We start from the raw sequence: 56,562 nt of genomic DNA, 5'->3' as shown, positions 1-56,562 counted from the left end.
AGGAACTTCGCTGATACCTACTGACACTTAACCCAACCATACGCGCAACGGGGCCGCCGCTCACGCCGTGGACTTTCGCTCGGTCGGTACCGGCCCGGCCTCACCCGGAGCGCCCTGGCCACGCGGATAGGTCCGCACCCCGCTCCGACCCTGCTCCACCGGCCCGCCGCCCGCTCGTCAGGGGTGCGTCAATTGCGGCGTGGACCCCTTGAAGGCGGGCGCCGGTACGGAATTGGATGGGCGAGGTGAACAGCGCATGGCTCCTCCTCGGCCGTCCCCCTCACCCGAAGGCCCTGCGACGCGCACCGCGCCGTACCGCATGAAGACGTCCGCCTCCCGCTGAGACGTCTCGCCCCTTCGACGGGCCCGCCCTCCTCAGGCACCTCACTGCCGCGCGCCCGTCGACCCATGACCCCAGACAAACGACCCGCCCCACCACCTGACGCACCATCAGGCAACTGGCCGGAAACCAAGGTGCACCACTCCGCGAGCGCCACAAGGAGCACCGTGATCAAGCTCTCTCCCCGACAAGCCGCCGCAGTCTCCCACTGGTTCGCGGCCGGACCCCCCGGGACGATGGCACTGGCCGAACACACACTGGCCTCGGGAGCCGGTCACTGGTGGGCCGACCGCCCCATCGACCCCCGCACCATTGCGGTGACCTGCGCCGATCACCTGCTGCTCCGTGGTGAGCCAACCGCCCTGGCCCCGCTCGCGCTCGCCCCGTTCGTCGCGCACCACGTCCAGGCACCGGCCCGCTTCCTCCCCCTGCTGGGCTGTGCGTTCGACCAGCTGGTGCCGTGGGAACGCATGGGGTACGTCCATCGCGTCCCGGTGGCACGCCCGCACCCGCCCCGTGGTGTGACGGTGCGTCGGCTGACGCCCGAGGACACTCCTGCCGTTGCCGCACTGGGCGCCGAATCGGCCTGGATTCATGCCAGTTGGGGCGGAACGGCCGGGCTCGCCGCCTCCGGTCACGGCTGGGCAGCCTTCGACCGGCACCGGGTGCTCGCCCTGGCCTGTACCTACTTCCGCGGCAGCACGTACGAAGACATCGCCTGCCTCACCGTCCCCGAACACCGCCGCCAGCGCCTCGCCCTGGCCTGTGTGACCGCCCTGTGCCAGGACATCGCGGCGCGCGGCCACACCCCCAGCTGGACCTGCTCACGTGACAACCGCCCGAGCCGACTCCTTGCCTGGACCGCCGGTTTCCGCCTGGAACACGAGTACGTTCACCATCTCACCGGGCAGCCGGCCCGCCGCGTCCCGGGGCTCGCAGCCTGAACGCCGCCCCTGCCCCTCGAAACCGAGCCCACGACGAGACCGACCGCCTGGCCCGCGGGCCGGGCGATCAGGCCGGCGAGACCACCGTTCCGCCGACGATGGTCTGGACGGGGTTGAGGTCGCGCAGGGCGTCGGAGGGGCAGTGCGCGGGGTCCTGGTCCCAGAGGGTGAGGTCGGCGAAGCGGCCGGGGTGAGAGTGCCGCGCAGGTGCTCCTCGCCGAGCAGCCGGGCGGCGTTGCGGGTGTGCAGGGCGAGGGCTTCGTCATAGGTGATGGCGTGTTCGGGGCCCTTGACGCCGATGACGGTCTGCCGGGTGATCATGCCCCAGACGGAGCGCATGGCGCCGAACTGGCCGACGGGGAAGTCGGATCCGGCGCTGACCTGGGCGCCCAGGTCGAGCCAGCCACGGGCGGGGAAGAGCCGGGCGACGCGTTCCGGGCCCCAGAAGCCCTCTTCCACCTCGGCGGTGTCATGCAGCAGCGACTGCTGGATGGTGACGGGAATGCCCAACGCCACGGCGCGGGCGCGCTGTTCGGGGCCGGCCAGTCCGCCGTGCTCCATCACCAACGTGCCGGCGGGCAGACCGGGGTTGCGTTCGAGGACGCGTTCGTAGACGTCCAGGAGGATGCGGCACCCCCGACGGCCCCTCCCGCACCCCTCGGCATCGACACGGCCCTGATCGGGGCGCTCGGTGAAGACGGCCGGGCCACCTACGCGGACCTCGCCCGGCACGCCGGCACCACCGCGCTCACCGCCCGCCGACGGCTCGACGCACTGCTACGCGGTCACGTGCTGCGCCTGGCGACCGAGCTCGACCTCGCCCTGCTCGGCGCACACGCCGAGGCCGTCCTGTGGATCGCCGTCCAACCCGGCGCCCTGCACCGGACCGCACAGGCCCTCAGCGTCCATCCGCACGTCCGGTTCTGTGCCGCCACCACCGGCCCGGCCAACCTCGTCGTCGCCCTCGCGGCAGCCGATCTCGACGCCCTCTACGCCTTCCTCACCGACTCCATCGGCCCCCTCGACGGCATCACCGCCATCGAGACCACTCCTCTCCTGACGACCATCAAGCGCACCGGCCTGATCCGCCGCTCCCTTCGGGATCGGTAGCGGCCGTGGCCGCGTCGCCGGTCCGGGGCCGCCCGTCGGCCACAAGGCGTGGACCAGGACGCCTGGCGGCCCCACTCCACGCCGGTATGATTACCGTACGTATCAGAGTGACTGCGGGAGGTGGTCAGGCGTATGGGTGGCGGATGCGGTTCGGCAGTGGTGACCGGTGTGGCGGTGGGCCTGCCGGCGATCTCCTACAGTCAGGAGGAGTACGCGCTCCTGGAAGGCGATGACGCCAAGCAGCGGCTCGTCGACCGGATCGCCGGGTGTTCGGGCATCTCGCGCCGTCATGTGGCGGTGAGCCCGCTGCTCGACGACGTCAAGCACTGGTCCACGGCCGCACGCATGTGCCGCTATCAGGAAGAGGCGCTTCCGCTGTGCAAGGACGCCGTGGCATCGGCCCTCAGCGAGACCTGCACCGAACCGGCCGAGGTCGGCCTGATATGCGTGACGTCCTCCACCGGCTACGCCGCACCGGGCCTGGACACCCGCCTGGCACGGGACGTGGGAATGCCGTCGACGGTACAGCGCCTCCTGGTGGGGCACATGGGCTGTCTGGCGGCGCTGCCGGCCCTGGCCGCGTGCGCCAACTTCGTCCGCACGCAGCAGCGGTCGGCCGTGCTCGTCAACGCCGAACTGTCGTCGTTGCACCTGCAGCCGCCGCCCTGGAACACCACCCAGCAGGTGGTGAACGCGCTCTTCGGCGATGCCGTCACGGCCATCGTCATCCAGCCCGAGCGACCCGCCGGAGTCGACCACGGACTGAAGATCATCGATGTCGTGGCGCAAACAGACACCGAGCACGAGGACTACATGTCGCTCACGGTCGGGGACCACGGCTTCCGGATGGGACTGTCTCCCCGCGTGCCCGAGGTACTCGAACGCCATCTGCCGACCATGGTCAGCGATCTGCTGTCACGCCACTCGATCAGCCTCACCGATGTGCGCTGGTGGGCGGTCCACCCAGGCGGGCCGCGCATCCTCGACGCCACCGAGAGCAGCCTCGGCCTGCCGCCCGAGGCCCTCACCGCCTCCCGGCACGTGCTGCAGGAACACGGCAACTGCGCCTCCGCGGGCCTGCCCCTCGTGATGGCGGAGCTGCAGCACCGGTCCCCACTGGCGCCCGAGGAGTACGGCCTGGCATTGGCCTTCGGCCCCGGGCTGACCCTGTACGCGGTGCTGCTCCTCGGCGTCTGACCGCGCGCGGGGAAGGGGGCTCCGCGCCGATCCACAGGAGTCACCGTGTCCAGACCCACCCACACCGCCACCGCCGCCGAGGACCGACCCGCCGGATTCCGGCCCGGGACACCGGCCGACCGCTCCCGGCTCGCCGCTCTCGGACGCCTGGTGGTCCGCCTGCGCCTACCGGTGCTGCTGGTCGCGCTGCTGGCCATGCTCGTGGCGGTCCCGATCGGCGGGGGTGTCACCGACCGGCTGTCCAGCGGCGGCTTCACCGACCGGGCGGCGGAGTCGACGAAGGCCGAGACGTTCCTCACCGACCATTTCGGCTCGGGTGTCCCCAACCTGGCGCTGCTGGCGCGCGCTCCTGGACCGGTCGACGAGCCACGGACCGCGGCCGCCGGACGGGGCCTCACCCGGCGGCTCGGCCAGCAGCCGGGCGTGCTGTCGGTCACCTCGTACTGGACCGTCCCGCACGACTCGGCGGCGCCGTTGAAGGCCCGCAACGGGCGTGCGGCGCTGGTGCTCGTGCGTCTGGGCGGCGACGAGGACCAGGTGCGAAAGGCCGCGAAGCGGCTCGGCCCCCACTTCACCGGCCGTCAGGGGCTGCTGCAGGTCTCCGCGACCGGGTTCGCGCAGGTCGCGGTGGAGGTGCAAAAGCGCAGCCAGCAGGACCTGTTCAAGGCCGAGGCATATGCGGCCCCGGTCATCCTGCTCATTCTGCTCTTCGTGTTCGGGAGTGCGGCGGCAGCCGTACTGCCCCTGCTCATCGGGGTGTTCTCCATCCTGGGCACGTTCGTCGTCCTACGGGTGCTCTCCGAGCTGACCTCGGTGTCCGTCTTCGCGACCAACATCACCACCGCACTGGGGCTGGGACTGGCCATCGACTACAGCCTGTTCATCGTCACCCGATACCGGGAGGAGCTGGCCCGCGGCCTGGGCACCACCGAGGCGGTCGCGCAGAGCGTCCGCACGGCCGGCCGCACCGTGCTGTTCTCCGCGCTGACGGTGGCCCTCTCGCTCCTCGCCCTGCTGGTCTTCCCGCTGTACTTCCTGCGCTCCTTCGCCTACGCGGGCGTGGCAGTGGTGACGCTCGCGGCCTTCGCCGCGCTGGTGGTCCTGCCCGCGGCACTGGGGCTGCTCGGCCCACGCATCGACGCACTGGACGTACGCCGGCTGTTCCGGCGCAGAAGGCGGCCAGGCACCGGCCAGGACGTGGGGTCCGCATCGGGCGCCGCGAAGGGCGCATTCTGGCGGCGGCTCGCCTCCGCCGTCATGCGGCGGCCGGTGCTGTGCGCGGTCGCCGTGGTCGCCGTCCTGGTGGTGCTGGGGCTGCCGTTCACCCGGGTCTCCTTCGGCATGGTCGACGACCGGGTCCTGCCCGCCGACGCACCCGCGCACCGTACGGCACAGTTCGTGCGGGAGGAGTTCGCCAGTCGCGAGTCCTCCGCCCTGTCCGTGGTACTGCCCACCGTCAGCGGCTCCGCGCACCGCGCGAAGCTCGCCGCCTACGCCACCCGACTCTCGGCCCTGCCTGGCGTGGCGCGGGTGGACACCCTCACCGGCTCCTACGCCGCGGGACGGCAGGTGGCACCCTCCTCCGCCGCCACGGCCTCCTTCGCCGCGGGCGGCGCCAGTTGGCTGTCGGTGGTGCCGTCGGTCGAGCCGTACTCCGCCGCCGGGACGAAACTGGTGGAGCGGCTGCGGGCGGACGGCGCACCGGGCCCGGTGCTCGTGGGCGGTGACGCCGCGATGCTGGAGGACACCCGTGGCACGCTCGTCGACCGACTCGCCGTGGCCATCCTGATCATCGGCGGCACGACCATGGTGCTGCTGTTCCTGTTCACCGGCAGCGTGCTGATCCCGGTCAAGGCCGTACTGCTCAATGTGCTCAGTCTGTCCGCGACGTTCGGCGCCATGGTGTACGTCTTCCAGGAAGGCCATCTGCGGGCCCTGCTGGGCGACTTCACGGTGACCGGCTCGGTGGAGATCACCATGCCGGTACTGATGTTCTGCGTCGCCTTCGGCCTGTCCATGGACTACGAGGTGTTCCTGCTGTCGCGGATCAAGGAGGTGTACGACGAGACCGGAGACAACACCCTGGCCGTCGCCGTCGGGCTGGAACGCACCGGACGCCTGGTCAGCGCCGCGGCTGCGCTGGTCGCCGTCGTCATGATCGCGCTGGCCACGTCCGGCATCACCTTCCTGAAGCTGCTGGGCGTGGGCCTGGCGCTGGCCGTACTGCTGGACGCCACGCTGGTGCGCGGCGTCCTCGTGCCGGCCGTGATGCGGCTCGCGGGACGGGCCAACTGGTGGGCGCCGCCTCCCCTGCGCCGCCTGCACGCCAGGCTGGGCCTCTCCGACGAGTGAACGTTCGCCGGTGGGCTGTTCCCTGCCCGCGAGGGGAGTTCAGCGCCCGCTCGTCGTGAAGCCGTCCGTGACCTTGTCGAAGAGGGGGCGGTAGGTGTCCCACTGCGATTCCGGCGCCGAGAGGTAGATGTCGTACTCCCGGCCGCCCTCGCGGCCGAAGCCGAGCTTGATGCCGCGGTACGAACGTGCCCGCCCCTTGAAGGTGAACTCCCACACGACGGCCGGCTGGTCCCGGAACGCGGTCTGCTGCATCCGCAGTCTCCGGTACACGGAGTAGTTGAGCTTGGTGTTCGCCTCCATGTCCGCGAAGTGCGGCATGGGGTTCGAACCGGCGGGCTGCACCATTCCGACCGTGAGGCCGACCCGACCGGACTCGTCTCCATAGATGACGGTCTCACCCGTGCGCTTGATGACCTTCCAGCCGTCCGGCACGCGGAAGTCCGCGCCGATCTCGCTGACCTGGTGAAAGCCCTGGGGCATGGGCGGCGGGGTGTAGGCGTACGAGGGGGTTGCCGCCCCGGGGCGCTGCCGGGCGTCGGTCCCTGGTGTCTGCGATGTGCTGCTGCCGTCGCGTCCCGAGGTCGCGTACATCGCGCCTGCAACGGACGCCGCCACCACCGTGAGGGCGACGACGGTCGTCACGAGACCACGGCGCCTGCCGCGTCGACGCCGGTCACCGGAGCCTTCGGCCTGGGCGGGGTCGGCCCGGACGGGTTCGGTCGGGGCCGTCGCTTCGCCGGTGGGCGGCTGGGACAGGGACCGGCTGGTGGCGGTTGCGGCGGAACCCGGGGACGCGGAGTCCGGGGAGAGGGCCATCGTCGGTCCGCTCGTTCCCGTCGGCGCGGTCGATCCCATCGGTGCGGCTGACGCGATGGGTGCCGTTGGCGCGAGGGGTGCGGTCGGGCCGCCGGGCGCAGTCGCTCCGCTGGACCGCACGGCCCGCAGCGCCCGCTCGGTCTCCTCCGCGGACGGCCGCTCGTCGGGCTCCTTGGACAGCAGGGCCGTGATGAGCGGTTCCAACGGCCCGGCCAGTTTCATCGGCTCCAGCGGGTCGACGGCGATGGCGTAGGCAGCCTCCATCGCGGTCGGCCGGTGGAACGGCGGCCGACCCTCCACCGCCTGGTACAGCGTGGCACCCAACGCCCACAGGTCCGAAGCCGGTCCGGGCTTGCGCCCGCGTATCCGTTCGGGCGCCATGTAGTGGATGGAACCCACCATTTCGCCGGTCTTGGTCAGCGTCGAGGCGTCGGCGGTCATGGCGATACCGAAGTCCGTGAGCACCACCCGGCCCTCGGCGCCGAGCATGACGTTGCCGGGCTTGACATCGCGATGCAGTACGCCTGCGCGGTGCGCGGCCCGCAGGGCGGCGACCATGCCCAGTCCGATTCGGGCGGCCTCCTCCGGGGCGATGGTCCCATGCTGCCTGATGCGCTCACCGAGGGTGACTGCCGGCACATATTCCATGACGATGCAGGGCTGCCCCGCGTCATCCACGACGTCGTGAACCACGACCACGTTGGGATGCACGATCCGGGCGGCGCTGCGCGCTTCCCGGCGCATGCGCTCATAGAGGGTGGCCAGCTGGTCGTCGGACAGCTGAGGCTGCACGTGCAGTCGCTTCAGCGCGACCTGGCGGCCCAGGACCTCGTCCTGCACCCGCCACACCGTGCCCATGCCGCCACGGCCGATCTGCTCCGTGAGCCGGTAGCGCCCGGCGACGAGCCTCCCCTCGTCCGACACTGCCTGCCCTCCACCAGCTTTCGGCCACGTTCCCGTCGACTTTTCACCATAGCCGTCGTCTCCGGCCGAAGAGCCAGGCAGGTTGCGCACGGCAACAGGTGGCTGAAGAGCGGCCGGCGCCGGGGGACGACGACTGACGCACGCGCGACGCCCCGCAGGGCGACGAGCCCCTGCTCAGCGCCCGGACCAGGCATTGCGCGCGCCCATCCACACGGGACGGGACAATGGGCGTCAAGAGGGGCGGGGGGCAGCCGCCCCTCAGGACCCATGTCAGCTGCCCCATGCCCGCGGACCCGTGCCAGCACAGCCGCACCGCCGCTGTCCGCGGCTGCATACTCACGGCCGCAGTCCGGCCTGGCCTCACAGGGCCGGCGAGACAGGAAACCCCAGGCAGCAGGCAGCAGGCAGCAGGCAGCACGCAATCCAGGCAGAAAGTCCCCCACCATGACGTCTCCCACCCCTCCGGCCCACCGCTCCCGCCGCGGCGGCATCCTCCTCGCATGTGTCGGACTGACGGTAGCCGCCCTCCTCATCGGTGGCGCGCTCTGGGCCCGGAGCAACATCGGCGTGCTGAAGGAGGCGCGCGGCGGCAATGCGTGGGACCTGGTCTACGAGGGCACTGCCCTCAGCGGCGACGCCCGCGCCGTCACGGTGCGTTACCGACACAACCCCGACCGCTTCAAGCCGGAGTACAAGGATGAGCAGGTCGGGGCCACTCCCCTGCCATGGCGCAAGGAGGCCCTGGTCAACACCGGCCAGACGGCCCGGGTGGTGATCGAACCGGAGCCGGGGACGGTCGCCTCGTGCCGGATCCTGCTCGATGGTGTCCGGGTCGTCGCCCAAGGCACGTCACCTGCGCCTGGCCGTCCGGCGGTGTGCCAGGTGACCACCAGCAGCACGCCAGAGAAGTGGCCCCGCTGACGAGCCACCTTCCTTGGCATCGCATCGCACCAACACCAGAACCTCCCCGCAGAAGGCCAAGGCAACGTCGATCGCTGCATCACGGGAGTAGGCGACCTGCGCCAGAGTCCCGAAGCGGTCCATCAAGAGGCCCAAGAGTGAGGCAAGTTAGACCAACAGGACACCGAGGCCGCGACGTCCGCGGCCCGGCCGGTGAAGGTTGTCATGGCATCCAGCGCACCGTGCCAAGCCCCGTCCCGGCAGTGGTGCGTACGGGAGTTCACAGGCAGTGCAGGCGCCACACCTGCCACAGCCCAGCCTCAGGTCCGCACACGTGGCCTGGCAACCGCCCGCTTCGTGCGGAACGCGATCCGGACCGCCGCGGCGCAGGCGAATCCAGCGACGCAGCCGAGGGTGTTGGCCAGCAGGTCGTTGATATCGGCCGTTCGCCCCGAGGCAGTGAGGTATTGCATCGTCTCGATGGCGAGGGAACCGAGGAACCCCCAGGTCGCCGCACCCAGAAGACGCATGCCTGCGCTCGCCAGGAGCAGGCCGCCGGGGACGAACATGAGCACGTTGAGGAAGAAGTCCCAGGCGTCGGCGGGGTTGGCGAGGTCGAGCAGCTTGAAGTTCAGCGCCTGGCCGCCACCGGAGCGCGTCCCGAACGTCAGCCCCACAACCCCGGCCACCCACAACCACCCCAAAGCAGCGCACACGCGATGGGACGCTCTCCGGGGACGCCCCGCCAGAAACGTCACCCCCACGATGGCAAAACAGCCGAAGACGCCGATGCTCAGGGCGATGGGAAAGGACACAGTTGCTCTCCTTCGGTTCCGAATCCCGTGGGTCGGGCGGCCGATGTCGAGTGGAGAGACGCGCGGCCGAAAAGTCCGGTTCTCATCTGATTGGTGACGTACTTCACGACGAACCCGGCGGCGAAGCCAGTCGGGAATGCAGTCGGGAGACAGTCGAAATGCAGTCAGGGAGCAGCCGGGATGGCGCTCCCGGCACCGTCACTCACTCGCGAGCCGGAACGAAGTAGGTTAGGTTAGGCAAACCTAAGTTTCCTTGTTCTTGGAGGAGCCGGATGCGTGCAACTCGTGCCCGTGCCATCACACCGACCCCAGCCGAGCGCATCCGCTCGATCCTGACCGTCGCCCACTCCATGACGGTGGTGAGCGACGGGCTCCGCAGCGAAATCCACCGTCTCAGCGGCGGAGCGACGGGCCTCTTCCACCTGCACGCCCCGTGCGAGGGCGAGGCCACCGACGCCCCCGCGACCAGGCGCGTCCCGGTCCGCTTGGAACTCACCGACATCGCCCCCACATCGGTACGCGACCGGCTACGTGCCCGGGTCACCGTCGCCGGGCTCCTGACCGCCCCGTACAACCCGCACTCCGACAAGAGCACTTGCCTGGAATTCGGCCAGGCAGTCCTGGAAGACGCCTCGGAACGCACCTACGTCACCCTCCAGGAGCTGGAGGAAGCCGAGCTCGACCCGCTGGCGCAGAGCGAGGCAGAGATGCTGACGCACCTCGTCGACGCGCACAGCGAGATCGTGCCGCTGCTGCTCCGCCTCGTCCGCCCCGTCCCCAGCGGCGTACTGCGCGCCCTTCCGGTGGCCATGGACCGCTACGGCATCACCCTGCGCCTTGAATACCCGCGCACCTGGCACGACGTCCGCCTGCCGTTCACCACTCCCCTGACGCAAATCGAGCAGGCCGCTCCCCAGATCCACGCCCTCCTGGCCACGGCCCGCCGCCTCTCCCACACCACCAACATCCTGGCGTGACCACAGGCATGGCCGGGACCGCCCCGCGCCGGCCTGTGGGCGAAGCCGAACACGCCGCTACATCGCGACGTTCAGGCGTACCCGGGTGATCTCCTACTGCGCCGGCTCTCCACCGCGCCACAACGCGGCCTGCCCCGCCGCCGTCACTCCGCGCGGACAGCCACCGCAGCTCCTGCCTCCGGCCCAATTCTCGTGGTCAACGGCCAGCCCGGCCTGCCGATCCAGGCGGCACCCTCAGCGGCCCGCCGAGAGCGCCTGGCGCCAGTGCTCGGCCGCCTGGGCCATGTCGTCGCCGAGGAGCCGGAAGAACCGGCTGGTGGTCTGCAGCCGGGTGCCGGACTGGGTGTCCGCGCCGAACAGCTCGGCTCCCCGCTGGGTGAAGTGCGCCCAGGCGGCCATGGATTGGACGCTGATCGACCATGCCTGGTACCAGACCTGGTCGTCGATAACATAGCGGTCACGGCGGCCCTCGCGCTCACGGACTATCAGCCCGCGCTGCTCCAGCCAGCCGACCGCTTTGGAGACCGACGCGGGGCTGACGCGCAGTCTGGAGACGAGTTCGGCCGCGGTGAGTCCGCCCGCCTCGCTGGTGAACAGCGGGACGAGGGCCCGCGCAGCCATCGTCGGGACGCCCGTCCTGACCATCATGTCGGTGAACTCCTCCTCGAACACGCGCCGGTCCATGGGGGTGTCTTCTTGTGGGACGGGGACAGGTGTGGCCGACTGCCTGGCCGGCGGGCGGCGGCGGGCCCGCCACTTGGTGGCCTGTTGTGCGCGGCCGGCCTGATACGCACGGGCCCCGCCGTTGCGCGCGACCTCGCGGACGATCGTCGACTTGGAACGGCCGAGACGGCGGGCGATCTCGGCGTAGGGCAGCCGCGCCGCCATCCCCTCGGCGACGCGTTGCCGCTCCTCGTACGTCAGGCGCTTTCCCGGCATCGGTCCTCCTGCTCACTCACCAGCCAGCACCAGTCAGCCATCCAGCCAGCCAGTGCTTCGCATCCGTCACAGATGTGTTCCTCTCCGCTGCATCATCACCGATGCATTCAGCGACACTCTCATTGCACCGTATAGAGCGCGCTGACCTGCACATATTTCCGTTCGCGTTTGCCCGTTGGAGAACGCACTTCCTAGGGTCGTCGACGTCGGAGAAGGCATCGGAAGAGACATCGGAAAAGACCTGCGTGGAAGGACACGACATGGCCTCAGTGGCTTCAGTACTGCCTACCGAACGGCCCGCGGGCTCGCCCTTCGATCCGCCCGCCGAACTGGCCGAGTTGCGTGAGCAGCGCCCGCTCAGCCGGCTCGACTATCCGGACGGGCACGTGGGCTGGCTGGTGACGAGCCACGCCCTGGTGCGCGAGGTGCTGGCCGATCCCCGGCTGAGCATCCGGACCGAGCTGCGCCATCTGCCGGTACCCGGCACGCCGGGCAGCGACCGGCCGGCGCCTCCCGGGATGTTCACCGGCATGGACGCGCCCGAGCACACCCGCTACCGCCGGATGCTCACCGGTCAGTTCACGGTTCGCCGGATGCGGCAACTCACCGATCGGATCCAGGAGATCACCGACCAGCACCTCGACGCGCTGGTACAGCAAGCCCCGCCGGTGGACCTGGTGTCGGCCCTGGCACAGCCGGTACCCGCGCAGGTCATCTGTGAGCTCCTCGGCGTGCCGTACGCGGACCGGGCGCGATTCCAGGAGGACGCGCTCGCCCTGTTCCGGCTCGACTCCGCACCGGAACGGGTGACGGCGGCCTACCGGTCGGTGCACGAGTTCGTCAGCGAACTGGTGGCCGCCAAGCGTGCCGCGCCCACCGACGACCTGCTCAGCGGCCTGACCACGGGCGACCTCACCGACGAGGAACTCGTCAACATCGGCTTCGTACTGCTGGGAGCCGGTCTCGACACGACGGCCAACATGCTGGCGCTCGGCACCTTCGCCCTGCTGAGCCATCCTGACCAGCTCGCCGCGCTGCGCGCCGATCCGGGCGTCGCCGACCGGGCCGTCGAGGAACTGCTGCGCTATCTCAGCATCATCCCATTCACGGTGCGTACGGCGCTTGAGGATATCGAGCTGGGTGGTGAGCGGATTCGGGCCGGTGAGGCGATCACCGTCTCGCTTCCCGCGGCCAATCGGGACGCCACGCACTTCGCGGATCCCGACGTCCTCGACCTGCTCCGCCCGACCGGTGGGCATGTGGCCTTCGGCCACGGCGTGCACCAGTGTCTCGGCCAGCAACTCGCGCGTGTCGAACTGCGGGTGGTGTTCAGCGCGCTGCTGACGCGGTTCCCGACCCTCCAACTGGCGTGTCCCGTCGAGGACGTGGCCATACGCACCGACATGCTCATCTACGGCGTGCACGAGCTGCCCGTCACCTGGGAGGCGTGATCCATGAAGGTCTGTCTGGTGACCGGGGCCTCGTCCGGGATCGGGTTGGCGACCGCGCTGGAGCTGCGGCGCGCCGGCCACACCGTGTACGGCGCCGCACGGCGCACGCACCGGATGGCTCCCCTCAGCGCAGCCGGGGGCCATGCGCTGCACATGGATGCGAGGAACGACACGGACCTCGAGCGGGCGGTGGCCACCGTCATCGAGGAGCAGGGCCGGATCGACGTCCTGGTCAACAACGCCGGCACCGTACTGCACGGGGCCGCCGAGGACGTGCCGATGGCGTCGGCCCGCGAGCAGCTTGAAGTCAACGTCGTGGCGCCGGCCAGGCTGGTCCAGCTCGTCCTGCCCCATATGCGTGCGCGACGGACAGGCACGATCGTCAATGTCTCCTCGATCGGCGGCGAGATCGCGCTTCCGCTCGGCGCCTGGTACTACGCGTCCAAGCATGCCTTGGAGGCGTACTCCGACACGCTCCGTATGGAGGTCGCGCCGTTCGGCGTACGGGTGGTGATCATCCAGCCAGGCATCATCAAGACCGGCTTCGAGGACGGGACACCCGCACAGCTGCGGGAGATCTCCGGGGCCGGCGCCTATCAGGAGATGGCCGAGGCCATGGCGCGGCGCGGAGAGACCGAGCTGGCCGGAGCCTCCGAACCCGACGTCGTCGCCGAGACCATCCGGCAGGCCGTCGAGTCCGACCGCCCGGAAACCCGGTACGCCGTCGGCTGGCTCGCCGACAAGCTCCTGGAACTCAACAGGACGCTGCCCGACCGCGACTTCGACGCACTGGCCACCCGCTCGACCAGGTAGGCGGAAGAGGCGGTAGAGAAGGACACCATGCGCCGCACCGTCGACACCGACGTGTGTACCGGTACGGGGCAGTACAACACCCGGTTGTGCCTCCCACCACGTCGGTTGTTTGATCCGAGCATCCTCGCCCCGCTTTGATGCCGATGGATCGGCGGTACGTGGTTGTCCGGACGTCCGGATCGACGAGAGTGGCGTGGGAATGACAGGCAGGCGGGCACTGGGGCGGCAGTTCGGGTGGTTGTGGGCCGCGTATGCGGTCAGTGCGTACGGGACCGGGCTCGGGTTCGGTGCGTTCCCCCTGATCGCGGTCCTCGTGTTGCACTCCGGGCCGACCCAGGTGGCTGCGCTGGCCGCCGCGGGGCGTGCCGTGGGAGCCGTGGTGGCGGTCCCGCTCGGTCCGTGGATGGAGTTCCGCCGCAAGCGTCCGGTCATGGTGGCGATGGACCTGGTCCGATTCACCGCCTTGATCAGTGTCCCTGCCGCGTTCGCGCTCGGCTGGCTCGGCTTCGCCCAGCTCCTCGTCGTCTCCGTCGTCGTCGCCGCGGCCGATATCGCCTTCAAGACGGCCAGCGGCGCATATCTGAAGGCGCTCGTGCCGCCGGCGGATCTGCTGGTCGCCAACAGCCGGTTCGAGTCCACAACATGGAGCGCGACCGTGGTCGGGCCACCGCTCGGCGGGGCTGCGATCGGGCTGCTCGGCACGGTGACGACCGTGCTGGCCGATGCGCTCAGCTATCTGCTCTCGGCACTGGGCATCCGGGCCATCGGCGGCAGCGAACCGTGCCCCGCCCGTACCGGTGCAGCACGGCTGCGGGCAAGCGATCTCCTCGAAGGATGGCGCCACCTCCTCACCCACCCCACGCTGCGCCCGCTGTTCTTCAACTCCGTCGCGGTCAACGGCCTGATCATGGCCTCCCAACCACTGCTCGCCGTGCTCCTGCTGGACCATCTCGGCTTCGCACCTTGGCAGTACGGCCTCGTGTTCGCGGTCCCGTGCGTCGGTGGTCTCGTCGGCTCACGCCTCGCGCACCGGCTCGTGACGCGTTTCGGGCAGCGCAAGGTGCTGCTCACCGCCGGGGGGCTGCGTGCCTGTTGGCCTGTCGGGTTGGCGTTCGTCCGGCCCGGTCTCCCCGGGATCGTGCTCATCATCGTCGTCCAGCTCGGCCTGGTGACCTGCTGCGGCGTCTTCAACCCCGTGCTGGCCACCTACCGGCTCGACCACACCGCTCCCGACCGGGTCGCCCGCACCCTGTCCGCGTGGTCCGTCAGCAGCAGCATCAGCATCGCGGTCATCACCGCCGTGTGGGGTCTGCTGGCCGCCCTCACCAGTCCCCGCACCGCGATCGCCCTGGCCGGAGTCCTTCTCCTGGCCAGTCCGCTCCTGCTCCCGCTCCGCGCGAACGCTCCCCAGAACGCAGCGGAACAGGCCACCGGCCTCACCTGACACACGGACAGTTCGATGACGCCGGGCGCAGAAGCACCAGCGCCGCGGGTCCGCACACCCGACGAACATCAGCGTGGCCAGACAAAGAACACCAGACAAAGAACATGACCATCGAGCTCACGACCGGTCCTCGTCAGGGGGATCCGGGAGTGGGAGTGCCTGTCCGGCCGGGAAGAAGATCCGGCTGAGGAGGTACGGGGCGCGGCCCGGCTCCGGCTGGTTGGCGAGCAGGGGGAGCAGTACCGAGAGCAACTTGTGTTGCATATCGGCGAGTTCGTCGGGGCTGAGCCAGAGCGTGCCCTGACGATAGGAGACCGCGTCGGCCACCGGGTCGGCGCCGTCGCGGTCAAGATAGGCGTTGAACTCCGCGATCAGTACGGCCATGGCGGCGGCGAAGCCCCGGCGGTGATCGTCCAGCGACATCCCAGCGGCTGCGTCCACGTCGACCGCGGGGCGGTCCTGGCGTAGCCGGTAGTGCCGCTCGACGGCGCCGCGCACCCGCTGCTCCTCGGCGACTTCCAGGAAGCCGGCCTCGGTCAGCACGGCGACGTGCCGGTACACCGTCACCTTCCCCACCTCGGGCATGCGCGCGCAGAGCTGAGAGGTCGTCAGCACCTGTCCGCCGGAGAGCGCGTGCACCACGCGCAGCCGAACCGGGTGGAGAAGCACATCTGTGGTGTCCATGACGCCACTCTTTCATATGCGATACCTTTATCGAAGTTGATAACGTAAGCGGGAACGGGAACGTTGCGGGAGGGGACCATGCGCGAGGCAGTGGGGCGGGCGGTGCAGGTGAACGACCGGTCCGTCTATGTGGAGGAGAGCGGCTGCGGGCAGGACTGGGTGGTCTTCGAGGCCGGCCAGGGTCTGGGGCGTACCTCCTGGGATCCGGTACTGCCGCTGCTGGCGGATCGGGGGCGACTGGTGACCTACGACCGCGCCGGCTTCGGCCGCAGCGGCCGGACGACGGCGCAGCTGGGCATCGACGACATGGCCGCGGACCTGGTCGCCATGGTCGAGGCAGTCGTCCCCGGCCGCTGTGTGCTCGTCGCACACAGCATGGGCGGACTGGTCGCCCGTCGCGCGGTGGAGAGTCTGGGCCCACGGCTGCGCGGACTGTTGCTGCTCGATCCGACGCCGGAGAGTGCGCCCGTCTACGACACGTTCGGCCAGACCGCCAAGAAGGTCGACCGTGCCATGGGCGTGACACAGACACTGGTCCGGTCGCGCTCGCTGGCCCGCGCGATCAGCGGGAACTTGCGCCGCCTCTTCCCGGCGGACACCTACGCGACCATGCTCGCCGAGGACTTCGTCCCGGCCGGCATCGTGCAGGCGAGGAAGGAGTTCAAGGCCGTCGCCGCGGCCATCCCCCAACTCCGCGCCGAACCGCCGGCCCTCCCGACCTGCCCAACCATCCTGCTCTCAGCGTCCCGCCCCGAGAAGGGCCGGGAACGGAACCACGCCGTTCTCGCCGAACACCAGCGACGCTGGGCCCAGTCACTGCCGGACGGGCACTTCGAAGAGGTCGACTCTGGCCACTTCATCCAGGCCGAGCAACCGCAAACAGTCGCCGCCAGGATCGCGCGCCTCCTCAACTGACTGCCTCGGACGGACATTCCCCTCCGGCTTGAGAGCCGCGCCCCGCCAGACACCCGGGCATCCTGCGCGCCGTCCCCACGGGGTGCGGCGACGCCCTGGACGTCGGCTGCGGCGACGGACTGCTGGTGCGGAAGCTCGCCGAGCGGGCCAAGCACGTCACCGGCATTGACAAGTCGCCGGAGATGATCGCCCGCGCTCACGAACTCGCCGCGGACCACCAGGAACTCACCCTCATCGAGGGCGACTTCCTCGCCGCCGACCTCCCCTCCGCAGCCCGGAGCTTCGCCGCGCGTTCACTCGAGGCGTAGCCAGGCTCGACACCTTCGACGAACACGACGTCACCCTGGATGTGGTCGGTCCGCAGCCGAAGGATCGCCTGATATGCGGGGGACGCGTACCAGGCGCGAGCCTCGACCAGGCCGGGAAACTCAATCAGCACCATGCTGCCCGGCCAGCTCCCCTCCACCACCTCGGCCGGCGGGCCGTGGGCCAGGAACCGGCCGTGAAACGGGTCCAGGGTGGCCTGGATGCGCTCCAAGTACTCAAGTACGTCGGGGTGGTGACGACGGTCACGTAGATGCGCGAAACCATATGCAGGCACGCCCGGCTGCTCCTTCACTTGCTCCGTACGCCTCGAAACGCCTCGAACGTAGCCCTGCGCGACACCCACCACGATTACCTCTGAGGTAAGCATCGACGCGAGGAACCGGCCATGCGGACTCCCGCCAGCACATGTTCGCGTTCATCCGACGGCAGGGCCGCCCCGTCACCCGGGACGAGGCTGCCGCCGGCGTCGGCATCTCGCGCAAGCTCGCCGCCTTCCACCTCGACAAGCTCGTTGATGCGCGACCTTCTCGCGTGCTACCCGTAGGAGAGGTTGGAACAGGGGTTGTCGTCGGCGGAACGGATCTTGTCGGCCATGCCGGGGGGCATGTCGCCGGAGGAGGCGGTGGTGGGCGCGGTGGTGTCGGCGTAGGACCGGCCGAGGGTGACGCGGATGCCTGGGGTCGCTGCCTGCTGAAGGTCCGCGCCGGGGAAGAGGCGGGCCAGGGTGTGCGCCTGGTCGTCCTGGCCCGGCCCGTAGGCGATCAGCGTGGCGGCGCGGTCCTGGGTCGGGGCGGTGGCGGTGCCGGTGACGGTGAAACCCACGGCCCTCAGCTCGCCGGCCGCGCGGGAGGCCAGTCCCCTCACCCGCGTGCCGTTGTAGACAACGACGCTGATGCCGGCCCCCGAGACCGAAGAGCCGGGGCCGGGAGAACCGGCAGGTCCGCCCTTGGCGTCCGCGCTCTTCTTGCCGTGCCGGGCACTGGCGTCCTGGCCGTCGACGGTCCGGTCCGCCCTGAGCGCCGCCCACAAGGCATCGGCCGCGGGATGCACGATGGCGACCCGTGCACCCTGGTAGTGCCAGGGCACGGTGACGAACTTGGTGTTGTGCAGATCGATGTCCTTCATCGACATCACGAACGCGATCAGCTTGTTCGCCGACCCCAATCCCGGGTCGACGGTCATCGACTGGGTTGCGGCGTTCGCCAGAGGGAGCAGCGTCGACGGATTGATCCCCTCGGACTTGATCTTCTTGATGAGGCTGGAGACGAACGCCTGCTGGCGCTTGATCCGCCCCATATCGGACCCGTCCCCGAGGCCGTGCCGGATACGGACGTACTCCAGCGCCTTCCGACCCGACACCCTCTGCGGCCCCTTGGCGAAGAGGATCTTGCCTTTCGAGCCCCGGTTGGGGTTGAGGTCGCCCTGGTAGACGTCCTTGGGGAGGCATACGGGTACCCCGCCGACCGCCGCGGTCATCTTCGAGAAACCCTCGAAGTCGACGACCACGGTGTGGTCGACGCGTAAGCCGGTCAGCTTCTCGACGGTGTTCTGGGTGCAGGCCGGGTTGCCCTTGGCCGTCAGCCCCACGGTGAAGGCGGAGTTGAACATCACGTTGTGCTGGGGCCGGGCCCAGTCGCCGTTGGGCAGCCTGCACGGTGGGATGTCGACCAGGCTGTCCCGGGGAACGGACACCGCGACCGCGTGCCTGGCATCCCCGTAGACATGCAGCAGGAACGCGGTGTCCGAGCGCCCCACTTCCCCTTCCCCACCGCCCAGTCCCCGGTTTCCCCCCGAGCGTAAATCGGAGCCGATGACCAGCACATTGCTGCCGCCGGCCCCTTCGGGCGGCCGGTCCTCGCTCACGCCGTCCGCGCCGAACGTGGCGATGTTGCCGTTGAGCCGGAGGTAGACCCAGCCTGCTCCCCCGACAAGCAGCACGAGAAGGGAAGCCGTTGTCGCGGCAGCCATGCCCACCTTGCTGCCGCGCTTGCGCCGCCTCCGCGAGGCGGGCCGACTGCCGTGGCGTCCGGCCCGTGCCTCGTGGCTGCCTGTCAACTGTGCACCCATGTCCGTCCGGTTCCTGCAGAGGGGCGGTTCCCTTTGGAGAAGGTTATACAGTTGCGCAAGGTAGCAAATGAAGGACACCAGGCGACGCTACGCCGACCCGTCCGAGGGGGTCCGTTACTTGCCGCTGCGGCGACAACCCGGCCTTCCCCCAACCCGTCGAAACCGGAACCGAAGCCGACGCGGCGTCAAGCCGGCGACCACACGAAACACCTGCGGGGCTGACGACCGCAACGGGGCCCGATTTCTTCTCGGTGTGGCCGAGGCCGGCTTCTTTCCCGGCGTCGTCGCCTATCTGACCACGTGGTTGCCCACCCGGCAACGCACCCGGGCGTTGGCGGCGTTCCTGCTGGCCGTCCCCGTCGCGACCGCCGTCGGCCTCCCACCTCCGGCGTACTGGTCGAGCATGCCGGCGTCCTCGGCCTCAGCGGCCGGCGATCGATGTTCCTGATCGAGGCCGCTCCCGTCGTCGCCCTCGGCATCGCGGCACTCCGCCGCCTGCCCGGCTCACCGCGCCAGACTGTCTGACTGATGGGGGCTCAACGCAGGCAACCAGCAGACGAGTTGACCAAGGACGCACCGCCCGCTCTCCCTGACCGGACCGTGTTCGGCCGCATCGCGCACTTCGCACTCGTGCAGGCGGGCGTGTCCTTCGCCGCCTACTCGTTGCAGTGCTTCTTTCCGCAGGTCGTCACCGCCCTCTCCCCCCGGCACCCCCGCCTCCGGCGTCACCGCGCTCGCCGCCCTCCCGTATGGGGCCGCGGCTCCGGTCATGCTCGTCTGGAGCCGTCACGGGGATGCCACGGGCGGCTACCAGGCGGTCTATGCGGTCATCGCCTGCGTCCCGGCGGCCTCATGGGCGGTGGCCCTCCGGCTCCCGGCCCCCGCGGCGAAGCCGAACGTGCAGACGTCGGCCGCGGTGTCGGGCAGCATGGCCGGTTAGCAGGTCACCGTGCGCTGGCCAGGCATCCTGCCGAAGTGGCGGCGCCATGCCTGGCATAGGGTTCCGGTGACCAGCAATTCGCGTCCGCGCTATGGACAGATACGCCCCAAGGAGCCAGCGTGCCCATCGTCGTCGCCACCCTCCGGACGAAGCCCGGCCGCCGGGAGGAGGTGCTCGCGGCGTTCCGTCGGCACGCTTCCGCCGTGCACGCCGAACCCGGCTGCCTGCTCTACGCCGCCCATGCCGGCGACGACCGGGTCACCGTCGTCGAGAACTGGGCCGATCAGGCCGCCCTCGACGCCCACTCGGCCGGGCCGGTGCTGGCCGCGCTGGGCGGGGAGATTGCCGACGCGCTGGCCGGCCCGATGGATGTCGCGGTGCTGGAGCCGGTGCCCGCCGGTGAGCCGGACAAGGGCCAGCTGCCGAACACCTGAGCCGGTCGTCCACGGCCATTGCAACGGTCGAAGGCCCGTACGCGTCGCGTACGGGCCTTCGGCCGTCCTCAGCCGCCCGACCTCCCTGCCTATTGCACATTGATTGCAACTACACTACTAACGCAACATGTCGGCAGTCGTGAAGGAGTGGCCATGCCGCAGGGCCGGATCGTGCTCGGTATCGAGTCGTCTTGTGACGAGACCGGGGCCGGGATCGTGTCCGACGGGCGGCTGCTCGCGCATGTGGTGGCGTCGAGCATGGACGAGCACGCCCGGTTCGGCGGCGTGGTGCCGGAGATCGCCGCGCGTGCACATCTGCATGCCTTCGCCCCGGTCGTGCGGGAAGCTCTGGACCAGGCAGGGCTGCGGGTGGGCGACCTCGACGCCGTCGCCGTGACCACCGGCCCCGGTCTGTCGGGAGCCCTGCAGGTGGGGCTGGCCGGAGCGAAGAGCCTCGCCTACGCGGCCGGGGTGCCCTTGTACGGGGTCCACCACCTGGCGGGCCATGTCGCGGCCGACACCCTGGAGCACGGCCCGCTGCCCGACCCGTGCATGGTGCTGATCGTTTCCGGTGGCCATACGTCGCTGCTGCTGGTGCGGGACCTCGTGCGCGACCCCATCGTGCACCTCGGTGACACCGTCGACGATGCCGCCGGTGAGTGCTTCGACAAGGTGGCCCGGGTCTTCGGCCTGCCCTATCCCGGCGGCCCGGCGATCGACCGCGCGGCCCGCGGCGGAAACCCCTGCGCGGTCGCCTTTCCCAGGCCGTTGACCAGCGGGAAGGGCGACCCGTACGCATTCTCGTTCTCCGGTTTGAAGACGGCCGCGGCGCGCTGGGCCGAAACCCACCGTCTTCGGGGTGAGGAGGTCCCGTTGGCCGACGGTGCCGCCTCGCTTCAGGAGGCGGTCGCGGACGTGCTGACCCGCAAGGCGCTGGCCGCCTGCCGGGAGTACGAGGTGGGGACGCTCGTCGTGGTGGGCGGGGTGGCTGCCAACTCCCGGGTCCGGGCGCTTGCGGAGGAGCGGTGCGCGGCGGCCGGGGTGGCACTGCGGGTGCCGCCGCTGACCCTGTGCACCGACAACGGCGCGATGATCGCCGCCGTCGGTGACCTGCTGGTACGGGCCGGTGCCGCCCCCGCCCAACTGAGCATGTCCGTCGACCCGTCCGCGCCGCTGGAGTACGCCGCGCTGCACCCCGTCGCCGGGCCTGCCCTCACCAGAGCCGCGTGACAGGTGTGCGTCCGTGCGTCCGTGTGTCCGTGCGTTGGTGCGTCCGTGGTGCGCGGATCTCCGTAGTCGGCGCATCCATGGTCGGCTCACCTGGGGTTGGCGCATCCGTGATGCGTGCGGCCGTGCGTTCCTGCGCCCTTGCCTGCCAGGACGTAACGGTCCACGTCCCAGTCATCCCGCCGGGGCCGCAGAGCCGGCCGCCGCCGGCGTGGACGCGAACGGCACCCTGGTCGTCACCACGGCTTACGGAGGGGCCGACCGGTGCGGCGCGCGGCCTGGCCCTGTCGTCCGCGACCGGCTCCCGGCCGAGCGGCCCGGCCTGGCGGCGGTGGCATGCCTGGCGGGCGCCTGCGCAACGTGCTGGCAGACCTGCCGCACATCATGGGACGCGGCTGATCCAGTGGCCCGCGTGCCGGGCCTGAGCCCCGTGCAGGACAACCGCATGCCGTCGTACGGCTGCCCTGCACGAACCAGGCGGACGCTTCCCCTACGCGTCATGGCCGGCGAGGGGCGCGTCCTCCGCGGCGCCGGCAGCCTCCCGGCCCAGGAAGGCCAAGGCCACCGCGCAGTGCACGGCGGCTCCGGCCGGTAGGGCGTTCTCGTCGTGCACCACGTGGTCGGAGTGGTTGTCCGGTGGCGTCCCCGGCAGTTGGGTCGGTGGACAGGCACCCAGGAACGCCATGGCACCGGGTACGCGTTGCACGACGTAGGAGAAGTCCTCACCACCCATGGTGGGCTGCGGGAGTTCGTGGACTGCGGCCGGGCCGAGGACGCCGGCCGCGGCGTGGCGCACGAGAGTGGTGAATCCCGCGTCGTTGCGTACGACCGGATAGCCCTCGGGGAGTTCGATGTCCGCGGACATGCCGTGGGCGGCCGCCACTCCCCTCGCCACGCGGCGGATGCCCTCGCGGACGGCGCGGCGACTGGTTTCGGAGAGGGTGCGGTAGGTGCCTGTCAGCTCTGCGGTCTCCGGGATGATGTTGTACGCGCGTCCGGCCGTGAGGGCGGTGACCGTGAGGACGGCGGGTTCGAAGACGCTGACGGTCCTGGTCACCATCGTCTGCAGGGCCTGCACGATCTCGCAGGCGACGGGGACGGGGTCGAGTGACTTGTGTGGGGCCGCGGCATGGCCGCTCGTTCCGCGAACGGTGATCCGTAGGGTGTCGGCCGCCGCGTACTGGGGCCCTTCCCGGAGGTGGAGGGTGCCGACCTCGTGGCGGGTGGTGACATGCAGAGCAAACGCACCGTCGACCGAGGTGCCGTCCGTGCTGGCCAGGACGCCTTCCTCGATCATCTGGCGGGCGCCGCCCCCGAGTTCTTCGGCGGGCTGGAACATGAACACGACTCGCCCGGCCCACTGCTCTCTCCGTTCAGCGAGCAGGCGCGCCGCTCCTACGAGCATGGCGGTGTGCATGTCGTGGCCGCACGCGTGCATGACGCCGGGCACCTCGGACGCGAAGGACAGGCCGGTGTTCTCCTGTTGGGGAAGTGCGTCCATGTCGGCGCGCAGCAGGAGGGTCGGTCCGGGGCGGTGTCCTTCCAGGACGGCCACCACGGAGCTCAGGTTCCTGCCGGTCCTCACCGTCAGGGGCAAGCCGTGGAGCGCCTCCAGGATCGCCTGTTGGGTGCGGGGCAGATGACTGCCGATCTCCGGGGCGCGGTGGATGCGCCGCCGCAACGCGACCAGGTCCGGGAGGATTTCCCGTGCCTGGCAAGCCAGTTCGGTCACGGGCGGCGTACTCGGGCTCATGAGTAGGCCGCCGTGTCGAGAAGGGCTTCGAGGACGGCGTCGAGCACGTGGGGGGTGCGGTCGGGCATGCCGAATGCGAGGCGTTCGTCCAGTCCGCCGGGGTTGACCATGTTGAATTCGAAGACGTGGGGATAGGCCAGGTCGATGCCGGCGAAGCGGATTCCGTGGCGCAGCAGGCGCTGTCCCACGTCGCGGCAGAGCTGTTCCTCGTCGGGAGTCAGTGTGGTGTCCTCGCATCGGGCACGGTGGGCCGTGTTGCCGCGATGCTCGTCCGGTGCCAGATAGTGGATCTGTTGGGCCAACGGCCGTCCGCCCGCGAGCAGTACACGTTTTTCCTCCGTGTGCGGAATGTGCTCCTGGAGTACGCAGTAGCGGTTGCCGAAGCCGTTGAGGCCGCCTTTGGTCAGCAGGCTGTCGATCGCCGTGTTCCCGGTCATGGACTGCAGCAGGACGCGATTGTTGCTCGACCCTGGGGAGAGCAGGTACACATCGGCGCCGGCGTCCCCGCCCGGGGGCTTGATCAGCCAGGTGCGATCGGGGTCGGTCTGGTACTCCTCCCACAGTTCGCTGAAGGAGTTGGAGATCAGGGTGCGCGGAAGATGCTCGGGTGGGACGACGGCCGGGAGGCCGGTCTTGGTGTTGAGCATCACGATGCCCTCGACGTCGTTGACGAAGGGCACCTGTCGGTTCAGCTGCCACAGCAGTTGCCAGGCCACTTCCTGTACGACGGAGTGGGGGTAGTTCAGCACCCAGACCAGGTCCACGCCGGCGGCGGCGTCGCGCACCTCCACCTTCCCGGGGAGCGGCCCGAAAGCCTCCAATGCGCCGTCTATCTTTCCCATCGGGCACAGGATCCGTTCTCCCGCACCGGTGAGGCCGTTGACCATGCCGATCCAGACCTCGTGCCCGTCGGCGAAAAGGTGGTTGGCGTACAGGGCATGGCAGCTGTCCAACTCGGCAAGCGTTCCGACGAGCAGCACGATCCGCACAGGGAATCCCTCCGGTATCCGAACACCCGATGGTGTTCTTCAAGGAGTGCCCCACGATGACGAAGCCAAAGTCGGGCCTGGTCAGTATCGGCCAAACCGCCCCCGACCACGACCATCCGCTGCCCGACGTGGCGCACCTGCTCGCACCGGTGGAACTGTTCGCGCACGGTGCTCCGGATCCGCTCGCGGACTGCCCGGCGAGGGCACCCGTGCTGCTGACCAGTGGCCGCCGAGTCGGCGTGATTTGTGCGCTGCTACAGCAGCCGGAAGTGTCCCGGATGGCCCTGGACGCACTGTCCCGCGTCGAGAGTCGCAGTGCGGCCAGGTCTGTCAACGTCGGCTCCTCAGACAGGTTTCCGAGCGCGAGAAGCGCGAGCATGGCGTACCGGTCGCCGCGAACCGTCCCGAGGTGTGGGCACAAGGCAACTGCAGAAGCGAACATCCCCCTGCCACGCAGCGTGCTCATCTGCTTACTCCTTCGGAATACCCGGAAGCGGATCGGGGCAGGAAAGGGCCCTGGAGCAGCGGGGGTTCGACCCACAGCAGGGAGAGGGAGCAGCATGCCTATGGGTACTGACGTTCGGCACGCCGTGGTGATCGGGGCGGGTCTGGCGGGGCTTGCAGCCGCACGTGTCCTGGCCGACAGTTTCGAGGCCGTCACCGTCATCGAACGCGACACGCTTCCGAGCGCGTCCGGGCCCCGGTCCGGAGTGCCGCAGGGGCACCATGTCCACGGCCTTCTGGCCCTGGGAGCGAAGGTGTTCGAGGGTTACTTCCCCGGGCTGCGGACGGAGCTGGAACAGGCCGGTGCGCCGGTGTGGGACTGGGGTGAGGGCCTCTGTGCCGTGTTGCCCAACGGCATCCCGCAGCCTACGCCGATGGGGATGCCGATCCAGACGTTCTCCCGGCCCCTCCTGGAGCATGTTCTCCGCCGGCGGGTGACGGCGTTGGCGCCCGTCACGTTGCGGGACGGACTGGCCGTCACCAGCCTGCGCACGGCCGGTCCCGGCAAGGTCACCGGGGTGCGCGTCAAGGACGGCGACGGTGCGGACGAGATCGTCGCGGATCTCGTCGTGGACGCCTCGGGGCGCTCCTCCCACCTGCCGCAATGGCTGGCCGCCCTCGGTCTGCCCAGCCCTCGTACGACGACCGTGGATGCCCAGGTCGGCTACGCCTCACGTACCTACGCCTACCCGGAGGGTCAGACCTCGCCCTCGTGGATGGGTTTGCTGCAACCCCTGCGGGCCCCCGACTTCCACAAGGGCTGCTACGCGATCCAGATCGAGAACAACGCCCTCCACGTCACCCTGCACGGAGCCGGCGGCACCCAACTCCCCCATAGTGACGAGGATTTCCTCGCCTACGCCAAGTCCCTGCCCGGCCCCATCGCCGACACCATCGCCTCCCTCACCCCCACCTCCGCCGTGCGCCGCTACGCCCGTACGGTCAACCGCAAGATCGCCTACCACCGCCTTGCCCGCTGGCCCGAAGGGCTGATCGCTCTGGGGGACGCGGTGTGCACCTTCAACCCCGCCTACGGGCAGGGCATGACGGTCGCCGCCCTCGAAGCCCGTCTCCTGGAGCAGACGCTCCGCAGCCGGCGCGCCCGTACCCCCCTGGACGGACAGGATTTCCAGAAGCGGCTGGCCCGCGTGACCGCCTCCTCCTGGCTGATGGCGACCATCCCCGACCGTGCCTGGGAAACTTCGCGGCCTGCGTGGGCCAAGGCCGGCAACTGGTTCATGAACCGTCTGGTCGACACCGTCCCCCACGACCCGAAGGTGTACACGACCTTCTCCAGCCTCTTCCATATGACCGCCGGGCCCCTGACACTGGCCGATCCACGGCTCTTGTCCCGCGTCCTCGTCGGCCCTCGCACAGGCAGCAGCGCGCCCGTGACGGCGGCCTGAATCCGCAACCTCGGCACGGCGGGGTGTGGCACGGCGTGGCTTGGCTTGGCCGCCCACGCGATGGCCCTCGACATCCGGCACGCGTCGGCGGCAAGGGCGCGTACCAGGCCACCAAGGGTGCAACGGTCACTCCGGCCCCATGAGCACCGGCCTCGAAGCGACCGTGGAAACAGACAGCCGTCAGAACCGGCCGTGGTCGGTTCTGACGGCTGTCCGAGCCGTGCCGTGCCTGCCGTCTCAGGAGGCGACGGCCTCGCGTTCCCCGGACCGCTGGCCGGGCAGGACGGTCGGCTCCGACCCCGGCTCGGGCTCGCCGGTGCGGACGACGGGGTCGGGGTCCGTCAGGCCCGCGCGATGGGCCTGGATGCCGGCGCGTACCGCCCAGAAGTAGAAGCCGAGAGCCGATATGCCGACCACGGCCACATCCACACCACCCGGCAGGACGCCATGGCCACCGAACTCCTTGCCGCCCAGCGCCGACAGCACCGACAGCCACAGCAGGAACCCGATGAGCCACCAGGCCGCGGCGAACTGCCGGGCGAGATTCCGCTCGCCCCGGCGGCGCAGCACCAGCGCCGCGATCGGCACGGAGACCAACACGAGGAGGGTCACCTTGCCGGTGTTGGGCCACTTCGACCAGTACAGGGCGCAGGCCGCGAAGGCGAAGGTGATCGGGCAGAGCACCGAGGCGGCCGGCAGGCGGAACGGCCGCGGCAGGTCCGGCTTGGTCCGGCGCAGGACGCCCACCGCGATGGGGCCGATCAGGTACGAGACGACCATGGCGGCCGAGACGACACTGGCCAGGGCCTCCCAGCTGTGGCCGATGGTGAGCAGCAGGAGCACGGAGACGCCGAGGTTGAGCCACATCGCGGGGCGAGCGGTGCCGTAGCGGGGATGCACCTCGGCGATCTTCTTGGGGAAGAAGCCGGTCTCGGCCAGGTTCTGCGCCAGGTACGAGGCCGAGGCCACATTGGCGATGTTGGCGCCACTGGGCGAGATGAAGGCGCCGAACTGGAGCAGGGTGACGACCCAGTGCAGCATCAGGAGCTTGGCCAGGTCGGCGAAGGGGGAGGCGAAGTTGATCCCCTGCCATCCGCCTGCCTCGGCGAGCTTCTCCGGCGGGACCGCGCCGAGGAAGGCGATCTGCAGCGCGAGGTAGATCACCAGGCCCAGGGCGAGCGCGCCGACCAGCGCGAGCGGGATGGAGCGGCCCGGGTTCCGGGCGGCGCCGCCGAGGTTGACGACGGCCTGGAAGCCGTTGAAGGCGAAGACGACGCCCGAGGTGGTGACGGCCGTCAGCACGGCGGACCAACCGTTGGGGGCGAATCCTCCGTGGTCGGTGAAGTTGCCGGTGTGGAAGCCGGAGGCGATCAGGGCGGCGACCGCGAGCACCGGGATGGCGAACTTCACCAGGGTCAGCACCGTGTTGGCCCGGGCCAGCAGCGCGACCGACCAGTAGCAGGCGAACCACAGGGCGAAGGTGAGGACCAGGGCCATCACCATGCCGGAGGCCGTGAGGCTGCCGTCGGCGACGAGCCCCTTGGCCCAGCCGAAGTTCCAGGACGCCATGTACTGGGTGCCTGCGATGGACTCGATCGGGATCAGGGAGGCGATCGCGATCCACACCGCCCAGCCGCTGACGAAGCCGAGCACCGGCCCGTGGGAGATCGAACCAAAGCGCGCCATGGCGCCGGGGAGCGGGTAGGCGGCCCCGACCTCCGCGTACGACATGGCGATCATGCCGATGAAGACGGCCCCGATCACCCAGGCGACCAGCGCCGCGGGGCCTGCGACCTGTGCGGCCTGGCCGGCTCCGAAGAGCCATCCGGAGCCGAAGATGGACCCCAGCCCGATCATGATCAGGGCGAAGAGACTGAGGTTCTTTTTACTGGCCGCGCTCATGTCCATGGCGGGCTACGTCCGTTCTGCTGTGCGAAGTGATCCGCACACACCCTAATTGAACTTTTTCGCAATTCGTTCGTGCGTCGAATCGCCGGCCCATTATCGATCGATTATCGATCAAATAGCCAAACGCGCAGCTCGCGCGCCAGCGGCTGGCTCCGCCCCGCCGGCATTGGGTGCGACCCGCCCCACTCCTCCACCGCTCCGAAGTCCTCAGGCCGAAAGGGTTCATAAAAGGTCACCTTGGGCTGTTATGTGCGATATGCCACATACGGTGATCGTGCGTGGCGGTCACGGTGCGCGGGCCGCCGGAAGGGATGGATGTGGAGGGTAGGGACCGCGGCGATGAGTCACGCCGCCCCGAGCGCCACGAGCCGGACGCGACAGCGGGCGGCAAGGCCGGCGGCCCGGCGGGAGATGGTCGGCCGCGCCAGGACCGGCCCGCACGCAAACGGCGGCGTGCCGGCGCTCCTCGTCGCCTGGCCGCGCTCCTGAGCGCTCCCCCGCCGGGCCCTGCGCGCCCGGATTTCTGGCGCAGCCCGTTGCGGGGTCCGTGGCTGACGTCGGTGTTCGGGTTGATCTTGCTGATCGGTATCACCGTGATGTTCGTGACCGGGCTGCTGTCCTACGCCGCGTACAACCCGGATCTGGCGCCGGGCAACGACCACACGCCGGACAAGGGCTGGTTGGGTTTCTATCTCTTCGCCTGGCCGACCCGGCCGTACTGGCTCTACCGGCTCACCCAGGGAGTCCACGTCACCCTGGGCGTGGTGCTCGTCCCCGTCCTGCTGGCGAAGCTGTGGTCGGTCATCCCGAAGCTGTTCGGGTGGCCACCGCTGCGGTCCCCGCGCCACGCGCTGGAGCGGCTCTCGCTGCTGCTGCTCGTGGGCGGCGTACTGTTCGAGTTCGTCACGGGCGTGCTCAACATCCAGCTGCACTACATCTTCCCCGGGTCCTTCTACACCCTGCACTTCTACGGTGCCTGGGTCTTCATCGGCGCCTTCGTCGTACACGTCGTCTTCCGCATCCCCACCATGGTCACGGCGTTGCGCAGCCGCCGCTGGCGCAGTGAACTGCGTACCCCAGTCACGCGTACCAGGCCCGAACCGCCGGACGACACCGGACTGGTGACCCCCGACCCCGCACCGCCCACGACGTCCCGCCGTGGCGCGCTCGGCATGGTGGGCGCCGGGTCGCTGGTACTGCTCATCGTGACTGCTGGTCAGAGCATCGGCGGAGCCCTCCGCAGGACCGCGCTGCTGGCTCCGCACGGGCAGGAACCGGGCGCGGGACCCAACGGCTTCCAGATCAACAAGACCGCCGCGGCGCTCGGCATCCGCGCCCGCGACATCGGGCCTGACTGGCGCCTCGTCGTACGCGGCCCCGGCCGGGAACGGAGCTTCACCCGGGAGCAGGTACTGGCCCTGCCGCAGCACACGGCCGCCCTGCCGATCGCCTGCGTGGAAGGCTGGTCCACCGACGACCAGCACTGGAGGGGCGTACGGCTGTCCGACCTGGCGGCCCTGGTGGGGTTGCGGGAGAGCCCGCCCGGGGTCTTCGTCGAGTCCGCCCAGCGCTCCGGAGCCTTCCGCTCCACCCACCTGCGCGACAACCAGGTCCGGGATCCCAGGTCACTGCTGGCTCTGCGGGTCAACGGCGCGGACCTCTCGGTGGACCACGGCTATCCGGCGCGGATCATCGTCCCCGCCAACCCCGGTGTGCACAACACGAAATGGGTCACCCGCCTCACCTTCGGAGCACCGCGATGAAGGGCCGCGGGAGGGCCCGGGGGAAAGGAACGGCCAGGGGCATGCTCAGGGGCAAGTCCAAGCGCATGGCCAAGCGCATGGCCAAGGGGCTGGCCGAGGGCATCCGGGCACGCTACGGCGGTTCTCTCGCGCATCTCGTCCTGGTCTTGTGCTCCTTCGCCCTGACCGGGTACGCCGGGCTCCGGTTGCTGCAGGGGGACACGCTCGGCGTCGTCGTCTGGTTCGTCGGCGCGGCGCTCCTGCACGACCTGGTCTTCCTCCCCCTCTACACCGTCACCGACCGTGCGGTGCAACGCCTGTTTCGGAAGCGCCGGATCAGGGGCACGGCAAGCCGCTCCCGTCCCGTGGCAGGCCGCATCAACTATGTCCGGGTGCCCGCCTGTCTGGCGCTTCTGCTGCTCCTCGTCTGGTACCCGCTCGTCCTCGGCCGGGTCCCGGGCTTCAGCGGCTACACCGGCCTGCCGGCCGACGTTTTCTGGGGGCGCTGGCTGCTGATCACCGCCGTTCTCTTCGCGCTCTCCGCGGCATGCCTGTTGGTGGCGGTGTGGCGCGCGCGGCCGCGCCGTCCGGCGGTGCGCGAAGCCCGGCTGAAGGGGCCCGGACGAACGAACCCCGACGAACCTCGATGAAACTCGATGAACCTCCGTGAATGTGCCGGCCGCAGTGGAGCCCGGATCCGATGAGCACCGACGAACAGGCACCGGAGCCCGGCGCAGCTCCCCGCGCCCGGCACGAGGACCCCTATGCCCATGCGCTCGCCGAAGGCCGCGGTCCCCTGTACATGCGCTGTACGGATGGCGGGATCCTGCTGTCGGAGGTGGACCGTTGGTGTGCCGCACCGGACTCCGCAGACGTCAGCGTCCTGCGACGCTGCCATGGCGCGGTCCTCGACATCGGCTGTGGGCCGGGGCGTTTGGTCAGCGCCCTCCGCGCACGCGGCCATGTCGCGCTCGGCATCGACATCAGTCACGCGGCTGTTGCGCGGACCGAGCACACCGGGGGTATCGCGCTGTGCCGGTCCGTCTTCGACAGACTGCCGGGTGAGGGGCTGTGGAACACCGCTCTGCTCATGGACGGCAACATCGGCATCGGCGGCGACCCTCGGGCACTGCTGGCGCGCATCGGATCGCTTGTGGCCCCCTACGGAATGCTGCTGGTGGAAGCGGCTCCCGACGATGTCGACGAACGGCTGGACGTGCGCTTCGACGACGGCCGCGGCCACCTGGGCAGCCCCTTCCCGTGGGCCCGCGTCGGCCTCCCCGCGCTGCGCCGCAAGGCGGCGGTCACCGGCTGGCAGACCGGCGATGACTGGACGCTCGACGACCGCCACTTCCTCGTACTGCGGCAACCTCGTGGCAGTGGCTCCGACCACGGTCCGGCGCCGGTCGGGAGGCCGCACTGAGGGAGGTGGCGGGGCGGAGGAGGGCGGCCGGGCGGAGGGGGGCCGAGCGGCGGTGAAGGGCGGCCGCATCGGACCGGTGCGCGGCTCGCCACCGTGCATGACCCACGTCCCCACGACCCATGACCCAAGGCCCTCGCCGGCCCGTCGAGCGATCGTCACCAGCCCGTCAGCAGAAGGTGGTTGACCAGCAGCGCGAGGACGGCCTGGCCGGCCAGCCATCTGCCGTGCATGCTGCGCGGCAGCAGCGCGCAGGCAGGCAGCAGCCAGATCGCGAAGGGCAGCCAGATGCGTTCGGTCTCCGCCTTGCTCATTCCGGACACGTCCGCGAGCAGCATCATGCAGAACGCCGCGCCGACCAGGACAGTCAGCGCGCCGCCCCCGCGGGGCGCCGCGCGCCGCATCCCCCGCACGGCCGGCCCCAGTCGCGCGGACGCACGGACCAACCCCGCGACCGTCGCCAGTCCCACCGTCACGACCTGGGCGGCCAGGTTGGCCCAGACGAAATAGGCGTACGGGCGCACCTTCGCAGCACCCTGGTAGTACCGCTCGACGAGAGTCGTATAGCCCTCGGGCCACCAGAATCCCAGGGCGGTGAAGCCCACGGCCCAAGGCAGCACCCCCGCCACCACATACGGCAGGGGGCGGGCGGAGCGGGCGAGGAGGAGAACAGCGGCGCCCAGCACGACCAGGACGGTCAGGCCGTAGGAGAGGTACCAGGCAAGCCCCAGCAGCAGCCCGGCCCCCAGGGCCGCCAGGCGGGGCACCCGGGTGGTGCGGGTGGCCGCCAGTGCGAGCAGAGCGATGGCCCAGGCAGCGACGCCGGCGAAGTAGCCGTCGGCGCTGACGCCGATCCACACCGCCGCGGGGGCCAGTACCAGGAACGGCGCTGCCAACCGCGCCAGGCGCTCACCGCTCAGCACCCGCAGTGTCACCATGACCGCAACCACGCCGGACGACCCGATGGTGATGCACCAGGCCGCCGCCCAGGCACCTCCGCCCAGCCCGATCCGGTCCAGGCCGACGAACGTCAGCAGTGCGCCAGGCGGGTGTCCGGCCACATGCGCGGGCCAGTTGTGCGGTGAGTCGGCCAGGATGTGGTGGGTGAAGTCCCTCAGGAAGGCGGGCACTTCACGTACGTCGGCGACGGATTGCAGGTACTCCATACTGCTGGTGAGCCGTCCGGCGACCCCTCGCTGCCAGCCATCCACGAGTGCCAGGGACCATGTCCAGGCCATCGACACGCTCCAGACGGCCGGCACCAGCGCCCGCCACGGCAGACGCTGCGCGATGCGTGGGCCGTGGACGACCACGAGGGCGGCGACCACGAGGGCGGCCGGCGTACCGGGGCCGAGGTGCGGCAGCCACGACGCGTACAGCGGCGGCCACCCCAGTCGCAGAATGCCCTCGGTCCCGTAGACGGTGCGGTTGACGGCGTTCCCGACAACCACCGCGAGCACGAACAGCACCACCGCGGCCGCCACCGCCCAAAGGTCGCGGCCGCCCGCCCGCTTCCGCACAGACACGTTCGGCGGAGCACCGTCGGCCAGCGGCCCGGCCTGTTCGCCGTCCTCCCCCACGCACCCGCGGGCCTGGCGGCGGGCGGGGTGGGGACTCATCGGCTGCCCACCGGACGCAGCCTGGCCAGGGTGGCGGCGAACCGGCCGCCGGGTGCGTCGGCCGCGACCCGGTCGGCGTCCTCCGCGGTGTCGACGTCGCGCAGCGGAGGCAGATCCCGCACCCGCAGCCCGGCGGCGGTCAGTCTGGCGCGCTGCGCGGCGCCGGTGTGGGCGGTGGACATGGGGACGCCGCGCAGCAGCCCGGGCTCGGGGCAGCCCAGGCCGAGCGCCCAGAATCCGCCGTCCTCGGCCGCCCCGAACCAGGCGTCGCAGTCGTCCCAGGCACCGATGTCCAGTGCTGGGGCGAGGAGTTGGGGCGTGACCTGAGGGGTGTCCATGCCGATGAGCAGCGTCGGTCCGGTGCTCTCGGCGAAGGCCGCGGCAAGCCGCTCGTCGAGGCCGCCGGTGCCCTGCGGCCGAACGTCGAAACCGGTTGGCAACCAGCTGCCCGGCCGCCCGTCGAGGACCAGCACCCGCCGCCGCGCAGGCATCGCGCCAACGGCCCGCAGCGTGTCGCACAACGCCGCTTCGGCCAACTGGGCGGCCTCGTGCGGCGCGTAGGGCGGCGTCAGTCGGGTCTTGACCCGACCCGGCACCGGTTCCTTGGCGATGACCAGGACCGTCGTGGGGCCGGTCGAGCCGGTCGGGCCGCTTGGCACGGCCGGATCGTGCGATCCTCGCAGACCCTGTGCATGCGGCGGAAGTTGTGCGTCCGACGGAAATTGTGGAGCCCCGGTCATCGCGCCACCGTCTCCTGTACTCGTGCCGTCAGCGGCGGCTGGTTGAGGACGCCGCGCATATCGCGGACGGCGTGCCAGGTGCCGCGCCAGGTGCCGGTGACCTTCGAGCGGCCGGTACGCGGCCGGTAGGGCACGTCCCGCTCCTCGATGCGCCAGCCGGCGTCGGCGGCGCGGACGACCATCTGCAACGGATAGCCACTGCGACGGTCCGTCAGATCCAGGCCGAGCAACGCGGCGCGTCGGGCGGCACGGAGCGGGCCCAGGTCGTGCAGCCGCAGACCGGTGCGCCGGCGCAGCATCCGCGCCAGGACCAGGTTGCCGGCCCGGGCATGCGGCGGCCAGGCACCACGGCCCTGCGGGCGGCGGCGGCCCAGCACGAGGTCGCTCTCCCCGTCGCGTACGGCGCGCACGAACGGGTCGAGCAGCGCCGGGTCCAGCGAGGCGTCGCAGTCGCAGAAGCAGACGATGTCGGCCTCGGCGGCGAGCAGTCCGGCGTGGCAGGCGGCGCCGAAGCCGCGCCGCGGTTCGTGGACGACGGTGGCGCCGAGGCCACGGGCGATCTCGGCGGAGCCGTCGGTCGAGCCGTTGTCGACGACGATGGCCCGCCAGCCGTCCGGGATGCGCGCCAGCACCCACGGCAGTGCGGCGGCCTCGTTCAGGCAGGGCAGCACGACGTCCACCGAGGCGGGCCGGGGACCGCCGCGAGCAGCTCTCTCCGCCGCCGGGCCGATGTCAGACCCGGCCGCGTCCGCCCCCGTCCCGTCCCGCGTCGCCTGCCCCGCACCCCGCTCCGCGCCCGGCCCCGTGCCCTTCCGCGGCAGCTCCCGCGTCCCCTCCCGCGGCCGTTCCCGGTTCCCCTCCCGCATCCCCTCCCGGGCGAACTCCGCCATCCCTTCGGCGAATCCGGTCTCCGCCCGCCACCCCAGTTCCTCGGCGATCCGCTGCGAGGAGGCGGTGATGTGCCGGACATCGCCGAGGCGGTACTCCCCCGTCACCACCGGCTCCGGCCCGCCGTACGCCTCGGCCAGCGTGCGCGCCATCGCGCCGACGGTGTGCGGTTGCCCACTGCCGGCGTTGTAGGCGGTCAGCGTCCCTTCCACCCGTTCCGGGAGCGCCTCCAACGCGACGACGTTCGCCCCCGCGATGTCCCGGACGTGGACGAAGTCCCGCCGCTGACCGCCGTCTTCATAGACGGTGGGTGACTCGCCACGGGCCAGCGCCGAACGGAAGAACGACGCCACCCCCGCGTACGGGGTGTCACGCGGCATGCCCGGCCCGTAGACGTTGTGGTAGCGCAGTACGACGGCCCGGCCGCCGGTGGCCCTGGCCCAGGAGGCGGCAAGGTGCTCCTGGGCGAGCTTGGTCGCCGCGTACACATTGCGCGGATCGACGGGCGCGTCCTCGCGGACCAGGCCGGGCAGCAACGTGGCACCGCAGCGCGGGCAGTCCGGCTCGAACCGCCCGGCTGCCAGCTCGGCGACCGCCCGCGGACCCGGCCGCACGGGGCCGTGGGAGGGGCAGCTGTAGTGCCCCTCCCCATAGACCACCATCGATCCGGCCAGCACCAGCCGACGCACGCCTGCCTCGGCCATGGCCGCCAGCAGTACGGCCGTCCCCAGGTCGTTGCAGCCGACATAGTCGGGCGCGTCCGCGAAGTCCTTGCCCAGGCCCACCATCGCCGCCTGGTGGCAGACCGCGTCGACGCCGACGAGGGCCGTCTCGACGGCCGCCCGATCGCGTACGTCCCCGACGACCCGGTCCGCCCCGGAGTGCGGCGGCGGGGGCTCCGGATGGGCCGAAGGCAGCAGTGCGTCGAACACGACGGGTTCATGGCCCCGCCTGAGAAGCGCCTCGACGACCTGCGATCCGATGAATCCGGCACCGCCGGTAACCAGTACTCGCATGCCGATCACGCTAAGCCTGGTGCCGCGTTCCGACGTGCACCACGACGCTCACGTCATGACTTCGTAAGACCCGGCCTCCGCCAGTCGGGTCGTTACGCGGGGCTCGACCCGTGCGCCACGCCGTCGCCACCGACCCGGCTCCCGCTCCGAGTCTGGTAGGCAACGGTTGCCGAGCCGTAATCGGAGCCGTTCGCCGCCGCTGACCCGACGCTGGGCCGGCCCCTCGCACCACGACCAGGAGCTGTCGAGCCGATGGCACATCTGACGATCAGGGAGGACCAGCTCCTCCTCCGCCTGACGTGGCCCGAGAAGGCGGCCGCCCGACGCTTCCGGATCCTCGTGCCGCTCTCCGCGGTGCGCACCGTGATGATCGAACCGGATTGGTGGCGCGCCCTGCGCGGGAGACGCGGACGAGGCGTCTGGGTGCCCGAAGTGTTCTGCGTCGGCGTACGCCGGCACTCGGCCGGCAAGGATTTCGTCGCCGTACGACCCGACGGCCCCGTGCTCTGCATCGGGCTACCCCCGTCGTCCCCTTTCAGCCTTCTCGTCGTCTCCGTACCGGATCCCGATGCCACCGCGCGCTGTCTGCGCGACGCCGCACCGAACCTCGTCCCCGCCGCCGGCGGCGGACTGTGGCGCTCGCTCCCCGTACCCGAGGAAGCACCGAAAACGAGAGACTGATCGGCCCACAGACAGGCACCGACGTTACTGGTCCGCAGCAGCACCCGGACCAGCTCGGCGGCGCTCTCGCCTGCAGTGCGCGTCATGCGGAGCCACTGGGGCGTCGGCCGAGGTCGAGGCGCGTCTGCGGGCTCGGTAGGCCGCGGCCTTGACGCGGTTGCCGCAGGCGTCCATCCCGCACCAGGTACGTCGGGCGCCACGCGAGCGATCGAGGTAGATACGAGTGCAGCCGGCGCGTCCGCACTCCTTGAGGTGACGCAGGGCGAACGGGGCACGAGAAGAGGGAGACGGAAGAGAAGGCAGAGAAGAAGAAGGAGGAGGAGTTGTGGCCGAACTGACTGAGATCGGCGATGTCGAGGTCGTGGTCTTCGACGTCCTGGGGACTCTGGTCGACGAACCCAGTGGGCTGCGCACGGCAATTCGCGAGGCAGGCGGCCATCGCCCGGCTGGCCACGGCTGGTCAACGCCTTCCACCGTGGGCCGATTCGGTCGCGGGTCTCCAGCGGCTCGCGCAGACATTCCCCGTGCTGGGGCTCTCCAACGCCAGCCGCACCGCCCTGCTGCGGCTCAGCGCACATGCCGGGCTGCGCTGGCATCAAGCCTTGTCCGCCGAGGCCGCCCTGGCCTACAAGCCGGCACTCGAGGTCTACCGGCTCGCCCTGGACGCGGCCGGCTCTCCCCCGGAACACGTACTGATGGTGGCCGCCCATGCCTGGGACCTTCGCGGAGCCCGGGCGCAGGGCATGCGGACCGCCTACGTCCAGCGACCGGTCGGGGATCCACCCGCGGATTCCGACCGCTTCGACTGGCAGTTCAGCGGACTGGAGGAACTGGTCACCGCCATGACGGGGCAGTAGCCGGACCTCGTCGAAGCCGGACCTCGTCGAGCCGCGTGCGGGCTACGCCTCACCGCTTTGACTCTCACACCGATGTGAGGCTCTAGCGTCCCGGTCATGTCCATCAGCACCCCGGTCATGTTGGGGCGGGCTGGGTGCGCCGCAACCGAAGGAGACGATTCCATGTCCACTGCTCTGCCCACTTCCCGTCTCGGCCGCCTGGTGCGCGGGAACGGCCCGGGCCTGCTGCTCGCCCATGGCGCCGGCGGAGGCATCGACGCCAACTACGGCCCCCTCTTGGACGTGCTGGCCGCACAGCACACCGTCGTCGGCCCGGACTACCCAGGCACCGGCCGCACCGCGCGCGCCGACGCGCCGCTCGCCCTGGATGCGCTGGCCGACGAACTGGTCGCCACCGCCGTCGAGGAGGGCCTGGCGACCTTCGCCATCGCCGGATACTCACTGGGCTGCCCGGTCGCCATCCGCGCCGCCACCCGCCACCCCGACCGCGTCACGGCCCTGGTCCTCACCGCGGGCTTCGCCCACCCCGACCCGCGGTTCCTGCTGACGGCACGGCTGTGGCGCGACCTGCTGCGCGCCGGCGATCTGGAGCGACTGGCCGGCTTCCTGACCCTGATGTGCCTGAGCTCCCCGGTCCTGGACGCCCTCACCCAGGACGACCTCGACACCACCCTCACGACCACGGCCGCCACCATCCCGCCAGGCACGCCGGAGCACGTCGAGCTGCTCATCGACTGCGTCGACGTCCGGGCCGACCTCGCGGCCATCGCCGTGCCGACCCTGGTCATCTCCACCGCGCTCGACCAGCTCGTCTCGCCGCACCACCACCGGCAACTCGCGGACGCCATTCCGGGGGCGCGCTACGCCGAGATCGCCTCCGGGCACCTCCCCTTCATCGAGCGGCCGGAGGAATGGGCCACCCTCATCCGCGACTTCCTTCACGACAGCCGCAGGTGACGGCACCCCCTGCAGTCATGCCGGGCCGGTCGCACCCTTATCCATAAGCCGGGCTGCCGACCTCGCCACGGAGAACGCCGACAGCCCGGCCCGGCGGAGGGCCGGCCGGCGCTCACCGTCAGTTGGACTCAAAAGCCCCATCGGCAGTCTCCAGGCGGTCCAGCAACACGGTGCGGACATGGCCGTGCACGTCCTCACCGCACGCCTGCTTGCCAACGAGGCCGCCTGGCGGCTGTCGCACGACTTCCCTGCCACTCCGGAGGTCTCGCCGGCCAAGGCATGCGCCAGCGAGCAGTACCAGGAGGTGTGCGCACTGGCCCATCAGGTCCACGGCGCATCGGGTTCACCGCCGAACACGGCCTGCACCTCTTCACCCGCCACGCCGCGGCCACCGCCCTGGCCTTCGGCGACGCCGACCACCATTCCTCCCAAGCGGCCGCGGCCTTGGGCCTCTAGCCCGAACCCATCCGCCGTCCGCCCTCGCCTGAAAACGCCTACCCTTTCCGACTACTCGGCGAAGCAGACTGGTTCCTGAACGACCCAGGGGTGTGCCCGAAAGCCCGCCGGAAGACGTCGATGAAGGCGCTGGCGGAGGACCAACCGCAATGGCGGGCCACCGTGGTCACCGGCACGTCCTCGGCGAGGAGTACCAGCGCGTGGTAGAGGCGTAGTTGGGTTCGCCATTGGCTGAACGTCATACCCAGCTCGGTCTGGAAGAGCCGGGACAGGGTGCGGTCGCTCGCTCCGATCTGCCTGCCCAGTGCGGCCAGGGTGCGGTTGTCTGCCGGATCGGCGTGCAGGATGTCGCCCAGCGCCTTGAGGCGGGGTGTAGTGGGAGCGGGCAGGTGCAGCGGCTGCTGAGGGGAGAGGTGCAACTGGTCGAGCAGGACCGCGCGCAACCGGTCCCGTTGGGGACTGTCGCCGACCTCGGTGTCGTGGGTGTAGGCGAGGATCAGCTCCCGCAGCAGGGGGCTGACCTTGAGGACCGTCGGGCGTTCGAGGGCGAGCGGGTTGTCGGTGGCGGGCAGGCCGACCAGGTGCAGTTCGAGTCTGCCGTGGGCGCGGTGGGCGTGCGGGGCGCCGGCCGGTATCCAGATGGCGCGGTTGGCCGGTGCCACCCATGAGCCTGCGTCGGTGGTGACGGCCACCACTCCGCGGCTGGCGTAGGCGATCTGGTGATCGTCGTGACGGTGGGCGTCAATGCCGGCGCCGGGCGCCAGACACCGCATCCGGGTCGGCGCGACCGGCTGATGGCGGATACGAGTCATTGCCCGGCAGATTAGCCGCCGCCCATCACCTCGCCCCGCGGCAGGCCGCCGACCGGGTGGCGGCCTGCGGCAGTTGCAGTGATCCAGGCAGTTGAGGTTGGCGTGCTTGGCCGGGGTGGCCGGGCGTCGCACTCGCGCGCCTCTTGGGAGCGTCGGCAACGCTCTGACGTCGGCGTCTTCGGGGAGAGCCGTCGGCGGAACCCGTTCACCGGGCCCGCGACACGCCCGCGACTGGGGCATGGCGACGCTCGCCAAGGTCGGATCGATCCGGCGCGTCGGCGAATACCTCCATCATATTTCGTATTAGCCTTCCGCAACTGTACGGATTCGGCAAATCCCAGGCCGAATCACCCCAAACTTCCGGAGCAGAAATGCACAAGCTTCACAAGGCGGCTGTCATGGCCGCCGCTCTCAGCAGCTTCGCCCTCTTCGGCGCCGGCACCGCCCACGCGGCCGCCCGTGGTGGCGGCGGCGTCGACGTCTCGCAGCACAACTCCTGCCGCTCCCACGACCTGAACGTCGACGTGCTCGGCGAGGTCGGGATCCTGAACGGCCTCCTGGGCAACGCGCTCAACGGCGAGGGCAACGCGGGTGCGCAGGGCACCTCGATGGGCTCCCGCATGGGTTGCAACAACTCGGTCGACGGCGACATGGGTGGCGGCGAGGGCCACCACGGCGGCGGTGGCGGCGGTGGCGGCCACGAGGGCGGCGGAAGCGGCGGCCACGGCGGTGGGACGGGTGACCACGGTGGCGGCGGAAACAGCGGCCACGGCGGTGGTGAAGGCGGCGGCCAGGGTGGCGGTGAAGACAGCGGCCACGGCGGCGGTGACATGTAAGGGAATCAGGTAACGCAGATGGGCCCCGGGTTCCGATCCCATCAGTTCGGAACCCGGGGCCTGTCGGCGTCTGCGTCGAGCTCAGCCCACGCCGACGGGGTTGACGTAGGTACCGGGGTGGGTGGCGCCGGACTGGTCCAGGATGGCTCCGCCGTAGGGCCAGGCAAGGGTGACGTGCGTCCTCTCGTCGGGCGGGGTGATCAGGACCTTGCTCGGCAGGAACGCGCCCGCGCTGTGCCTGGCGACCGGCAGGATGGCCACCGTGACCAGGGCCATGTCGTCACCGGGCCGCAGGGTGATGGTGCTCGGCCTGTCCGCGGAGCGGCGCAGGTCCCATGCCTCACCGGATGCGCTGATCAGGCGGACTCCCGGGAAACCGTGGAGGGTGCAGGTGCGGCCGCCGTTGTTCTTCAGTCGCACCGCCGCGATCTGCTGGCTGGTGGCGTCCATGTCGGGGCGGCCACCGTGCGCGGAGTCCCAGCTGTAGCGCAACTCGCCGGTGTGGCAACGGTGGCCGCTGGTGGCGGACGAGGCATCCTTGCCGACCGCCGTAGCCTTGGCCGCCGCCGTCGGCGATGCCTGCGCCACTCCCGCTGCCGTCGCACCCAGCACCATGGCAGCGGCCGCAGCGGCCGCGATCTTCCTGGTAGTACGCATCACGAACACTCCCTCTTCGCTCGGCGGCTCACAGGCATTCCACCGGAACCCTTGCTCAGGCTCACTTCTCCCCACCAACCGGCCCGGTAAATGTCCTGAGGCCGTAACGACTGCGCCGAATGTCCTCGTGCCGGACGTACCGCACCACACCAGCTCAGAAGGTCACGGCGATCTTTCCGGCCAGGCTCCCGGCGCGGAAGCGTCGGTGTGCGGCATGGATCTCGTGGAGGCCGAAGGTGGAGTCCACACGCGGCTGCAGGGAGCCGCTGTCGACGAGCTTGGTCAGCTCGCTCAACCCCGTCCCGTCCTCGTGCACTTGGTTGACGGTGGTGCGGACACCGCGTGCGGACAGGTCAGGGACCGGTCCGGCCTGCGTCGCGATCGACGCGTACCGGCCGCCGTCCACCACCACCTCGGTCAGGAAGGCCCCGAAGGTGTCGAAGACCGCGTCGTAACTGCGGTCCTGAAAGTCATCGCGATCGGTGGTGACAAAGCCGGCGCCATGGTCGCGGGCGAAGGCGACCTGCGCGTCCCGAGAGACCAAGGCATCGACCTCGACGCCCCGTGCGCGAGCCATCTGCAACGCCAACCCGCCGACCGCGCCGGCGGCACCGGTGATCAGGAGCCGCTGACCGCCGGACACGGCAAGCCAGTCCAGTGTCTGAAGTGCCGTCAACCCGGGCAGCGGCAACGTGGCCGCCTCCACCAGGCTGACCGCCCGCGGCGCGGCGGCCACCGCCTCCGCCGGCAGTGCGACCAGATCGGCCCAGGTCCCGCGGCCGGAGCCGAGCTGGTGCGACATCGCGATGACGCGCTCCCCCGTGCGCAGTCCGCTGTTGCCGCCGTCGACCACGATGCCTGCCAGATCCCAGCCGAGCGTCATCGGCAGCGGTGGCGTCCCCTCGCCGATGGCTCCCTCCCGTGTCTTGTCGTCGACGGGGTTGATGCTGGTCGCAACCGTCCGGATCAGCACCTCCCCGGGCCCCGGCTCAGGCTGGGCGACCTCGACGAGGCCGAGGACGTCGGGTGTGCCGAAGCGATCGGTCTGGAGAGCGCGCACGGGGATCCCTTCCTACGACTACTGCTGACCCACCCTGCAACCCAGGCAATGATCACGGCATTCCCCGCCGACAGCAGGCCGGAGCCCCGGTCATGTCGGGCCGGGGCTCCAGTCACGGGCTCACCCTTGGGAGTTGCGCCGGTGGGCTGCTGCCGCTACGACCGGTATCGGAAGCGGATCCGGCCGCGGGTGAGGTCGTAGGGGCTGAGTTCCACGAGGACTCGGTCGTACGGGAGGATCTTGATGTAGTTCTTGCGGATCTTCCCGCTGATGTGGGCGAGCACTGTGTGCCCGGTCTGCAACTCCACCCTGAAGGTGGCGTTGCGCAGGCACTCGGTGACGGTGCCCTCAACTTCTATTCTTCCGGCAGGTTTTGTCATGGTCTCTCACTTCTCCCGTTCTGCGACGGTGTATTGACGTGACGGGATATCCGGTGGGAAATACGGCCGTCCGACGCGCCTGCTGCGGGTTCGGCTCGGTCGTTCGGGATGTTGTGGCGGGGCGTCAGCGGCGGACGAGTTCCAGGGTGCTGCCCGCGCGCCGGGCACCGATGCCCTCGAACAGGGCGGTGGCGGCCGCGTTGGACTCGTCCACCTCGGCCCAGGCCGAAGGGGTCCCGGAGCGGTGCAGCGAACCGAGTGCCTGGGCCAGCAGCGCCCGGGCTATGCCGCGGCGGTGCCGGTCGGCCCGGACGGCGAGCAGCCCGATCCGTGGCTGCCTGGTCAGCGGCGCCACCCGCACCAGGCCGACGTACTGGTCCAGGTACCGCGCCACCGCGTACTTCGAAAGGTCGAGCAGCGTGATTCCCGCGGGGCGGGGCAGTACCTCGGCCGGCATCGTGTGCCATCCGACGGTGGCCCCGACCTCGTCGCGGATGATGCGGTCCAGGGCGCGCAGCGGGCCCTCCTCCGCCTCACCGGCGGGCAGGATCGTCACGCCGGACGGGGGCCGCACCGAGTCGAGACCGGTGGCCTGCGGGTCGGTGGACACGCGATAGCCCCACTCGCGGCGTGCAACGGCGAAGCCGGCCCGCTCCCAGGCGGACCTGGAGTCGTGGTCGGCCTCGTCGAGGACGGTGTACAGCGGTGTGGGCAGGTCCGCCAGCATCGCGTCGGCGATGCGGTCGAAGACCGGGCGGTGCCAGGCGTCGATGCTGATGAAGAGCCGGCCGTCGGGCCGGCGTGAAGCGTCGCCGCGGCCGACCGTCCGGTCTTCCTCGACGGCGTGCCACTGCGTGTCCGCTACCCGCGTGACCACGACCGCGTGGTCGCTCGCGCCCGACGTGGAATGCACAGAGTTCATAGGTGTTGCCTCTCAGGAGTGCCTGGTTCGAGGCGCTCCCGGCGACACCTACGTCAATCGCCCACCGTGACGAAAAGGGGGAGCACCCACAGGGATACGGCCTTCATGGGTCTCACCTCCTCGCGTTCTCTCACGGCTGCTCAGACCGTAGCAGCGGGTGCCGGACAGTCCAACCGATTTAACGCCGGCTGGATTGAACGCCGGCTGGGGGTCATCGGTGGATCGTCGATCGTGTCGATCAACTGGCCTTACCGAGTGGGGGAATTGGGGACGTGACGCGGCGCGCCGAGTCCGGCCGGGTGGCCGCCGGCCGGACTCCGTTGCGCGTCTGAGGGGTCTTCGGTTCAGGGAGCTATGGTCAGTGGCCGCCCTCGTCCACGACCGTGATCTCCTCGATGTTCTGCTCGATCGCCTCGGGCGGGACGGCGGTGGCAAGGGCCCAGTAGTAGATCCCCACCGAGAACACCGAGATGATCGCCATGTCCCACCACATCGGGATGTGGCCCTGGCCGCCGAAGCCGCCCTGCCAGGAGATGACGCCCATGCCGATGAGGTAGACGGGAAGCCACTGCGCGGCCTTCCAGTCCAGTCGCGGAGCGTTCGGCAGCCGCTTCTTCGTGGCGTACCAGGCGTAGCTGCCGAGCAGGGCGTAGCCGATCACGATCGCCCAGCCGAGCCGTTCCAGGGTGGACCAGCCGGCCCAGTAGATGATCAGGCTCGCCACGGCGAAGGACAGCGGCGCGATGACGTTGCCGCCGGGCAGGCGGTAGGGACGCTGGCGGTGCGGCAGGCGGCCGCGGAACACACCGAACGCCAAGGGGGCGCCGGCGTACATCAGGACGCTCGCCGAGGTGATGAAGGAGACCAGCTGCTGCCAGCTCGGGAAGGGGAGGAAGCAGATCACGCCGGTCACGAAGGAGATGATCAGGCCGAACCACGGCACGCCGCGGCCGTCGGCCCGCTCGAACAGCCGGGGGGCGTAGCCGTTCTTGCTCAGGCCGTAGGAGATCCGCGAGGTGGAGGTGGTGTAGATCAGGCCGGTGCCGCCGGGGGACACGATCGCGTCCGCGTACAGGATCCAGCCCAGCCAGCCGAGTCCCACCACGGTGGCCAGGCCGGCCCACGGGCCGCTGATGCCGGCGTAGTCGAGCTTGGCCCACCCGTGGGCGAAGGACGCCAGGGGCAGGGCGCCGATGTAGACGACCTGGAGCAGGGTGTAGATGACGGCTCCGATCACCACCGAGCCGATGGTGGCGCGGGGCAGGTCGCGCTTGGGGTTGCGGCTTTCGCCCGCGAGCTGGATGGCCTGCTCGAAGCCGAGCAGCGCGAAGATGATGCCGCTGGTGCTGATGGCGCTGAGCACACCCTTGGCGCCGAACGGGGCGAAGCCGTGGGAGGTGAAGTTGTGCGGGTGGAAGTTGGTCGCCGCGATGACGAAGATCGCCCCGAGGGGTACGGCGATCTTCCACCAGGTGGCCGCACTGTTGGTGTGGGCCAGTACCTTCACGCCCAGGAAGTTCACCGCGACGAAGATCGCCATCAGGGCGACCGCGACGATGAATCCGCTGACCGTGAGGGTTCCGTTGGCGTGCTGGAGCGACTTGGCCCATGACCAGTGCCCGGCGTAGCCGATCATGGCCTCGACCTCGATCGGGGCCACCGTCGCCGCCTGGAGCCAGGAGAACCAGCCGAAGGACATGCCGGCCAGGCCGCCGAAGGCGTAGTGCGGGTAGCGCGCGGTGCCGCCGGCGACCGGGAAGAGACCGCCGAGCTCGGCGTGCACCAGCGCCAGCAGCACGATCGCGACCGCGCCGACGCTCCAGGAGATGATCGCGGACGGGCCGGCTACCACCACGGCCTTCTGGGCGCCGTAGAGCCATCCGGATCCGATGATGGAGCCGACCGAGGCCCACATCAGGCCGATCAGTCCGACGTCCCTGCGCAGAGAGCCTGGTGCGCGTGCCTGCAGTGGCGTGATCTCGTCAACGCTTGCCATGAGGGGCCTTTCAAGACAGCTGGCCGAAAAGTTGCCTCAGCGTAGGGAGCTTTCGGGGTCTTGGAAATAGCTGGTGACAGAAAAGTTATTTTCCGTGGAAAACTCATGGGGGACTCATGGATTCGACATCGTGCAAATGGGCGGAATACTGGGTCAGTTGAGGCGGATGAGGCGATCCGAACGCCGGATCGAAGGCATCCGATCACCCCTTCATTCCCTCGGTGCGGCGAATTCAATTGGCGAAATCTTTGAGAAGGTGCGCCACTGGCATTACTTTTCTGCGCCTATGGTTTTGCGTTTCCCGTCGGCGAATGGCTTGGCGATCACATGCGGGGCGCCGTGCGGAGGGGACATGCTGGGGAGGGTGGAACGGCGAGGCCGGACGACGGCCCCTCCACCCTGGAGCGCTGAAGGGCACATGACCGGCGATCCCCGCGACGCCCCGTCTCCCCCGGCGACCGGTGACGGCAACGGGCCCGCCGTCCCGCGCGCGGAGTTCGACGCGCTCTTCGCGGCGGTCCGCACGTGGGGCCGCTGGACACCGGCCGACCGCGGCGCCTGGAGCCGGGTGACCCCCGAGCACGTGCGGCGGGCCACCGCCCTGGTCCGGACCGGCACGGTCGTCCCGATGGCGCGCCCGTGGGACACCGCCGCCGGCCCGGACAACAGCAAGCCTGCCCTGCACTTCATGTCCCAGCTCGGCGACCCCGAGGGCCCGGAGCCCGCCCCGGAACCCACCTCGTACAAGGACTTCGTCGGCGCCGACTACCACGGCAAGGCCGTCAGCCACCTGGACGCGCTCGCCCACATCGCCTACCGCGGGCAGCTCTACGACGGCCGGCCCGCGGACGCCTGTGTCGATGCGCGGGGCGCCCGGTTCGGCGCCGTGTCGTCGCTCGGCGCCCTGGTGACCCGGGGCGTGCTGCTCGACCTGCCCGGCGTCTCGGGGAGCGCCTGGCTGGAGCCCGGGCACGCGGTGCACGCCGAGGACATCGCCATGGCCGAGCGGGCACTCGGCGTGACGATCGGCGACGGTGACGCGGTGCTGCTGCGGACCGGCAGCACCCGGCGTCGCGGGGAACTGGGTGCCTGGGACCCCGACGCGGCCAGCGCGGGCTTCCATGTGAACGCGATCCCGCTGCTTGGCGCGCGCGGGATCGCCCTGCTCGGGAACGACGGCGACAGCGATGTGCGGCCCTCGCCGGTCGAGGGGGTGCACTCCCCGGTCCACGCGCTGGCAATCGCCGCGATGGGGGTGCCGCTCCTGGACAACCTCGATCTCGAAGCGCTCTCCGCCGCCTGCGCAGAGGCCGGCCGCTACGACTTCCTGTTCGTGGTCGCTCCACTGAACATCCCCGGCGGCACGGGCTCACCCGTCACCCCGATCGCGGTGCTGTGACGCCCCTCCTCCGCCCCCGCGCGACCGACATCGCCTTCGACGAACGCCCTACAATCGGAGCAAACGGTACAGCTGCTCCGAGCGGACGGCAGGAGGGTGACGGGCGGACCCGCGGCACGTACCGAAAGGGAAGTGATTCCGATGGGGCTGGTGGGAGTTGACGTCGGCCCCACACGTGCCCGTGACCGGTTCCTTCGAGGCGAGTCGATCGACGAGGCCGTACGCAGCCCGATCCTGAACTCCTGGGAACGCTCGCTCGCCCGGGGTCTCTCGCCGGCCGGATGCGACCTCCCCTACCGCGCCGACCTCGATCTGGAGGGACGGCTCGTCCGAGCGGCCGGGCCCGTGCTGGACCGGCTCCAGGAGCTGTTCACCGACCGGAACATGAACGTCTCGCTCGCCGATGGCCGGGGCGCCGTGCTGCAGCGCCGTTTCGGCAGTCCTTCCCTGGTCAGACGGCTGGCGGCGATCCAGAGCGTGCCCGGGTACGTGTTCGCCGAGGAGTTCGGCGGGACCAACGGCATCGGTCTGGCGCTCGCGGAACGGCAGTTGATCAACGTCTACGGCGCCGAGCACTTCGCCGAACGCTCCCAGTCCAACGCCTGCTCGGCGATCCCCGTCCGGGACCCGCTCAGTGGGCGCATCGAGGGCGTGCTGTGCCTGGGCTATCCGCTCACCGACGTGGACACGGCGCTGAACTCCGTGATCCGCAAGGCAGCCGGCGCCATCGAACGACGCCTCCTGGAGCAGAGTTCACAGCGGGAGCGCACCCTGCTCCAGGCATACCTCGATGCCAGGCGCCAGGTGCCGACCGGCGACGGTGAGCCGGGCGAGCCGACCGGGCGCGGGCTGGACTGGCGGGACCAGATGATCCTCCAGGAGAAGGCCGCCGATCTGATCGCCCTGGCCCAGCGGGCGGCCGTGGCGGTGCCGCTCCCAGGCGGACGCTGCGCGACCCTGCTCAGCCGACCGGTCACCAGCCCTTCCGGGGTCCAGGGCATCGCCATCGAAGCCCTCCTCTCCACAGGGCAACTGCCCGTCATCGTCCCCGCCCCGCCCGAGACCCCGTCCGGCCCCCCGGCGCCGCAGCGCCCCGAGCCCGCGGCCCCGCGGCTCCGGCACCGCCCCGGCGCCGTACCCAGCCGAGCGGCCGCGACCGCACACACGCCCGGCACCGCCGGCGCGGCCTCCGCGCCCGCGGCGAGCGGGCTGGTGCTGGTCGGCGAGCCGGGGGTGGGGAAGTACGCCGTGGCGGCCCGGCGGCGTCTGGAGCTGCTGTCCGAGGCCAGTACCCGCATCGGCACCACCCTGGACGTGTCCCGCACCGCCCGGGAACTCGCCGAGATGGCCGTGCCCCGCCTGGCCGACTTCGTCACCATCGAGCTTCCCGAAGCGGTGCTGCGCGGCGAGGAGCCGACCGACCCGCGCGCCGGGCTCTACCGCGTCGTGCTCCACGGATACCGGGAGGACTGCCCCTTCTACCCCGCCGGTGAGCCGATCGACCTGCGCCCCTCGACTCCCCAACTCCGTTGTCTGGCCGGCGGACGAGCGGTGCTGGAGCCCGACCTGAGGACCGCCGCGGGCTGGATCGCCCAGGATCCCGCGCACGCCCAGCGCCTCCTCGACCACAACGTCCACTCCCTGATCGCCGTCCCCCTCAACGCCCGCGGCATCGCCCTGGGCGTGGCGAGCTTCTACCGCTCGCGGGATCCGGCCCCCTACGGGGACGACGACCGCTCACTGGCCCAGGAACTCGCCACCCGCGCCGCCATCTGCATCGACAACGCCCGCCGCTACACCCGCGAACACAACATGGTGCTGGCACTGCAGCACAGCCTGCTGCCGCGCGGCTTCCCCGAGCAGAACGCCGTCGAGGTCGCCCACCGCTATCTGCCCGCCGAGTCCGGCGTCGGCGGCGACTGGTTCGACGTCATCCCCCTGTCCAGCAGCCGCGTGGCGCTCGTCGTCGGGGACGTCGTCGGGCACGGGCTGCACGCCGCCGCCACCATGGGCCGACTGCGCACGGCGGCCCGCAACTTCGCCGAACTGGACCTGGCCCCGGACGAGGTCCTCACCTGCCTCGACAACGTCGTGGCACGCCTGGCCCGGGACGACGGCGGTGAGGAGCCGGACGGCATCACCGGCATCATCGGCGCGACCTGTCTGTACGCCGTCTACGACCCCACGTCCCAGCAGTGCGTCATGGCCCGGGCCGGCCACCCGCCACCCGCGCTCGTCCATCCCGACGGCACCGTCGCCTTCCCCGACCTGCCCGCCGGCCCGCCACTGGGGCTGGGCGGCCTGCCCTTCGAAACCGCCGAAATCCCTCTCCCCGAAGGCAGTCAGCTCGTCCTCTACACCGACGGACTGGTCGAGGACCGCCACCGCGACCTCGACACCGCCCTGGACCGGCTGCGCCGAGCCCTGGCGCACCCGAACCGCCCGCCCGAGGAGACCTGCGCGGAGGTCCTCCGGACAGTGGTGCCCCGCCACCCCACCGACGACATAGCCCTCCTCGTGGCCCGCACCCACACACTGGACGCGCACCGGATCGCCACCTGGGCACTGACCGACGACCCGGCCATGGTCTCCCGCATCCGCGCCGCCGTGACACGTCAACTGGCCGCCTGGGGACTGGACGAGGTGTCGTTCGCCGCCGAACTGGTGCTCAGCGAGCTGGTCACCAACGCCATCCGCTACGGCACCGCCCCGATCCGGGTACGCCTGCTCTACGACCGCGCCCTGACCTGCGAGGTCTCCGACGGCAGCAGCACCGCCCCGCATCTGCGCCATGCGGCCACCACCGACGAGGGCGGCCGCGGCCTGTTCCTCGTCGCACAGCTCGCCCAGGCATGGGGCACCCGTTACACCGCCGACGGCAAGGTCATCTGGGCCGAGTGCGCCCTGAAGATGTCCGGCGGACGGCCCGGCCTCGCCGCGATCTGCCTCGACGACATTCCCGCCATCTGAGCGACACCTCCGGGCCGGGAAGCCCAGGGGACGGCAACGGGGGCCGTAGCATGCGCGGACGTGCCGATACCGGCAGTGCACCGAGCGGCCGATCCCCGGAGAAGCCCGTGCCCGACACTCCCGACAGCAGCCCTCCCGCTCCCCACGGTCCGGAGCCGCTGGTACGCATCCGCGGCCTGGGCAAGCGGTTCGGCGGCACCCTCGCGCTGGACGGCGTCGACCTCGACATCCACTCCGGCAGCGTCCTCGCCCTGCTCGGCCCCAACGGTGCCGGCAAGTCCACCCTCATCAAGATCCTGGCCGGTGTCCATCACGCGGACCACGGCGAGGTGACGGTGGCCGGCCATCCGCTCGGCACCCAAGCGGCCGCCCGCGCCATGTCGTTCATCCACCAGGACCTCGGACTGGTCGAGTGGATGACAGTCGCCGAGAACATCGCCCTGGGCACCGGCTATGCCCGCCGCGCCGGACTGCTGTCCTGGCGGAGGACCCACGAGCGCTGCACCGAGGCACTCGGCATCCTCGCCGCCCACCTCGACCCGCGCACCCCCGTCGCCGACCTCCCGCGCGCCGAGCGTTCCCTGGTGGCCCTCGCCCGGGCGCTTTCCACCCGGGCCGGCGTCATCGTCCTCGACGAGCCGACGGCCAGTCTCCCGGCGGCGGACTGCGCCCGGCTCTTCGGCGTCCTGCACGCCCTGCGCGACCAGGGCCACGCCATCGTCCACGTCACCCACCGGCTCGACGAGGTCTACCAGGTCGCCGATGCCTTCGCCGTACTGCGCGACGGCCGCCTGGTCCGCCACGGCCCGCTCGCCGGCCACAGCCCGGCCCGGCTCGTGCGCGACATCGTGGGCCACGAACCCGGCGGCCACCGCCTCGCCCCGGCCACCGGCCGCACCGTCCTGAGCCTGGACCGCGTACGGACGGTCGACACCGCACCGGTCGGCCTGGAGCTGCACGCCGGCGAGATCCTCGGCCTGGTGGGACTCACCGGCGCCGGGCACCTGGAGCTGGGCCGCGCCCTCGCCGGCGCCGGGCACCTCCTCGGCGGGCGGGCCCTGCTCGACGGACGCCCCTACCGACCGGGATCGGTCGCGGCCGCGGTCGGCTCCGGCGTCGGCTTCGTCAGCAGCAACCGTCAAGAGGAGGGCTGCGCAGCAGAGTTGACCGTACGGGAGAACCTCCTGGCCAACCCACGGGCGAGGGGCCACCCGGCGCTCCGCTGGACCGTCCCGCGGCGCGAACGGGCCGAGGCCGAGGCCCTGTTGCGCCGGTTCGCCGTCCGTCCCCGGGACAGCGAAGCGCCGATCTCCACGCTTTCCGGAGGGAACCAGCAGAAGGTCATGGTCGGCCGATGGCTCGGGACGCACCGCAGACTGCTGATCCTCGAAGAGCCGACCGCCGGGGTGGACGTCGGCGCCAGGACAGCGCTCTACGACCTGCTCCGGGAGGCGTTGGCCGACGGTCTCGCCGTCCTGCTGCTGTCCACGGACTTCGAGGAGATCGCCGACGTGTGCCATCGCGCCCTGGTGTTCGTCCGCGGGGCGCTGACGACGGAGCTGCGCGGCGACGCCCTCACCGTCGGCGCGCTGACCGCGGCTGCGTCGGCCATGCCGGCACTCACCGGGACCACGGGCCCGTGAGCCGCTTCGCCCGTCGCCCGCCGCGCCGCCGGTTCGGGCATCTCCTCGGCGCCTACGGCCTCCTGGCCCTGGCCGTCCTGCTGTTCCTGGCCTTCTCCCTCGCCCTGCCGGACACCTATCCCACCCTGGACAACATCTCCGCGGTGCTGTCCAACCAGTCCATCCCCGCCCTCCTCGCGCTCGGCGCGACGCTCCCCATCGTCACCGCCAAGTTCGACCTCTCCCTCGGCTACGGCCTCGGCCTCGCGCATGTGACGACGATGTGGCTCATCGCCGTCGAAGGCTGGCCCTGGCCGCTCGCCTGCCTGGTGGTGGTAGTCGGCGGGGCGGTCGTCGGCGCCTTCAACGGTGTGGTCGTCGAGTTCGCGAGGATCAACTCCTTCATCGCCACCCTCGGCACCGGCAGCGTCCTCTACGCCGTCACCGGCTGGATCACCGACGGGGCCCGGATCGTGCCCGGCCCGCAGGGCCTGCCGGCCGCCTTCACCGACCTGTACGACTCCAGGTTCCTCGGCCTGCCGGTGTCCGCCTGCTACGTCCTGATCCTCACCGCCCTGCTGTGGCTGCTGCTGGAACGGCTGCCCCTCGGCCGGTACTTGTACGTCATCGGCTCCAACCCCCGCGCCGCCGAGCTGGTCGGCATCCCCACCCGGCGCCATGTCGTCCACGCCTTCGTCGGATCGGGACTGGTCGTCGGCATCGCCGGTGTCCTCCTCGCCGCACAGCAGCGCATCGGCAACCCCAGCGTCGGACTGGACTATCTGCTGCCCGCCTTCGTCGGTGCGCTGCTCGGCTCCACCGCGATCAGACCAGGCCGGGCCAACGCGCTGGGCACGCTGGTCGCCGTCGTCGTCCTGGCCATCGGGCTGGCCGGCATCGAGCAGTTGGGCGCCCGGTTCTGGGTCATCCCGCTGTTCAACGGCGCCACCCTGCTGCTCGCCGTCGGCCTGGCCGGCTACACCGCCCGCCGGCAGGCCCGGCAACGCCGGAAGGGACCGCCGCGGACGCTCCCCGACCTGCCGAAAGTCGCCTCGTGACCTCCTCCGGTCAGCACATCGTGGCTCCCGTACGAGGCGTCCCCGTACGCTCGCGGCGCCGGACGCCCCTGGGCGGTGCCGTCGCCGTGTGGTCGGTGGCGGTCGCCGTCCTCGCCGGCGGCGTCGCCCTCGTCGGCTGCGAGCGCGGTGCGTCGGTCGGCGGTGGAGCGTTCTCGCCGGGCCCGGCGAAGACCGGCTGCCCCGCCGCCCTGGCCCACGCGGCGGTCGCCGTCGCACGGGCCGAGAAGGGCGCCCCCGCGACGCCCGGCCCCACCGACGGCCCCCCGGCGGCCGCCGGCAAGAACATCGTCTACGTCGCGCAGACCATGACCAACCCCGGCGTCGCGGGCGCCGCCGAGGGTGTGCGGGAAGCCGCCCGGGTCATCGGCTGGAAACTCCGCCTGATCGACGGCCAGGGCACCCCCACGGGGATCCAGGCAGCCTTCGACCAGGCCATCGAGCTCCGGCCCGCCGGCATCGTCATCGGCGGCTTCGACCCGGATCTGACGTCGACTCAGGTCGCCACGGCCGCCGCCAGGCACATCCCGCTCGTCGGCTGGCACGCGGTCGGCTCCCCCGGCCCGAGCAGCCACCCCGCGCTCTTCAGCAACGTCACCACCAGGGTCGAGGACGTCGCGAAGGCCGGCGCGGACTGGGTCATCACGCACTCCCGCGGGCACGCCGGAGTGGTCGTGTTCACCGATGCCTCGATCCCGTTCGCCAGAACCAAGTCCACCCTGATCGAGAAGGAACTCGCCACCTGCCCCGGCGTGCGCGTGCTGACGGAGGAGAACATCCCGATCGCGGACAGCAGCGGCCGCACCCCCGTGGAAGTCGCCTCGCTGCTCTCCCGCTTCCCGCACGCCTGGACCCACTCGATCGCCGTCAACGACCTGTACTTCGCCGACGCCGCCCCGGCCTTGCGCGCCGCACGCCGGAAAGGCGCCGGGGCCCCCTTCAACATCGGCGCGGGCGACGGCGATCCGTCCGCGTTCCAGCGCGTCAACAGCCGGCAGTTCCAGGCAGCCACCGTCCCCGAGCCGTTCGCCCAGCAGGGCTGGCAGATCCTCGACGAGCTCAACCGCGCCTTCGCCGACGCGCCCGCCAGCGGCTACGTCGCCCCCGTGCACATCGCCACGGCCGCCAACAGCCACGGGGCGACGACCTGGGACCCGCCCGGATATCGCGCGGCGTACCGGAGGATCTGGGGCAGATGAGGATCTGCGGCGGGTGCACAACGGCAGGTGGGGCGCAGTCACCAGCGTCTGCCCGGGCGTCCGAATGTCCGCGTGTCCGGGCCCGGGCGTTGCCTGTGCCGGTCGCGGGGTTCCCGGCCCGGCACAGGCAACCGACCCGATTCAGTTCCCGGCGTCGTCGGCGTCGCCGTTGGCGTCCGCCGAGGCGACGGCCTGCTGGGCACCGGGGCGGTCTGCACCTGCAGTCGCGCATGATGCAGATCGGCCTGCTGGGCGACGAGAGTGAGCCCCAGGCCGGACCCCGGGCTGTCGGCACGTCGCTGGAACCGTTCGAAGATGGTCCGCCGCCGCTCCGACGGCACTCCGGGCCCCTGATCGTCCACGGTGAGTACAGCCACCCGGGCCCCGCCCTCAACGGCCGCCCGCAGAGCCACCGCCATACGGGCCCGCCCATCGGCGGACCGGCCGTGCGCCAGGGCGTTGGCCAGGAGGTTGTCCACCAGCGACCGCAACCCCGGCTGCCAGCCGTGCACCACCAGGCCCGTGGTGCACTCCAGCGCCACCTCGGCGTCGGCGTGCGCACGGCGGAAATCGGCCACGGCGACGTCCGTGAGATCGGCAAGATCGACGGACCCGAACGCATCCGCCTCGACCAGATCCCCCTGGGCCGGCGCCCGCAGCATCACCAGCAGCCCCAACAGGCGGGCGTGCCCGCGCCGCAGATCCTCCACGGTTTCCGCCCGGTCCTGCGCGTCCAGGTCCTGGAGGGCATCGAGGATGTCCAGGCTGGTCTGCATGCTCGTCAGGGGCGTGCGCAGTTCATGGGAGGCCGCGGCCGAAAAGGAACGGGCCGTCGCCAGCGCCTCGGCGGTCCGGGCGGCCTGTTCGTCATAGCGGGCGAGAACCGTCTGCACTGTTCGCGCAAGGTCGTCGACCTCGGTGATCCGGGTGGGGCGATGCTCCAGGCGGACGTCGCTGGTACGCGGATCGAGGCCGCTGGTCCGCTGCTGGAGCCGCCGCAACGGCCGGGCGGCACGGCGGCCAGCCAGCACCCGCCAGGTCTTGCCCCGCGCATGGACACTGACCGGCTTGCCAGGCACCGTCGGCAGCCGCACGGACGGATCCGGCTGCGGACCCTCCTGAACGGTACGGTCCGGCCCCTGCAACCGGATGCCGACGTCCAACGCCGCGCTGTACAGCTTCCGTTGATGGGCCTGCTCGGCCCGCGGCCGGTCCTGCGAGGCCGCGCGCAGCAACCCCCGGGCGGCCGCCGCCACACCATGGGCGCGCTCGGCGAGCCGCTGGTCGGCCTGCTCATGCAGGTCCCTGCCCACCAGGTCCAGGAGCAGCCACATCGGGCATCGAGACGTCCAGCACCATGGCGTCGGGTGCCTGGTCCGCCGCCTTCGCCAACGCGGCCCGGCCCCCGTCCGCCAGATCGACGCTGAACCCGTTCAACCGCAACCCACGCCCCAGCGAACGCCGAATGGCGGCATCATCATCCACCACCAAAACCCGCCCGGCCTCGCCCCCACTACCCATTCCGCCTCCACAAGCCGCCCGCAACAACGCCCGCCATCATGCGCCACGCCTCTCCCCGACCCACACCGGGGCTTCAGCGCCCGCCCGACACCTCAACTACAGAGAGTGACAGGGCTCGACCATGCCCCTGTCCCGCTCGCCGGGCTCGCCGCTAGCATGGTTGCTCCGGCGCGCACCTCACCTGGGGGCGCGACCTTCTTCTGGCAGGAGTGTGACGCTGTGCTGCGCACCATGTTCAAGTCCAAGATTCACCGGGCCACCGTGACCGAGGCCGACCTGCACTACGTGGGGTCGGTCACGATCGACGCCGCACTGATGGAGGCCGCCGACCTGCTGCCCGGCGAACTCGTCCACATCGTCGACATCGACAACGGTGCCCGCCTGGAGACCTACGTCATCGAGGGCGAACGCGACTCGGGCGTCATCGGCATCAACGGCGCCGCCGCACATCTGGTCCTCCCCGGCGACCTGGTCATCCTCATCAGCTACGCGCAGGTGGACGAGGCCGAGGCCCGCGCCCTCCAGCCGAAGGTCGTGCACGTCGACGCGGACAACCGCATCGTCGCCCTCGGCACCGACCCGTCCGAGCCGGTCCCCGGCACCAACACCTCACGAAGCCCAAGGGCCGCAGCAAGCTGAGCAACACCCGCTCAAGCCCTTCCACACGCCACACGTCACGCGTCACGCGTCACGGAGTGCAAACGGCGCACGCTCCCGCCACCTCGCACCGTCATGCACCATGAGGTCAACCGAGGAGACCCAGGACGTGAAGGGAGCTTGCTGAGCAGGTCGGTCTCCATCTCATCCAGAACACCATCGTCCTGACCATCAGCGACCGTCAGATGCGCCACGACTTCAGTGAACTCCCCGGAAACCGCCCACAGCTCGCAAACCGCAGGCCAAAAAAACAAGCGCCATGCTGCCCAAGCACATCAGCGAGCGCCGAGCAGACGGGCGCGTCTATGCGTCCCCCTCGTGCCGTCGTCTGCCATGAAACGGCATGCTGCCACCTCACATGCCGAACGCAGCAGCCGGAACGCAGCACTTGCTCACAGGTCGTAGGCGGAGCCCGTTGGCCTGTGGTCCGCAGAGCGGTTCCGTTGCGGCGGTGGGGCAGTCATGGATGCGTGACTGGGCGGGGGAATAGAACTGGCTGGTCCAGCGGCGCCAAGCGGTGATCGGGCCGTCGCCCTCGGCGAGTCGGGGGCGTTCGAGGTAGGTCTTGTGGTGCCAGATGCGGATGTCCTGGCGAATGTCGCGCACGAACTGGGGCTGACTGGCACGAGTGAGCATGGTGGCGAGGAGCCTGTCCCACAGTGGTGTGTTCGTCGGGGCTCTGCCGGTGGCACCCTGCCGACCCGGACAGCTGCTACGCGCTCGAGACAGCCACGACCCGCCGCTCCGAATTGCTGCGCGGCACCGGGACAGCTGGGGCTTCGTCTCCCTGGTCTTGCGCCGGACACCCGACCGCGCCTGAACCAATGCTCTTGCCCGGACTGCCTGGGCAGGGGCCCTGCCTGCGCTCGCATGCCGCCGTGCCGCCGTGCCGCCGTGCCGCCG

General features: G+C 70.7%; 50 protein-coding genes and 5 pseudogenes. 31 read left to right on the top strand and 24 right to left on the bottom strand.

Annotated elements, in window-relative coordinates:
- Positions 1-507: 507 nt before the first annotated feature.
- Positions 508-1,284 (top strand): GNAT family N-acetyltransferase, encoded by a 777-nt coding sequence (locus B073_RS0110805; RefSeq protein ID WP_026247256.1) that lies wholly within the window; start codon positions 508-510, stop codon positions 1,282-1,284.
- Here the strand turns inward: B073_RS0110805 and B073_RS43865 are convergent.
- Positions 1,165-1,848 carry an amidohydrolase family protein gene (locus B073_RS43865; RefSeq protein ID WP_324608788.1) on the bottom strand — a complete coding sequence of 228 codons (684 nt, stop codon included), beginning with the start codon at positions 1,846-1,848 and terminating at the stop codon, positions 1,165-1,167. The two genes, B073_RS0110805 and B073_RS43865, sit on opposite strands and share 120 nt — an antisense overlap.
- Between B073_RS43865 and B073_RS39690 the strand changes: the two genes are divergently transcribed.
- The 3 genes from B073_RS39690 to B073_RS0110790 all read left to right on the top strand — a co-directional run bounded on the left by B073_RS39690 (position 1,756) and on the right by B073_RS0110790 (position 5,943).
- Positions 1,756-2,394 (top strand): Lrp/AsnC family transcriptional regulator, encoded by a 639-nt coding sequence (locus B073_RS39690; RefSeq protein ID WP_234025047.1) that lies wholly within the window; start codon positions 1,756-1,758, stop codon positions 2,392-2,394. The two genes, B073_RS43865 and B073_RS39690, sit on opposite strands and share 93 nt — an antisense overlap.
- 132 nt (positions 2,395-2,526) lie before the next feature.
- On the top strand, positions 2,527-3,591 hold the full coding sequence (locus tag B073_RS0110795) for a type III polyketide synthase (protein WP_078507971.1): 1,065 nt from the start codon (positions 2,527-2,529) through the stop codon (positions 3,589-3,591).
- Between the two features lie 45 nt (positions 3,592-3,636).
- Positions 3,637-5,943 (top strand): MMPL family transporter, encoded by a 2,307-nt coding sequence (locus B073_RS0110790; protein ID WP_018538107.1) that lies wholly within the window; start codon positions 3,637-3,639, stop codon positions 5,941-5,943.
- 39 nt (positions 5,944-5,982) lie between these two features.
- Here B073_RS0110790 and B073_RS0110785 read toward each other — a convergent pair whose 3' ends face one another.
- A complete protein-coding gene (locus tag B073_RS0110785) occupies positions 5,983-7,683 on the bottom strand; it encodes a serine/threonine-protein kinase (RefSeq protein ID WP_018538106.1) in 1,701 nt (566 codons plus the stop codon).
- 444 nt (positions 7,684-8,127) lie between these two features.
- Between B073_RS0110785 and B073_RS0110780 the strand changes: the two genes are divergently transcribed.
- Positions 8,128-8,604: a hypothetical protein gene (locus B073_RS0110780; RefSeq protein WP_018538105.1), complete on the top strand. Its 477-nt coding sequence runs from the start codon at positions 8,128-8,130 to the stop codon at positions 8,602-8,604.
- Positions 8,605-8,903: 299 nt separating this feature from the next.
- On the opposite strand, the gene B073_RS0110775 is transcribed toward B073_RS0110780, so the two are convergent.
- On the bottom strand, positions 8,904-9,398 hold the full coding sequence (locus tag B073_RS0110775; protein WP_018538104.1) for a VanZ family protein: 495 nt from the start codon (positions 9,396-9,398) through the stop codon (positions 8,904-8,906).
- Between the two features lie 272 nt (positions 9,399-9,670).
- On the opposite strand from B073_RS0110775, the gene B073_RS0110770 reads away from it, so the two are divergent.
- A complete protein-coding gene (locus tag B073_RS0110770) occupies positions 9,671-10,375 on the top strand; it encodes a DUF2470 domain-containing protein (RefSeq protein WP_018538103.1) in 705 nt (234 codons plus the stop codon).
- A gap of 234 nt (positions 10,376-10,609) precedes the next feature.
- Here B073_RS0110770 and B073_RS0110765 read toward each other — a convergent pair whose 3' ends face one another.
- Positions 10,610-11,314, bottom strand: coding sequence for a GbsR/MarR family transcriptional regulator (locus B073_RS0110765; protein ID WP_018538102.1), 705 nt, complete (start codon positions 11,312-11,314; stop codon positions 10,610-10,612).
- Positions 11,315-11,574: 260 nt separating this feature from the next.
- Between B073_RS0110765 and B073_RS0110760 the strand changes: the two genes are divergently transcribed.
- The 3 genes from B073_RS0110760 (at position 11,575) to B073_RS0110750 (ending at position 15,022) form a co-directional block, all read left to right on the top strand.
- Positions 11,575-12,765: a cytochrome P450 gene (locus B073_RS0110760; RefSeq protein ID WP_018538101.1), complete on the top strand. Its 1,191-nt coding sequence runs from the start codon at positions 11,575-11,577 to the stop codon at positions 12,763-12,765.
- A 3-nt stretch (positions 12,766-12,768) separates the two neighbouring features.
- A complete protein-coding gene (locus tag B073_RS0110755) occupies positions 12,769-13,578 on the top strand; it encodes an oxidoreductase (RefSeq protein WP_018538100.1) in 810 nt (269 codons plus the stop codon).
- 199 nt (positions 13,579-13,777) lie between these two features.
- Complete coding sequence (locus tag B073_RS0110750) at positions 13,778-15,022, top strand: MFS transporter (protein WP_026247255.1); 1,245 nt, start codon at positions 13,778-13,780, stop codon at positions 15,020-15,022.
- 117 nt (positions 15,023-15,139) lie between these two features.
- Here B073_RS0110750 and B073_RS39685 read toward each other — a convergent pair whose 3' ends face one another.
- Complete coding sequence (locus B073_RS39685; RefSeq protein ID WP_018538098.1) at positions 15,140-15,706, bottom strand: helix-turn-helix domain-containing protein; 567 nt, start codon at positions 15,704-15,706, stop codon at positions 15,140-15,142.
- Positions 15,707-15,784: 78 nt separating this feature from the next.
- Between B073_RS39685 and B073_RS42725 the strand changes: the two genes are divergently transcribed.
- Both B073_RS42725 and B073_RS39675 read left to right on the top strand, forming a co-directional pair.
- Positions 15,785-16,621, top strand: a complete 837-nt coding sequence (locus B073_RS42725) for an alpha/beta fold hydrolase (protein WP_018538097.1) — start codon at positions 15,785-15,787, stop codon at positions 16,619-16,621.
- Between the two features lie 59 nt (positions 16,622-16,680).
- Positions 16,681-16,929, top strand: a complete 249-nt coding sequence (locus B073_RS39675; protein ID WP_078507970.1) for a class I SAM-dependent methyltransferase — start codon at positions 16,681-16,683, stop codon at positions 16,927-16,929.
- Here B073_RS39675 and B073_RS43860 read toward each other — a convergent pair.
- Complete coding sequence (locus tag B073_RS43860) at positions 16,818-17,315, bottom strand: DUF1330 domain-containing protein (RefSeq protein ID WP_202487137.1); 498 nt, start codon at positions 17,313-17,315, stop codon at positions 16,818-16,820. The two genes, B073_RS39675 and B073_RS43860, sit on opposite strands and share 112 nt — an antisense overlap.
- A 38-nt stretch (positions 17,316-17,353) precedes the next feature.
- On the opposite strand from B073_RS43860, the pseudogene B073_RS47735 reads away from it, so the two are divergent.
- Positions 17,354-17,467: pseudogene (locus B073_RS47735) on the top strand (transcriptional regulator); the annotation flags it as partial.
- 15 nt (positions 17,468-17,482) lie between these two features.
- Here the strand turns inward: B073_RS47735 and B073_RS0110730 are convergent.
- Positions 17,483-18,916, bottom strand: a complete 1,434-nt coding sequence (locus tag B073_RS0110730; RefSeq protein WP_037811405.1) for an LCP family protein — start codon at positions 18,914-18,916, stop codon at positions 17,483-17,485.
- Positions 18,917-19,268: 352 nt separating this feature from the next.
- Here B073_RS0110730 and B073_RS42720 point away from each other — a divergent pair, with 352 nt between their 5' ends.
- The 3 genes from B073_RS42720 to tsaD all read left to right on the top strand — a co-directional run bounded on the left by B073_RS42720 (position 19,269) and on the right by tsaD (position 21,619).
- Positions 19,269-19,463 (top strand): hypothetical protein, encoded by a 195-nt coding sequence (locus B073_RS42720; RefSeq protein WP_026247254.1) that lies wholly within the window; start codon positions 19,269-19,271, stop codon positions 19,461-19,463.
- A gap of 611 nt (positions 19,464-20,074) precedes the next feature.
- Complete coding sequence (locus tag B073_RS0110715; RefSeq protein ID WP_018538093.1) at positions 20,075-20,389, top strand: putative quinol monooxygenase; 315 nt, start codon at positions 20,075-20,077, stop codon at positions 20,387-20,389.
- A gap of 153 nt (positions 20,390-20,542) precedes the next feature.
- Positions 20,543-21,619: a tRNA (adenosine(37)-N6)-threonylcarbamoyltransferase complex transferase subunit TsaD gene (gene tsaD / locus B073_RS0110710; protein ID WP_018538092.1), complete on the top strand. Its 1,077-nt coding sequence runs from the start codon at positions 20,543-20,545 to the stop codon at positions 21,617-21,619.
- A 487-nt stretch (positions 21,620-22,106) separates the two neighbouring features.
- Here tsaD and B073_RS39665 read toward each other — a convergent pair whose 3' ends face one another.
- Together B073_RS39665 and B073_RS39660 are read right to left on the bottom strand one after the other, a co-directional pair.
- Entirely contained in the window at positions 22,107-23,348 is a 1,242-nt protein-coding gene (locus tag B073_RS39665) for a M20 metallopeptidase family protein (protein WP_018538091.1), read from the bottom strand.
- Positions 23,349-23,365: 17 nt separating this feature from the next.
- Entirely contained in the window at positions 23,366-24,358 is a 993-nt protein-coding gene (locus B073_RS39660) for a hypothetical protein (protein ID WP_018538090.1), read from the bottom strand.
- Between the two features lie 566 nt (positions 24,359-24,924).
- On the opposite strand from B073_RS39660, the gene B073_RS45190 reads away from it, so the two are divergent.
- Positions 24,925-26,268, top strand: a complete 1,344-nt coding sequence (locus B073_RS45190; RefSeq protein ID WP_051093976.1) for an NAD(P)/FAD-dependent oxidoreductase — start codon at positions 24,925-24,927, stop codon at positions 26,266-26,268.
- 237 nt (positions 26,269-26,505) lie between these two features.
- Here the strand turns inward: B073_RS45190 and B073_RS0110690 are convergent, their stop codons facing one another.
- On the bottom strand, positions 26,506-28,176 hold the full coding sequence (locus B073_RS0110690; protein WP_018538088.1) for an APC family permease: 1,671 nt from the start codon (positions 28,174-28,176) through the stop codon (positions 26,506-26,508).
- Between the two features lie 560 nt (positions 28,177-28,736).
- Here B073_RS0110690 and B073_RS0110685 point away from each other — a divergent pair.
- Genes B073_RS0110685 through B073_RS0110675 form a run of 3 tightly spaced genes read left to right on the top strand, consistent with a single transcriptional unit; the run spans position 28,737 to position 31,341 of the window.
- Positions 28,737-29,939, top strand: a complete 1,203-nt coding sequence (locus B073_RS0110685) for a molybdopterin-dependent oxidoreductase (protein WP_018538087.1) — start codon at positions 28,737-28,739, stop codon at positions 29,937-29,939.
- Between the two features lie 41 nt (positions 29,940-29,980).
- On the top strand, positions 29,981-30,568 hold the full coding sequence (locus tag B073_RS39650; protein ID WP_018538086.1) for a hypothetical protein: 588 nt from the start codon (positions 29,981-29,983) through the stop codon (positions 30,566-30,568).
- A gap of 50 nt (positions 30,569-30,618) precedes the next feature.
- A complete protein-coding gene (locus tag B073_RS0110675) occupies positions 30,619-31,341 on the top strand; it encodes a class I SAM-dependent methyltransferase (RefSeq protein ID WP_018538085.1) in 723 nt (240 codons plus the stop codon).
- Positions 31,342-31,496: 155 nt separating this feature from the next.
- On the opposite strand, the gene B073_RS45185 is transcribed toward B073_RS0110675, so the two are convergent.
- The 4 genes and pseudogenes from B073_RS45185 to B073_RS47725 form a co-directional block, all read right to left on the bottom strand.
- A complete protein-coding gene (locus B073_RS45185; protein WP_106731821.1) occupies positions 31,497-32,957 on the bottom strand; it encodes a hypothetical protein in 1,461 nt (486 codons plus the stop codon).
- The gene (locus B073_RS0110665; RefSeq protein WP_018538083.1) at positions 32,954-33,616 is read right to left on the bottom strand and encodes a TIGR04282 family arsenosugar biosynthesis glycosyltransferase; all 663 of its coding nucleotides are present in this window, start codon (positions 33,614-33,616) and stop codon (positions 32,954-32,956) included. Before B073_RS0110665 ends, B073_RS45185 begins: the two co-directional genes overlap by 4 nt.
- Positions 33,617-33,693: 77 nt before the next feature.
- Positions 33,694-34,368 carry a glycosyltransferase family 2 protein gene (locus B073_RS47730; protein WP_420706434.1) on the bottom strand — a complete coding sequence of 225 codons (675 nt, stop codon included), beginning with the start codon at positions 34,366-34,368 and terminating at the stop codon, positions 33,694-33,696.
- Positions 34,369-34,524: 156 nt separating this feature from the next.
- A pseudogene (locus B073_RS47725) lies at positions 34,525-35,601 on the bottom strand (NAD-dependent epimerase/dehydratase family protein); the annotation flags it as partial.
- 252 nt (positions 35,602-35,853) lie between these two features.
- Here B073_RS47725 and B073_RS39640 point away from each other — a divergent pair.
- Complete coding sequence (locus B073_RS39640) at positions 35,854-36,282, top strand: hypothetical protein (protein WP_018538081.1); 429 nt, start codon at positions 35,854-35,856, stop codon at positions 36,280-36,282.
- 24 nt (positions 36,283-36,306) lie between these two features.
- Here the strand turns inward: B073_RS39640 and B073_RS47720 are convergent.
- Positions 36,307-36,534, bottom strand: a pseudogene (locus tag B073_RS47720) (CGNR zinc finger domain-containing protein); the annotation flags it as partial.
- Positions 36,535-36,616: 82 nt separating this feature from the next.
- Here B073_RS47720 and B073_RS39635 point away from each other — a divergent pair.
- From B073_RS39635 to B073_RS47715, 4 genes and pseudogenes are all read left to right on the top strand, one after another.
- A pseudogene (locus B073_RS39635) lies at positions 36,617-37,139 on the top strand (haloacid dehalogenase type II).
- 162 nt (positions 37,140-37,301) lie between these two features.
- A complete protein-coding gene (locus B073_RS0110645) occupies positions 37,302-38,096 on the top strand; it encodes an alpha/beta fold hydrolase (RefSeq protein ID WP_018538079.1) in 795 nt (264 codons plus the stop codon).
- A gap of 178 nt (positions 38,097-38,274) precedes the next feature.
- Positions 38,275-38,379, top strand: a pseudogene (locus B073_RS49270) (hypothetical protein); the annotation flags it as partial.
- A 23-nt stretch (positions 38,380-38,402) separates the two neighbouring features.
- Positions 38,403-38,552: a hypothetical protein gene (locus B073_RS47715; protein WP_018538078.1), complete on the top strand. Its 150-nt coding sequence runs from the start codon at positions 38,403-38,405 to the stop codon at positions 38,550-38,552.
- Positions 38,553-38,590: 38 nt separating this feature from the next.
- On the opposite strand, the gene B073_RS0110635 is transcribed toward B073_RS47715, so the two are convergent.
- Complete coding sequence (locus tag B073_RS0110635; protein WP_026247252.1) at positions 38,591-39,364, bottom strand: AraC family transcriptional regulator; 774 nt, start codon at positions 39,362-39,364, stop codon at positions 38,591-38,593.
- Positions 39,365-39,735: 371 nt separating this feature from the next.
- Here B073_RS0110635 and B073_RS47710 point away from each other — a divergent pair, with 371 nt between their 5' ends.
- Entirely contained in the window at positions 39,736-40,200 is a 465-nt protein-coding gene (locus B073_RS47710; RefSeq protein WP_018538076.1) for a hypothetical protein, read from the top strand.
- 81 nt (positions 40,201-40,281) lie between these two features.
- On the opposite strand, the gene B073_RS0110625 is transcribed toward B073_RS47710, so the two are convergent.
- From B073_RS0110625 to B073_RS0110605, 5 genes are all read right to left on the bottom strand, one after another.
- Positions 40,282-40,857: a DUF4232 domain-containing protein gene (locus B073_RS0110625; protein ID WP_026247251.1), complete on the bottom strand. Its 576-nt coding sequence runs from the start codon at positions 40,855-40,857 to the stop codon at positions 40,282-40,284.
- Between the two features lie 154 nt (positions 40,858-41,011).
- Positions 41,012-41,917, bottom strand: a complete 906-nt coding sequence (locus B073_RS0110620) for an NADP-dependent oxidoreductase (RefSeq protein WP_018538074.1) — start codon at positions 41,915-41,917, stop codon at positions 41,012-41,014.
- Between the two features lie 155 nt (positions 41,918-42,072).
- Positions 42,073-42,297, bottom strand: a complete 225-nt coding sequence (gene infA, locus B073_RS0110615; RefSeq protein ID WP_026247250.1) for a translation initiation factor IF-1 — start codon at positions 42,295-42,297, stop codon at positions 42,073-42,075.
- A gap of 124 nt (positions 42,298-42,421) precedes the next feature.
- Positions 42,422-43,219 carry a GNAT family N-acetyltransferase gene (locus B073_RS0110610; RefSeq protein WP_018538072.1) on the bottom strand — a complete coding sequence of 266 codons (798 nt, stop codon included), beginning with the start codon at positions 43,217-43,219 and terminating at the stop codon, positions 42,422-42,424.
- A gap of 358 nt (positions 43,220-43,577) precedes the next feature.
- A complete protein-coding gene (locus B073_RS0110605) occupies positions 43,578-45,215 on the bottom strand; it encodes an APC family permease (protein WP_026247249.1) in 1,638 nt (545 codons plus the stop codon).
- Positions 45,216-45,633: 418 nt separating this feature from the next.
- Between B073_RS0110605 and B073_RS0110600 the strand changes: the two genes are divergently transcribed.
- From B073_RS0110600 to B073_RS0110580, 5 genes are all read left to right on the top strand, one after another.
- Positions 45,634-46,614 (top strand): cyclase family protein, encoded by a 981-nt coding sequence (locus B073_RS0110600; protein WP_018538070.1) that lies wholly within the window; start codon positions 45,634-45,636, stop codon positions 46,612-46,614.
- Positions 46,615-46,755: 141 nt separating this feature from the next.
- A complete protein-coding gene (locus tag B073_RS0110595; RefSeq protein WP_018538069.1) occupies positions 46,756-49,584 on the top strand; it encodes a SpoIIE family protein phosphatase in 2,829 nt (942 codons plus the stop codon).
- Between the two features lie 107 nt (positions 49,585-49,691).
- Entirely contained in the window at positions 49,692-51,227 is a 1,536-nt protein-coding gene (locus tag B073_RS0110590) for a sugar ABC transporter ATP-binding protein (protein WP_018538068.1), read from the top strand.
- Positions 51,224-52,264: an ABC transporter permease gene (locus B073_RS0110585; RefSeq protein WP_018538067.1), complete on the top strand. Its 1,041-nt coding sequence runs from the start codon at positions 51,224-51,226 to the stop codon at positions 52,262-52,264. The genes B073_RS0110590 and B073_RS0110585 overlap by 4 nt, the downstream gene beginning before the upstream one ends.
- 86 nt (positions 52,265-52,350) lie before the next feature.
- Entirely contained in the window at positions 52,351-53,481 is a 1,131-nt protein-coding gene (locus tag B073_RS0110580) for a substrate-binding domain-containing protein (protein WP_018538066.1), read from the top strand.
- A gap of 38 nt (positions 53,482-53,519) precedes the next feature.
- Here B073_RS0110580 and B073_RS0110575 read toward each other — a convergent pair whose 3' ends face one another.
- Positions 53,520-54,815: a sensor histidine kinase gene (locus B073_RS0110575; protein ID WP_018538065.1), complete on the bottom strand. Its 1,296-nt coding sequence runs from the start codon at positions 54,813-54,815 to the stop codon at positions 53,520-53,522.
- Positions 54,775-55,002, bottom strand: a complete 228-nt coding sequence (locus B073_RS43820; RefSeq protein ID WP_078507961.1) for a response regulator — start codon at positions 55,000-55,002, stop codon at positions 54,775-54,777. Before B073_RS43820 ends, B073_RS0110575 begins: the two co-directional genes overlap by 41 nt.
- A gap of 219 nt (positions 55,003-55,221) precedes the next feature.
- Between B073_RS43820 and panD the strand changes: the two genes are divergently transcribed.
- Complete coding sequence (panD, locus tag B073_RS0110570; protein WP_018538064.1) at positions 55,222-55,641, top strand: aspartate 1-decarboxylase; 420 nt, start codon at positions 55,222-55,224, stop codon at positions 55,639-55,641.
- A gap of 372 nt (positions 55,642-56,013) precedes the next feature.
- On the opposite strand, the gene B073_RS49265 is transcribed toward panD, so the two are convergent.
- Positions 56,014-56,295 (bottom strand): hypothetical protein, encoded by a 282-nt coding sequence (locus B073_RS49265; RefSeq protein WP_420706432.1) that lies wholly within the window; start codon positions 56,293-56,295, stop codon positions 56,014-56,016.
- Positions 56,296-56,562: the final 267 nt, after the last annotated feature.

The organism is Streptomyces sp. MspMP-M5 (genome assembly GCF_000373585.1).
Classification (GTDB): Bacteria; Actinomycetota; Actinomycetes; order Streptomycetales; family Streptomycetaceae; genus Streptomyces.
Note: the sequence above shows the minus strand (reverse complement) of the source record. Positions and strands in the feature narration are given on the sequence as shown.

Excerpts from the sequence above, each read along its gene's own strand:
- B073_RS39690 (WP_234025047.1), top strand. The coding sequence starts at position 1,756 with ATGCAGCAGCGACTGCTGGATGGTGACGGGAATGCCCAACGCCACGGC.
- B073_RS0110795 (WP_078507971.1), top strand. The coding sequence starts at position 2,527 with ATGGGTGGCGGATGCGGTTCGGCAGTGGTGACCGGTGTGGCGGTGGGC.
- B073_RS0110780 (WP_018538105.1), top strand. The coding sequence starts at position 8,128 with ATGACGTCTCCCACCCCTCCGGCCCACCGCTCCCGCCGCGGCGGCATC.
- B073_RS0110770 (WP_018538103.1), top strand. The coding sequence starts at position 9,671 with ATGCGTGCAACTCGTGCCCGTGCCATCACACCGACCCCAGCCGAGCGC.
- B073_RS0110765 (WP_018538102.1), bottom strand. The coding sequence starts at position 11,314 with ATGCCGGGAAAGCGCCTGACGTACGAGGAGCGGCAACGCGTCGCCGAG.
- B073_RS0110760 (WP_018538101.1), top strand. The coding sequence starts at position 11,575 with ATGGCCTCAGTGGCTTCAGTACTGCCTACCGAACGGCCCGCGGGCTCG.
- B073_RS0110755 (WP_018538100.1), top strand. The coding sequence starts at position 12,769 with ATGAAGGTCTGTCTGGTGACCGGGGCCTCGTCCGGGATCGGGTTGGCG.
- B073_RS0110750 (WP_026247255.1), top strand. The coding sequence starts at position 13,778 with ATGACAGGCAGGCGGGCACTGGGGCGGCAGTTCGGGTGGTTGTGGGCC.
- B073_RS39685 (WP_018538098.1), bottom strand. The coding sequence starts at position 15,706 with ATGGACACCACAGATGTGCTTCTCCACCCGGTTCGGCTGCGCGTGGTG.
- B073_RS42725 (WP_018538097.1), top strand. The coding sequence starts at position 15,785 with ATGCGCGAGGCAGTGGGGCGGGCGGTGCAGGTGAACGACCGGTCCGTC.
- B073_RS43860 (WP_202487137.1), bottom strand. The coding sequence starts at position 17,315 with ATGCTTACCTCAGAGGTAATCGTGGTGGGTGTCGCGCAGGGCTACGTT.
- B073_RS0110730 (WP_037811405.1), bottom strand. The coding sequence starts at position 18,916 with ATGGCTGCCGCGACAACGGCTTCCCTTCTCGTGCTGCTTGTCGGGGGA.
- tsaD (WP_018538092.1), top strand. The coding sequence starts at position 20,543 with ATGCCGCAGGGCCGGATCGTGCTCGGTATCGAGTCGTCTTGTGACGAG.
- B073_RS45190 (WP_051093976.1), top strand. The coding sequence starts at position 24,925 with ATGGGTACTGACGTTCGGCACGCCGTGGTGATCGGGGCGGGTCTGGCG.
- B073_RS0110690 (WP_018538088.1), bottom strand. The coding sequence starts at position 28,176 with ATGGACATGAGCGCGGCCAGTAAAAAGAACCTCAGTCTCTTCGCCCTG.
- B073_RS39650 (WP_018538086.1), top strand. The coding sequence starts at position 29,981 with ATGCTCAGGGGCAAGTCCAAGCGCATGGCCAAGCGCATGGCCAAGGGG.
- B073_RS0110675 (WP_018538085.1), top strand. The coding sequence starts at position 30,619 with ATGAGCACCGACGAACAGGCACCGGAGCCCGGCGCAGCTCCCCGCGCC.
- B073_RS45185 (WP_106731821.1), bottom strand. The coding sequence starts at position 32,957 with ATGAGTCCCCACCCCGCCCGCCGCCAGGCCCGCGGGTGCGTGGGGGAG.
- B073_RS39640 (WP_018538081.1), top strand. The coding sequence starts at position 35,854 with ATGGCACATCTGACGATCAGGGAGGACCAGCTCCTCCTCCGCCTGACG.
- B073_RS0110645 (WP_018538079.1), top strand. The coding sequence starts at position 37,302 with ATGTCCACTGCTCTGCCCACTTCCCGTCTCGGCCGCCTGGTGCGCGGG.
- B073_RS0110635 (WP_026247252.1), bottom strand. The coding sequence starts at position 39,364 with ATGACTCGTATCCGCCATCAGCCGGTCGCGCCGACCCGGATGCGGTGT.
- B073_RS47710 (WP_018538076.1), top strand. The coding sequence starts at position 39,736 with ATGCACAAGCTTCACAAGGCGGCTGTCATGGCCGCCGCTCTCAGCAGC.
- B073_RS0110625 (WP_026247251.1), bottom strand. The coding sequence starts at position 40,857 with ATGCGTACTACCAGGAAGATCGCGGCCGCTGCGGCCGCTGCCATGGTG.
- infA (WP_026247250.1), bottom strand. The coding sequence starts at position 42,297 with ATGACAAAACCTGCCGGAAGAATAGAAGTTGAGGGCACCGTCACCGAG.
- B073_RS0110610 (WP_018538072.1), bottom strand. The coding sequence starts at position 43,219 with ATGAACTCTGTGCATTCCACGTCGGGCGCGAGCGACCACGCGGTCGTG.
- B073_RS0110605 (WP_026247249.1), bottom strand. The coding sequence starts at position 45,215 with ATGGCAAGCGTTGACGAGATCACGCCACTGCAGGCACGCGCACCAGGC.
- B073_RS0110600 (WP_018538070.1), top strand. The coding sequence starts at position 45,634 with ATGACCGGCGATCCCCGCGACGCCCCGTCTCCCCCGGCGACCGGTGAC.
- B073_RS0110595 (WP_018538069.1), top strand. The coding sequence starts at position 46,756 with ATGGGGCTGGTGGGAGTTGACGTCGGCCCCACACGTGCCCGTGACCGG.
- B073_RS0110575 (WP_018538065.1), bottom strand. The coding sequence starts at position 54,815 with ATGTGGCTGCTCCTGGACCTGGTGGGCAGGGACCTGCATGAGCAGGCC.
- B073_RS43820 (WP_078507961.1), bottom strand. The coding sequence starts at position 55,002 with ATGGGTAGTGGGGGCGAGGCCGGGCGGGTTTTGGTGGTGGATGATGAT.
- B073_RS49265 (WP_420706432.1), bottom strand. The coding sequence starts at position 56,295 with ATGCTCACTCGTGCCAGTCAGCCCCAGTTCGTGCGCGACATTCGCCAG.